Source organism: Pseudomonas sp. P65(2024) (assembly GCF_057480955.1).
On sequence record NZ_JBLIYX010000025.1, the window covers coordinates 1 to 55,322 of the forward strand.

28 protein-coding genes and 2 pseudogenes are annotated in these 55,322 nt (G+C 64.9%); 21 read left to right on the plus strand and 9 right to left on the minus strand.

The genetic code is table 11. The annotated features are described in order from the left end of the window. From AC25MA_RS24055 to AC25MA_RS24095, 9 genes and pseudogenes are all read left to right on the plus strand, one after another. Positions 1-409: ShlB/FhaC/HecB family hemolysin secretion/activation protein (locus AC25MA_RS24055; RefSeq protein WP_486972462.1), on the plus strand; the 409-nt coding region annotated here is incomplete at its 5' end. Between the two features lie 23 nt (positions 410-432). After that, a complete protein-coding gene (locus AC25MA_RS24060) occupies positions 433-14,121 on the plus strand; it encodes a two-partner secretion domain-containing protein (RefSeq protein WP_486972463.1) in 13,689 nt (4,562 codons plus the stop codon). After that, positions 14,118-14,474: a hypothetical protein gene (locus tag AC25MA_RS24065; RefSeq protein WP_028691534.1), complete on the plus strand. Its 357-nt coding sequence runs from the start codon at positions 14,118-14,120 to the stop codon at positions 14,472-14,474. The genes AC25MA_RS24060 and AC25MA_RS24065 overlap by 4 nt, the downstream gene beginning before the upstream one ends. 274 nt (positions 14,475-14,748) lie before the next feature. Then, positions 14,749-15,081: a hypothetical protein gene (locus AC25MA_RS24070; RefSeq protein ID WP_028691533.1), complete on the plus strand. Its 333-nt coding sequence runs from the start codon at positions 14,749-14,751 to the stop codon at positions 15,079-15,081. A 575-nt stretch (positions 15,082-15,656) separates the two neighbouring features. Further along, entirely contained in the window at positions 15,657-16,058 is a 402-nt protein-coding gene (locus AC25MA_RS24075; protein ID WP_036986266.1) for a hypothetical protein, read from the plus strand. A gap of 2 nt (positions 16,059-16,060) precedes the next feature. After that, the gene (locus tag AC25MA_RS24080) at positions 16,061-16,456 is read left to right on the plus strand and encodes a barstar family protein (RefSeq protein ID WP_036986265.1); all 396 of its coding nucleotides are present in this window, start codon (positions 16,061-16,063) and stop codon (positions 16,454-16,456) included. Positions 16,457-16,594: 138 nt separating this feature from the next. Further along, positions 16,595-16,963 (plus strand): contact-dependent growth inhibition system immunity protein, encoded by a 369-nt coding sequence (locus AC25MA_RS24085; RefSeq protein ID WP_155721660.1) that lies wholly within the window; start codon positions 16,595-16,597, stop codon positions 16,961-16,963. A gap of 107 nt (positions 16,964-17,070) precedes the next feature. Then, positions 17,071-17,349: a colicin immunity domain-containing protein gene (locus AC25MA_RS24090; protein ID WP_162175268.1), complete on the plus strand. Its 279-nt coding sequence runs from the start codon at positions 17,071-17,073 to the stop codon at positions 17,347-17,349. 64 nt (positions 17,350-17,413) lie between these two features. Beyond that, positions 17,414-17,533, plus strand: a pseudogene (locus AC25MA_RS24095) (DUF3077 domain-containing protein); the annotation flags it as partial. Between the two features lie 162 nt (positions 17,534-17,695). On the opposite strand, the pseudogene AC25MA_RS24100 reads toward AC25MA_RS24095, so the two are convergent. Beyond that, positions 17,696-17,911, minus strand: a pseudogene (locus AC25MA_RS24100) (RNA 2'-phosphotransferase); the annotation flags it as partial. Positions 17,912-18,081: 170 nt separating this feature from the next. On the opposite strand from AC25MA_RS24100, the gene AC25MA_RS24105 reads away from it, so the two are divergent. The 5 genes from AC25MA_RS24105 to AC25MA_RS24125 all read left to right on the plus strand — a co-directional run bounded on the left by AC25MA_RS24105 (position 18,082) and on the right by AC25MA_RS24125 (position 21,967). Further along, positions 18,082-18,935, plus strand: a protein-coding gene (locus AC25MA_RS24105) for an IS5-like element ISPsp10 family transposase (RefSeq protein WP_155721659.1) whose coding sequence is annotated in 2 segments (ribosomal slippage) — positions 18,082-18,423 and positions 18,426-18,935 — 852 coding nt in all. Because the reading frame shifts where the segments join, the coding sequence is not laid out codon by codon here. Positions 18,936-19,036: 101 nt separating this feature from the next. Continuing rightward, on the plus strand, positions 19,037-20,422 hold the full coding sequence (locus AC25MA_RS24110; RefSeq protein ID WP_062574212.1) for an IS4-like element ISPen1 family transposase: 1,386 nt from the start codon (positions 19,037-19,039) through the stop codon (positions 20,420-20,422). Positions 20,423-20,582: 160 nt separating this feature from the next. Further along, positions 20,583-21,041 (plus strand): Imm42 family immunity protein, encoded by a 459-nt coding sequence (locus AC25MA_RS24115; RefSeq protein WP_028691525.1) that lies wholly within the window; start codon positions 20,583-20,585, stop codon positions 21,039-21,041. Between the two features lie 362 nt (positions 21,042-21,403). Beyond that, entirely contained in the window at positions 21,404-21,667 is a 264-nt protein-coding gene (locus AC25MA_RS24120; RefSeq protein ID WP_486972464.1) for a hypothetical protein, read from the plus strand. A 27-nt stretch (positions 21,668-21,694) separates the two neighbouring features. Beyond that, entirely contained in the window at positions 21,695-21,967 is a 273-nt protein-coding gene (locus tag AC25MA_RS24125; RefSeq protein ID WP_062360275.1) for a DUF3077 domain-containing protein, read from the plus strand. A 60-nt stretch (positions 21,968-22,027) separates the two neighbouring features. Here the strand turns inward: AC25MA_RS24125 and AC25MA_RS24130 are convergent, their stop codons facing one another. The 3 genes from AC25MA_RS24130 to AC25MA_RS24140 form a co-directional block, all read right to left on the minus strand. Next, positions 22,028-22,585: an RNA 2'-phosphotransferase gene (locus tag AC25MA_RS24130; RefSeq protein WP_062360273.1), complete on the minus strand. Its 558-nt coding sequence runs from the start codon at positions 22,583-22,585 to the stop codon at positions 22,028-22,030. Positions 22,586-22,708: 123 nt separating this feature from the next. After that, positions 22,709-23,599, minus strand: a complete 891-nt coding sequence (locus tag AC25MA_RS24135) for a dihydrodipicolinate synthase family protein (protein ID WP_186595833.1) — start codon at positions 23,597-23,599, stop codon at positions 22,709-22,711. A gap of 33 nt (positions 23,600-23,632) precedes the next feature. After that, positions 23,633-24,415, minus strand: a complete 783-nt coding sequence (locus AC25MA_RS24140) for an aldolase (protein ID WP_186595835.1) — start codon at positions 24,413-24,415, stop codon at positions 23,633-23,635. A gap of 154 nt (positions 24,416-24,569) precedes the next feature. Here AC25MA_RS24140 and AC25MA_RS24145 point away from each other — a divergent pair, with 154 nt between their 5' ends. Beyond that, positions 24,570-25,112 carry a helix-turn-helix domain-containing protein gene (locus tag AC25MA_RS24145; RefSeq protein ID WP_182323884.1) on the plus strand — a complete coding sequence of 181 codons (543 nt, stop codon included), beginning with the start codon at positions 24,570-24,572 and terminating at the stop codon, positions 25,110-25,112. Between the two features lie 10 nt (positions 25,113-25,122). Continuing rightward, positions 25,123-25,899, plus strand: a complete 777-nt coding sequence (locus AC25MA_RS24150; protein ID WP_028691518.1) for an AraC family transcriptional regulator — start codon at positions 25,123-25,125, stop codon at positions 25,897-25,899. A gap of 9 nt (positions 25,900-25,908) precedes the next feature. On the opposite strand, the gene AC25MA_RS24155 is transcribed toward AC25MA_RS24150, so the two are convergent. Beyond that, positions 25,909-26,490, minus strand: a complete 582-nt coding sequence (locus tag AC25MA_RS24155) for a LysE family translocator (protein ID WP_186595837.1) — start codon at positions 26,488-26,490, stop codon at positions 25,909-25,911. Positions 26,491-26,750: 260 nt separating this feature from the next. On the opposite strand from AC25MA_RS24155, the gene AC25MA_RS24160 reads away from it, so the two are divergent. Continuing rightward, entirely contained in the window at positions 26,751-28,322 is a 1,572-nt protein-coding gene (locus tag AC25MA_RS24160) for a TerC family protein (protein ID WP_028691516.1), read from the plus strand. Here the strand turns inward: AC25MA_RS24160 and rarD are convergent. Further along, a complete protein-coding gene (rarD, locus tag AC25MA_RS24165) occupies positions 28,285-29,172 on the minus strand; it encodes an EamA family transporter RarD (RefSeq protein ID WP_062360263.1) in 888 nt (295 codons plus the stop codon). The two genes, AC25MA_RS24160 and rarD, sit on opposite strands and share 38 nt — an antisense overlap. A gap of 34 nt (positions 29,173-29,206) precedes the next feature. Continuing rightward, positions 29,207-30,802 carry an EAL domain-containing protein gene (locus AC25MA_RS24170; protein WP_186595839.1) on the minus strand — a complete coding sequence of 532 codons (1,596 nt, stop codon included), beginning with the start codon at positions 30,800-30,802 and terminating at the stop codon, positions 29,207-29,209. Between the two features lie 314 nt (positions 30,803-31,116). On the opposite strand from AC25MA_RS24170, the gene hppD reads away from it, so the two are divergent. Beyond that, entirely contained in the window at positions 31,117-32,193 is a 1,077-nt protein-coding gene (hppD, locus tag AC25MA_RS24175) for a 4-hydroxyphenylpyruvate dioxygenase (RefSeq protein ID WP_028691513.1), read from the plus strand. 85 nt (positions 32,194-32,278) lie between these two features. Here the strand turns inward: hppD and AC25MA_RS24180 are convergent, their stop codons facing one another. Further along, the gene (locus AC25MA_RS24180) at positions 32,279-32,965 is read right to left on the minus strand and encodes a type 1 glutamine amidotransferase domain-containing protein (RefSeq protein ID WP_028691512.1); all 687 of its coding nucleotides are present in this window, start codon (positions 32,963-32,965) and stop codon (positions 32,279-32,281) included. A 145-nt stretch (positions 32,966-33,110) separates the two neighbouring features. On the opposite strand from AC25MA_RS24180, the gene AC25MA_RS24185 reads away from it, so the two are divergent. Both AC25MA_RS24185 and AC25MA_RS24190 read left to right on the plus strand, forming a co-directional pair. Continuing rightward, on the plus strand, positions 33,111-33,560 hold the full coding sequence (locus tag AC25MA_RS24185) for a nucleoside deaminase (protein ID WP_186595842.1): 450 nt from the start codon (positions 33,111-33,113) through the stop codon (positions 33,558-33,560). After that, positions 33,520-35,610 (plus strand): hybrid sensor histidine kinase/response regulator, encoded by a 2,091-nt coding sequence (locus AC25MA_RS24190; RefSeq protein ID WP_236180770.1) that lies wholly within the window; start codon positions 33,520-33,522, stop codon positions 35,608-35,610. The genes AC25MA_RS24185 and AC25MA_RS24190 overlap by 41 nt, the downstream gene beginning before the upstream one ends. Positions 35,611-35,618: 8 nt before the next feature. Here AC25MA_RS24190 and AC25MA_RS24195 read toward each other — a convergent pair whose 3' ends face one another. Beyond that, entirely contained in the window at positions 35,619-36,674 is a 1,056-nt protein-coding gene (locus AC25MA_RS24195; RefSeq protein WP_186595844.1) for a tetratricopeptide repeat protein, read from the minus strand. Between the two features lie 208 nt (positions 36,675-36,882). On the opposite strand from AC25MA_RS24195, the gene AC25MA_RS24200 reads away from it, so the two are divergent. Then, the coding region (locus tag AC25MA_RS24200) for an amino acid adenylation domain-containing protein (RefSeq protein ID WP_486972465.1) at positions 36,883-55,322 on the plus strand (18,440 nt) is incomplete at its 3' end.

The following is a 55,322-nucleotide window of genomic DNA, read 5'->3' on the forward strand; positions in this document are numbered from 1 at the left end:
CTTCACCAGCCTGGCCACCGGCCAGCGCAGCGAAGACGTATTGTTCAGCCCGCAGCGCATCAGCCTTGGCGGGCTGTCGTCGGTGCGCGGCCTGAAGGATCAGTCGCTGTCCGGCGACAGCGGCGGCTACTGGCGCAACGACCTGCGCTGGACCCGCCCGGTGAACTGGCCGCTGCTGCAACCGCTGGTGGCCGAGTACGGCCTGGGCCTGGGCTACGACCTCGGGGTAATCCGCAACGATCGCTACAACGGCGAGTATCACGGCCGTGCCAGCAGCCATTCGCTGGAGCTGTTCGCCCGCGGCCAGCACATGGCCGCCAGCGTGACCTTCGCCCACAGCCTGGAACGCCCCGACGTGCTGACCGAAAAGGAACGCCCGGTGTATTTCCGCCTGGACTTCTTCATTTGACCGCCTGATTCACGAGACCTGACATGGACGTCCGCCTGTTTGCCTTCCTGGCCCGCCAACGCTCGGCCGAAATTCAGCCCCGTGAGCATTTCTGCGGGTTGCCCAAGCGTGGCCTGGCCTTCCTGCTGGCCAACGCCATGTTCTGGCAGCCGCTGTGGGCGCAAGCCGCCGAAGGCGTGGTGGTCAGCGGGCCGGGCACCAGCCTCGGCCAGGCGGGCAACGGCGTGCCGATCATCAACATCGCCGCGCCCAACGGCAGCGGGCTGTCGCACAACCAGTTCAGCGACTACAACGTCGGCCAGCAGGGGCTGATCCTCAACAACGCCACCGAGCGCACCCAGGCTACCCAGCTGGGCGGGATCATCCTTGGCAACCCGAACCTGCAGGGGGCGGCGGCCAATGTCATCCTCAACGAGGTCAACGGTGCCAACGCCAGCCAGCTGCGCGGCTATACCGAAGTGGCCGGGCATGCGGCCAAGGTCATCGTCGCCAACCCTCACGGTATCACCTGCGATGGCTGCGGCTTCATCAACACGCCCCAGGTGACCCTGAGCACCGGCAAGCCGGTGCTCGATGGCCGTGGCGCGGTCAGCGGCTACCAAGTCGATGGCGGCAGCGTGGCCCTTGAAGGGGCAGGGCTCAATGCCGACAACGTCGAGCGTTTCGACATCATCACCCGTTCGGCGCGCCTGAACGCGCAGTTGCGCGCTCGTGAGCTGAACATCATCACCGGGCGCAACGATGTCGACGCCCAGACCCTGGCCGCGACCCCGCGTGCCGGCAATGCGGCCGATGCGCCGGGCCTGGCTATTGACTCCAGTGCACTGGGCGGCATGTACGCCGGGGCCATTCGCCTGGTGGGCACCGAGGCGGGTGTGGGTGTGCGGCTGGCAGGGAATGTGGCAGCCAGTGGCGGCGATATCCGCCTGGACGCCAACGGTCAACTGAGCCTGGCCCAGGCCAGCGCCAGTGGCACGGTCAAGCTCCAGGCCGCAGGCATGGACCTGCAAGGGCCGGTACACGGCGGCGCTGAGGTGGAGGTGCGCAGCAGCGCTGACCTGACCTCGCGCCAGGACATTACCGCCGGCAGCCGGATCAGCCTTCAGGCCGCTGGCACCCTGGCCAACCTCGGCGTGATCGAGGCAGGGGTGAATGCCGACGGCAGCCGCAATACCGTGGGTGATGTGAGTGTCGCCAGCGGGCAGTTGCTCAACAACGGCAAGAGCATCGTCGCCAGCCGCGACTTGGTCGTCCAGGTGCAAGGGCGCCTGGACAACCGCGGCGGCACCCTCAGCGCCGGGCAGGACAGCCATATCGCTGTCGCCAACCTGGACAACAGTACGCAGGGCAGGGCGCTGGCGGGGCGCAACCAGGTGGTGCAGGCCACCCAGTCGTTGGGCAATCAGGGCGGGCTGGTCAGCGCCGGCCAGAGCCAAAGCATTACTACGCAGACCCTGGACAACCGCAATGGCGAGCTGTCGGCCCAGGCGCGCAACACCCTGCGCGCCAACCAGATGGACAACCAGTACGGCAAGCTGAGTGCCGGCCAGGCGCTGGACATCGCCGTCACCGGGCAGTTGGACAACCGCAGCGGTACCGTCGCAGCCGGGCAGGACCTGCAACTGCAGGCCGCCAGTGTCGACAACCGCAATGCCGGGCGCATCGCCAGCGACGGTCAGGCCACGGCACGCCTTGGCCAGCTCGACCAGCGCGGCGCCGGCCAGTTGCATGGCGTCAAGGCGCTGACCCTTGACATGGCGGACGGTCACCTGGACAACAGCGAAGGCGGCCTGCTCACCACCCCGGGCCAACTGACCCTGCAACGACTGGGGACGGTCAACAACCAGCGCGGTGAGATCTCCGCCGGCCAGGCCTATGCGCTGGTGGCGCGGCAGCTGGACAACAGCTCCGGCAAACTGCTCGGTGGCAACGACCTGCAGGTGCGCATCGCCGGGCAGCTGGCCAATACCGCCGGGCTGATCGCCGGCCACGACCTGGCCTTGAACGCCGCGACCCTGCTCAGCCAGGGCGGCACCCTGCAGGCCCGTGGTGGCTTGCAATTGCAGGTCGCCGGTCAGCTGGACAATAGCCGTGGCAAGTTGCTGGCCGAGCAGGCTTTCGTGCTGCAGGCCGGCAGCCTGGTCAACCTGCAGGGGCACATCGCCGGCAACGGCAGCCTGCTACTGACCAGCAACGGCCTGGATAACCGCCAGGGGCGCATCAGCGCCGCCCAGGGGCTGACTCTGGATCTCTCCCGTGGTCACTGGAACAACGAAGGCGGCACGCTGCAGAGCCCGGGCGCCTTGCTGCTGCGCAACCTGGCCACGGTTGGCAACCGCCGGGGCGAGATCTCCAGCCAGCAGGGCTTCAGCCTGGCTGCCGACAGCCTGGACAACCAGGATGGCAAGCTGCTCTCCGAACAGGCGCTGACCGTGCGCATTGCCCAGGCCCTGGACAATGCCCGGGGGCGCATTGCCGCACAGGCGCTGGATGTTCATGCAAGCCGTCTGGACAACGCTGCCGGAGAACTGGTCAGCAACGCCGGACTGAGCGCGCGCATCGACGCCGAACTGCTCAATCGCGCAGGGCTGATCAGCGCCGGTGGCGCGCTGTCGCTCGTCGGCGCGGGCCTGGACAACAACACTGGCAAGCTCCTGGCCACAGGTGATATCGACCTCGACCTGCAGGCACTGGACAACCGGGCCGGGCAGATCAAGGGCGCGGGGCGCCTGGCGTTCACGGGCCAGCGCCTGGATAACGGCGATGCCGGCGTGCTCGAAAGCACAGGGGCCGTGACGATCACCAGCGAGGTGCTTGTCAACCGCCAGGCTGGTCAACTGCGCAGCGGTGACCTCCTGGTGTTGAAGGCAAAAGAGCTGGACAACAGCCAGGGCGGCCGTATCGCCAGCCACAAGGGGCTGTTGGCCGAGCTTGGGCGCCTGGACCAGCAGGCGGGCGGGCACCTGGTCAGCGATGGCGACCTGACGCTCGACCTGTCGCTCGGCGCATTGGACAACCGCGGCGGCCTGATCCACACCCCTGGGCAGCTGGTGCTTCGGCAACTGGCCGGTGTCGACAACCGTGGTGGCGAGATATCCAGCGCCAGGGGATTCACCCTGGCCGCCCACAGCCTCGACAATGGCGATGGCACGCTGCACAGCGACCAGGCGCTGAAGGTGCTGGTGGAGCATGCCCTGGCCAACGCCCATGGCCTGGTCTCGGCGACCAGCCTGGAGTTGCGTGCCGCCAGCCTGGCCAACCATGGCGGGACCCTGGGTGCCGAGCGGGACCTGAACCTGGACGTCGCCGGCACCGTAGACAACGGCGAGGGCGAAATATCCAGCGGTGGCCTGACCCAGGTGCGTGCCGCGTCCCTGGACAACCGAGGGGGTGAAATCCTCGGCGATGTGGCTACCCACGTGAACATCACCGGGGCCCTGGACAACCGTGCCGGGGTCCTCAGCACCGGCCAGGACCTGCGGGTCGAGGCCGGCAGCCTGGACAACAGCGGCCGTGGCAGCCTGACCAGCGATGGCGCGTTACGGGTCGGCACGGGCGCCTTGCTGAACAACCGCGAGGGTGGGCAGATCCGCGCCAAGGGGCTGATCGACCTGGCGTTCGGGCGTCTGGACAACCACGCCGGCCTGGTCAGCGGCGCCGACCTGCTGACGTTGCGCGGCACCAGTGTCGATAACCAGCAGGGTACCCTGCATGCCGACCGCCAGCTGCAATCGACCGTCGACAGCCTCGACAACCGCAAGGGCCTGTTGCGTGGCAAGGAGGGCCTGACGTTCGCCGGTCGCTACCTGGACAACCGCGAGGGCCTGCTCACCGCCGGTGCCTTGCTGCGCCTGGACGCGAGCGAGGTGAACAATGGCAAGGGCCGTATGGCCAGCCGCGACGAGGTGAGCGCGGATGTCCGTCAGTTGCGTCAGCAAGGCGGCGAATTCGTCGCCGAAGGGCGTCTGACCCTGCGCGGTGATGCGCTCGACAATAGCGGTGGGGGGCTGGTCTCCGGCAACGCGGGGCTCGACCTGCAGGTTGCCGACACCGACAACCGTGGCGGCCGGCTGGCCAGCCTGGCGAGGGTCGACATCGCAGGCGAAAGGCTGGACAACAGCGAAGGCGGCAAGGTGCTGGCGGGCACGCGCCTGGCGCTGGTGCTGGACCGCTTGATCAACCAGAGCAAAGGGCTGCTGTTCGGTCAGCAGGTCGAGCTGCACATGGCACAGCTGGATAACCGGGGTGGGACCATCGGCGCGGGCCAGCATCTGCAGCTTGGCCGGTCCGCCAGCGGCCAGGGCCTAGGTGCGACACTGCTCGACAACCGCACGGGGCGGCTGTACAGCGATGGTAGCCTGGGCCTCGATGGCGCGTCCCTGCTCAACCAGCAAGGCACGCTATCGGCCAAGGGCGACCTGCGCGCCACCGTCGCGCAGGGGCTGAACAACCAGGGCGGCCGCATCGAGACTGACGCCAGCCTGGTGCTGGCCAGTGCCAGCGTCGACAACCGCAACGGCGGTCGACTCACCGCCGAAGCCAACCTGAACCTCGACACCGGCACCCTGGACAATGGCCAGGCGGGTGTTGTACGCAGCGGCGAGCGTCTGCAGCTCACGGCCGGGCAGGTCGGCAACCAGGCCACCGGCAGTATTTCCGCGCGCACGCTCAAAGCCAGTGTCACCAGCCTTGACCAGCAGGGTGGGGAGCTGTTCAGCCTGCAGGGGCTGGAGCTGGACCTGAGTCACGGACGGCTGGACAACAGCGGCGGCCTGATTCGTGGGCCCGGCCCGCTGGTGCTGCGCAACCTCGGCGAGGTGGTCAACCAGCGTGGCGAGATTTCCAGTCTGCAGGCCTACACGTTGCTTGCCGACAGCCTGGACAACACCGACGGCAAACTGCTGGGCGGCGAGCACCTGACCGTGCGCATCGCCCGCCAGCTCGACAACCTACGCGGCCAGGTCAGTGCCCGAGGGCTAGAGCTCAGTGCCGCCGGCTTGAACAACCAAGGCGGATTGCTGGGCAGTCTCGGCGGTTTGCAGCTTCAGGTCGGCGCAGCGTTGGATAACCAAGGTGGCACCGTGCAGGCCGATGGCGATCTCGGCCTTGGCGCTGTCACCGTGCTCAATGCCGAGGGCAAGCTGTCGGCCAAGGGTGACTTGCAGGCACGCCTGGGTGTGCTGGACAACCGGCAAGGCAAGGTCCAGGCCGAGGGAACACTGGCCTTGGAAGCCGACCAGGTCGACAACCGCGAGGCGGGACTGCTGGGGGCAACGGGCGCCCTGGTGCTAAAGGCCGCGACCCTGGTCAACCGCGGCGGAGAGATTAACGGCAAAGGCAGCGTCACGCTTATCGGACAACGTCTGGACAACAGCACCGGAGGCCTGCTGCTGGCCAAGGGCCTGCTGACGCTCGAACAGCGGGTGACCCTCAACCAGCAAGGCTTGATCGGTGCCGGCAGTGTCCACCTGCGCGGTGTCAGCCTGGACAACCGCGGCGGTGAGTTGCGTGGTGACACCGGCCAGGACCTGGAGGTCGAGGGCGACCTGCTCAACGACCAGGGACGCATCACCAGCGAAGGCGGTTTGCGTCTGCTCGGCGCCCTGCTGGGCAACAACGCTGGCCTGTTATCCAGCGCCGGCGATCTGTGGCTAGAAAGCCAGGGGGCGGTGACCAACCGCGGCGGCCAGGTGATAGCCAACGGGCGTCTCGACCTGGCCGGCGCCAGCCTCGACAGCCGGGCCGGCACGATCAGTGCCAAGGATGAGTTGCGCATCGCCACCGGCAATCTCGACAACCAGGAGGGCGGGCGCCTGACCAGTGGCGCCAGCCTGAACCTCGACGCGGCCCGACTGGACAACAGCGGCGGCCGCATCACCAGCCAGCAGGCCCTGGTCGCCAACGTCACCAGCCTGCGTCAGCAGGGCGGCACCCTGTACAGCGCGCAGCGCATCGAGCTGGACCTCGATCACGGCGAGCTGGATAACCAGCAGGGGTTGATCAATACCCCTGGCCAGCTGCTGCTCAAGCGCCTGGCGCGTGTCGACAACCGTGGCGGTGAAATCTCCAGCGCCAGCGCCTTCAGCCTGGCGGCGACCGAGTTGGACAACGGCAACGGTAAACTGCTCGGCCAACAGGGCTTGAGCCTGGTGGTGGAGCGCGCCTTGCTCAACCTCAAGGGGCAGATCGCCGCCGCAGGCGTGGCGCTCAAGGCGGCGAGTCTGGCCAATGCCGGCGGCCACATCAACAGCCGGGGTGACCTGCACCTGGACGTCGCCGGCCTGCTCGGCAACCAGGCCGGCGGCCTGGTGAACGCCCGCCAGCTGCTCGATCTGAACGCCGCCAACCTGGACAACCAGGGCGGTCAGGTGCTGACCGAGCAACGCCTGACAGTGCAGGCCGGCCAAATCGACAACAGCGCCAAGGGCCTGATCAGCAGCAAGGACAGCCTGGTATTGAGCACCGGCCAGTTGCGCAACGATGCCGGCGAGATTTCCGCCAAGGGCGCGCTGCAGGTGCAGGCCAACCGCCTCAGCCAGCAAGGCGGACGCCTGTTGAGCGAGGGTAGCCTGGCCTTGCTGTTCGAGGGGCTGGCCGGTGATCTCGACAACCGTGCGGGGCTGATTCATGGCAAAGGTCCTTTGACCCTGGCCAACCTGCGCGACCTCGACAATCGCCAGGGCGAAATTTCCAGCGCGCAGGGCTTCAGCCTGGGCGCGCGCGTACTCGACAACGGCGCCGGGCGGCTGATCAGTACCGGGCGCCTGACGCTGGGCGCCGACCGGTTGCTCAACCAGGGCGGCCTGGTGTCCGGCAGCCAAGGTCTGGAGGTGAACGCCAGCAGCCTGGACAACCGCAACGGCGGCACGCTCTCCAGCCGGGAGGGCGACCTGACGATCACGCTCGGCGCAGCGCTGGACAACAGCCTGGGCGGCGCGCTGGTCAGCCAGGGCCTGCTCCAGGTCAAGGCGGCCAGCCTCGACAACCGTGGCGGGTTTCTGGCCAGCGCCGCGGCGCAGCACCTGGACCTTGGCAGCGGCACCCTGGACAACCGCCAGGGCGGGCGGATCGACAGCGGGGCGGCGTTCAGCCTGCGCGCCGCCGGCCTGGACAACTCAGGCGGCACGCTGGTCGGGCTGGACACCCTGACACTGGACCTTGCCGGCCAGCTGAGCAACGTCCAGGGCAAGCTGCTCAGCGGCGCGGGCTTGCAGGTGCGGGGCACCACCGTGGTGCTCAACCGGGGAGGACAACTGGTCAGCCAGGCCGGGCTGCGCCTGGCCGGGGCCAGCCTCGACAATAGCGACAAGGGCACGCTGGCCGCCAAGGGCGACGTTCAGCTGGACCTCACGGGCGCCATGCTCAACGACCGTGACGGCCTGATCCACGCCGATGCCGGCAGCCTCGTGGTGCACGCCGCACGCGTGAGCAACCAAGGGGGCGCCGCCCAGGCCAAGAGCGCTGTCACTCTGACCAGCCTCGGCTCGCTGGACAACCAGGGCGGCAAGCTGATCGCGCAGGGTGGCAACCTGCTGCTCGAGGCTGACAGCGTCGACAACCGTGGCGGAGTGCTCGCCAGCCTGCAAGGGCTGCTCGATGCCAAGGTCGGCGGTCTGCTGGGCAATGCCCAGAACGGTATCATTCAGGCGCGCCAGCTCAAGCTGATCGCCCTCGGCGGGCTGGACAACAGCGGTGGCCGCCTGGCCGCCCAGGCCGGCGCCCTGGACGTACGCACCGCCAACCTGAACAACCGCGGTGGCGGCATGTTTGCCCTGGGGCAGTTAGGCATCGACGCCATCGACCTGGACAACGGCGGCAACGGCCAGATCGCCGGCCAGTCCGTGGAGTTCGGGTTGCGTGGCAACCTCATCAACACAGGCGGCATCATCGAGAGCGATAGTCGCCTGGGCTTGAGCGCAGCCGGCCTGAACAACCAGGGCGGCCAACTGCGTACCCTGGGCAGTGCCGGCGGCACGCGCCTACAGTTGACGGGGGCGCTGGACAACCGTGGCGGCGTGCTGGAAATCGCCAACCAGGACCTGAGCCTGCAGTCGGCGGGCTTCCTCAATGCCGGGGGGCGCCTGGTGCATGGTGGGGCCGGCACGTTCGATATTGGCCTGGCCAACCTCGGCGGGGCCGGCGGCGAAATCGTCACCCTTGGCGGCCTGACCCTGAACGCCGCGAGCTGGACCAACAGCAGCGTGATCCAGGCGGCGCGTCTGACGGTCAATGTCGGTGAGCTGGTGCAGACCGGCAGCGGTCAGTTGCTGGCAAGCGAAAGCCTGGTGGGCACGGGCACCAACTGGAGCAACGAGGGCCTGATCGCCAGCAACGGCAGCCTGGCGCTGGCGTTGTCCGGCCGTTACGCCGCGGGCGGTCGCGCGACCAGCCTGGGGGCGCTGTCGCTGGATGCGGGCAGCATCGACCTGGCCAGCGGCGGCACGCTCGCCGGCGCCGGGAATGTGACCCTGGGCGGCGCGGGCAGCCTTGCGGCACTGGGCAACCTGGGCCGCGTCACGGCCGGGCAGACGCTGAAGATCAACGCCGGGCAGTTGCTCAACAGCGGCACGCTGGCAGGCTCGGGCGGCCTGCAGCTGACTGCCAGCGGCATCACCAACCAGGGCGGCGGCTTGATTTTCTCAGGCGCTGCCATGCAAGTGGCCACGGACAACCTGAACAACACCCTGGCGGACCTGTACGGCATCGGCGACATCGCCATCGGCGGCCTGCTGCCGGGTAGCCGGGCGACGCTGATCCGCAACCTGTCGGGGCAGATGCAGAGCCTGGGCAACTTCAGCCTGAATGCGACGCAGGTGGTCAACGAGCGCAACAACTTCAACGTGAACCGGGAGGTCATTTCCTCGGCGCTGGGGATTCGTTGTTACAGCTGCACCGGGCCACGCCAATACGCCAGTACCTATTCAGATCCTTCCCACTACGTGCTGCTGGAGGAGATTCGCACATCGGCGCCATCCGGCTCTGACACGGTGGCTTCCAATATCACCGCTGGGAAAGACCTGATGGTGACAGGTGGTCGGTTCAGCAATAGCAACTCTACAGTGGCAGCCACCGGCAATATTCAAATCACGGTGGACACCTTCGAAAACCAGGGGAGCGCGGTTGGCAACTATACCAGCGCAAAGTATCTCGATGCCCCGGTCAGAACGCAGGAGATGTATGCCTACAACCGCTACAACGATGCCCAATACAACTATGACTTCTGGTTCCTGAACGCCGATGGCCAGGCTTCACGACTGCGTCCGACAAGCTTCAGTTGCTGTGGTCCAGGCCGCGAGCAGCGTCCGTGGTTGCGTTTTGGTTCCGTAGCCATTCAGGTTTCGGCGAAAAGTGATATCTACTACGAGAATTACCTGGCTCCGTCGATGTATGTTCCGGGTATTCGTACTGCATTACCCGCAGGCGCCAGCGGCGCGAATGTCTTTGCCGAGAAGATCATTGCCGGCGAAGCGCCGACCTACCTGCCGGCAATCATCCAGGCCGGTGGCAATGTCTCGATCACGGCCGCCACGCGGTTGAGCAACGGGGTCGAGCAAGCCTGGAACGCACCGGGCGCCAACGCCGGGCGCACGCTGGACACGCGCACGGCCGCCACCTTCACCCGCACGGTGGTGGCGCCGAACCGGCAGTTGCCGCCTGACCTGGCCCAGCGCCAGGTCAACCCGCTGGATCTGCCCGGCTTCAGCCTGCCCACCAGCGGCAATGGCCTGTTCCGCCTGAGCAGCCAGGCCGCCAGCCAGGCCAGCGTGTCGGTGGCCGATCCGGCCCCCGCCAGCTGGACGCTGGGCGGCGCCAGCATCGACCTGCAACAGCGCCAGCAACCGCTGCCGCAGATGCAGGGGCGCGCTGTCGATATCGCGGCGCTGGCGCCGAGCAGCGCCAGCGAGCGTCAACTGGGCGAGCGTCAGCGCCAGGGCATCGACCTGGATACACGGATCGACACCGTCAGGGTCGAGGCGATCGCGGCGGGGCAGGGGCCACAGACGCTGCCAGGCCGCAGCGAACTGGGCGCCGGCCACCAGGCTACTCCTGTACAAGTGGAGGCACCGCGCCTGGCCAGCGGATTGGGCGGTGGCGCCACGATCACGCAACCGGCTCCGGTACTGCCGACGGTCGCGGCTGTCAGCCCAAGCGTGGCCGCCGGCGTTTCCAGCCGGGCCAGCGCGATCAACCCGCAGAGCATCCCCCGGGTGCAGGGCGTACCCGCCGCCACGACCGGCGCCCAGCCGCACAAGTACTTGATCGAAACCGACCCGGTGCTGACCGACCTCAAGCAGTTCATGAGTTCGGATTACCTGCTCGGCAACCTTGGTTACGACCCGGACAAGAGCTGGAAACGCCTGGGCGACGGTTTCTACGAGCAGCGCCTGATCCAGCAGGCGGTCACGGCCCGCACCGGCAAGCGCTACATCGACGGGCAGACCTCCGACGAGGCGCTGTATCGCCACCTGATGGACAACGCGCTGGCCAGCAAGCAGCAATTGAACCTGTCCGTCGGGGTGAGCCTGACGGCAGCGCAAGTGGCGGCACTGACCCACGACATCGTCTGGCTCGAAGAGCACCAGGTGATGGGTGAGAAAGTGCTGGTGCCAGTGTTGTATCTGGCCAACGCCAATGACCGGCTGGCACCCAACGGCGCCCTGATCGAAGGCAAGGACGTGACCCTGATCGCCGGCACCGACCTGATCAACCCCGGTACCGTGCGTGCCAGCAACAACCTGTCGGCCAGCGCGGGCGAGAACCTGGTCAACACCGGGCTGATCGAAGCCGGTGGGCGGGTCGACCTGCTGGCGGGCAACACCCTGTACAACGGTGCCGGCGGCATCATCAAAGGGCGTGACGTCAACCTCTCCACCTTGCTGGGCGACGTGGTCAACGAGCGCACCCAGTCGCAGGAGCAGGGCCGCTACACCACCTGGGCGACCCTGGACAGCGCCGCGCGCATCGAGGCGAGCAACGACCTGTCGATGTCCACCGGTCGCGACATGGTCAACGTCGGCGGCGTGCTGCAGGCCGGCCGCGACCTGGAGATGCGCACGGGCCGTGACCTGCTGATCGGCTCGGCCGAGCAGAGCACCCAGTACCGCAACGGGCGCCAGAGCAGCGAGAGCATCACCCAGTTCGGCTCGCAGGTTACCGCGGGCCGCGACCTGGGCATGTTCGCCGGCCACGACTTCACCGCTGTCGGCAGCGAACTGGAGGCCAAGCGCAACATCACCGTCGATGCCCTCAACGACCTGACCCTGGCCTCCGCGGCCAACGAGGAGCATTTCTACGCCAAGAGCAAAAAAGTCACGCGCCAGGAGGACCATGTCCGCCAGGTGGCGACCGACCTCAAGGCTGGCGGCGATGTCTCGCTCACGGCAGGCGAGGACCTCAGGCTTATCTCCAGCCGCGTCAGCGCGGGCGACGAGGCCTTCCTCTACGCCGGTGACCAGCTCGAACTGCTGGCCGAGACCGACAGCGATTACTCGCTGTACCAGAAAAAGAGCAAGGGCAGCTTCGGCAGCAAGAAGACCAGGCGCGATGAAGTCACCGATGTGCGTCATGTCGGTAGTGAGATCACCAGTGGTGGCGACCTGACCCTCGTCAGTGATGGCGACCAACGCTACCAGGTGGCCAAGCTCACCAGCGGCGACGACCTGACCCTGGAAAGCGGGGGTGACATCACCTTCGAAGGGGTCGAGGACCTGCATCAGGAGAGTCACGAGAAAAGCAAGTCAGACGCTGGCTGGTTCAGCATGAAGGGCAAGGGGCGCACCGACGAGACGTTGCGTCAGAGCGAACTGGTGGCCACGGGCGACGTCGCGATCTCTGCCGTAGGCAGCATTCGTGCCGATGTACGTCAGGTCAATCAGCAGACGGTGCGCGAGTCCATTGATGCAATGGTCAAGGCCGATCCCAAGCTGGCTTGGCTTAAGGAACTGGAGGAGCAAGGCGGCGTCGACTGGCGCCAGGTCCAGGAGGTGCACACAAGCTTCAAATACGCCAACTCGGGCCTTGGTCCGGCAGCGCAGATGGTGATCGCCATCCTGATGACGGTGATGCTCGGACCTGCGGGTGCGGGCTTGTCCGGTATGCAGTTGGCCGGTGCTGCGAGCCTGGCCACTACCGGTGCGGTCGGCACGATCAACAACAAGGGAGATCTTGGCGCAGGCCTGAAGGCTGTCGCCAGCAAGGACGGCCTGACCAACGCCGCGATCGCCACGATCACGGCTGGCATAGCCGATCATTACCTTGGCGACATGACCATGACCAAGCAGGTCAATGGCAAGACGGTTGTCGACCTCGGCTCGATGGAGGCCATTGGTCACTTTGCCGGACAGCAACTGATCAGCAACACATCGGCCGCCTTGGTCGCCAAGGCCTTCGGACGCGATGTCACGCTCGCGGGCATACTCCAGTCGACGATCTACAACTCCTTGGCAGCGGTGTCCTTCGATCAGGTTGGCAACCTCAACCTCAAGACTGGCAGCCCGGAAAAGATCGCCCTGCATGCCCTGGTCGGCGGCTTTATCGCCGAAGCGTCGGGCAGCGACTTCGCCGTCGGAGCCATGGCAGCGGGGGTAAACGAAGCGTTCGCCAATCAGTTGCGACGCATGGCGACGGCGATGAATCCGAAGCAGCGCGACTATCTGATGCTGATGTCTTCGCAGTTGCTGGGCGTGGTGGCGGCGGCAGCAGTTGATGGCGGTAATGCCGGCAGTCTTCAGGCCGGCAGCTGGGTGGCGGGCAATGCCACGCAGTACAACAACCTCAGCCACAACGACATGCCGGACTTCGTGGACGACATGAACATCTGTGGTCTTGACGAGGGATGCCAGAAAAAGCTGTGGGTTGCCAACGAGCACAAGCTCAAGAGCGAGGAGAACTTCGAGTGGGCCAAGGAAACCGGAGGCGTGGTCCGCGCCCGGGACCTGATGGGGCAGATCGCCTCCGGCTTGGCGGACCTGGAAAAACTCAACTGCCTGACGCCGACCTGTACTGAGTTCAAGGAGGTGTTGACCGAACGCGCGGTACTGAGCCTCGAAAAGCTGGCGGATGTCTCCGGGCAATGGGCGCCGATGCTCAACATGATTGCCATGTTGCCTATCGGGCAGCGCATCAATGGACTGCGCCCGCCAGGAGTTTCGGGGGGCGCGCTGGATTCGCCGAGGGTTCAGGCTGCAATCGAGCGGATGGCGCAATCCAGAGCAGGCGTGATTGATCCGCGTAACCCGCTGTCAAAGGATGATATAACGCGTAATGGGGAGCGATTGGTTGTCAACCAAGGCCCTAATCCAACTTGCGGTCATAATTCATGCGGTATGGTGTTGGACACCTTGGGTAAGAAAGTTGATATAGACAGCCTCATACAGAAATTGAAGCCGCAAAAGGACGGGATCTATCCCCATGATGTCGCGTCGCTCCTGCGAAGCGAGGGTGTTCCCGCCCAGGCTTTCGGTAGCCGGAACGTTGCTGACCTTGAGCGGTATACCACCTCAGGAACGCCTGTTATTGCACGGATTGTTGACAACACGAACGGCACGCGGTTTTCTCATTTTGTTGTGGTGGACGGTGTTACCACGAGAAACGGCGTTGCGGTGGTAGCGGTACGCGACCCGCATGGTGTTCAATATTTCAGCCCAGTGAAAACGTTTGAGAAGAATTTCTCTGGTGACGTTGTCGTGCCAAGGAGCGCGTTGAAAAAATGATTTTGACGATTCGTTTTGAGAAAGACCTTATAAGTCAAAGGCTGCTGGAGTTGCGGTATCTTCCTTGCCTCTGTAGAGTTTCGGAGACTTTTGAAGTGGAGTTTTTCGATCCTTTGCCAGTCGCCAGCGGAACGGTGACGGAATGGGAGAGAGCGGCACTCGAACAGCGGGTTATCCCAGGGACAGGTGGAGAGTACTCTCACTATGCGCTCTCAGAAATCAGCTTGGCACTACTTGAGGAAGATCGTTACTTAATAGTCGATCTGAAAATGTTTCATCGGTATTTTGGTTGGTGTGAGGTCCTAAAGGACGGCGCTTACGTAACGCCGGGAAATTTTTGGGATGAGGAATGAATCTCATGGAGAATAAATCTTTCGCCTTTGTGTATCGCCTTTGGGCGAGGAAAAATTGGCAGATTTAGGAGGATGACGGATTTATTTTTCTGCTCTAATTTCTGCTGTTGTGTAGTCAATGCGAGGCCTTGTGCTTAAGGCATCGATGAGGGCGTCGAACGCTGGCGCGGGGGCTTCAACATTAGAGTGTGGATAATAAATCTTTCCCCTTTAAGCTTGGCGCAAGACGGTGCGAATGTTTGACAATTAATCCAATACATCGCTGGTAGAAAATTTGATTACTGAAGATCTAGCCATTGTTAAAGAGCTTTTCTCGATACTTGATCAAGGTATTGTTGACGGCTATGACGCGTTTCAGTACGAGGTCAAAGTAGGAAAGGGCTGGGTTGAGACACAGCTCACGGCTGAGCGAAATGGCGTTGAGATCACGGATGTTGAAACGGACTTCAGTAACGCGGTGATCTTCAAGCTGGTAAAGCAACTGCGACAAAGTGGCGCCCAGCGAGGAGACCACTGGACCGCGTTCACGCTCTCCTACCGACGAGGTGAGCAGGTCAGGACCTTCTTCAGCTACGGCCCGGGTAGCTCGCCCGATCCACAGGTGTGATCAGGGGGCATTTTTGAAATTTGCGCGCTGGGCGGAACATTTGTTCATGCCTAGACGGACCTGATTCCACGTATTCAAGGACGTTTCATGTGCCGTAGTGCGACGCTCTTGCTGGCGAGCTTGCTCGCTGGTTGCTCTGGTTTTACCTCTGTCCCCTATAGATATGCGGGTATGCCTGCCGACATGGCGTCGGTACGTGTAACCACCAATACCGATGTGTATGGCGACTCCCCCGCAGGTTGGTGCGTACCCAAGGTAAGGCACCTGATGGCAATGGCGGGCCGTGGGTTCTGTCGTGAGTGATGCTCCAACGCACGGGGCGAATATCAGTGGGCATGATGGGGTGCGTTGGATACAGGCTAAATGTGAATCAGGACCTCTCAACCCATCTTGGTTTGAAGTGGCGGAGGAAAGGTAAGTTATGCAGGTTTTATACGCTTTGGTAATAATGACGGGCAGGTTCGCGGGGCCGTAACCCAATGGACTAACAATTCTGGCTATCATCAGCCTCCTGCTACGCTGAGTAGAGATTCGGGCTTGCCGCAGGATGTATTGAAACCAAGGTAGGTGGTGTTATGAATTCACAGCAGAAGCAGTTGTGTCAACAGCTTGCGGCGCTGAGCTCAGAGCAGGCTGTTGAATGGCTAATGAAGACCTATTCGTTAGAATCCATGGAATATGGTGAGGCGCTGTTGCTGATTCCTCACCGTTCTTGGAAGCGATCCGATCAAAGGCGATTGGCTAGCTACTATTTTAAGAAGATACCGTTTTCCAGCGCGAGAGGGTACGAGGTGTTTTCCTCGTTTATGTCAGTAAAGACATTTATTGAGTGTGTCAGGGACAACCTTCCAGCTAACACTTCTGATAGGGCGTTGCTGCTCTACTATCTGACTCCTGTTCTGGGTAAGGCCGCAAAAAATGAATCTGATCGACTGTTGGTAAGAGGTTTTTTGAGTGAGGTTGGCTCTTGCGACTAAAAATGAATTCGGATAAGCAAGCACCGTTTGTGTTCTTCGATAGTCATAGGGGCTACGATACAGCCAAAGCTTTCTATGTGCGTATAGACCCCGGAATAGCGTTACCAGCCGAATTGCTGAGGGCGCTTTATTATGGACTTTGGTTTCCTGGATATTTTGGGTTTAACTGGAATGCGTTGTATGATTGCTTGACAGACCTTGAGTGGATTTCCTGTCGAAAAGTGATCATCGCTCATGAGGGAATGCCTGCCTTGGCGGACAGTGAGTTGAGGGTCTATTTAGAAGTTTTACGAGATGCAACTCTTAATTGGGGGGAGGGGCGCGAACATAAGCTTGAAATTTTGTTCAGGGAAGTCGATAGGGGCATGATAGAGCGATTCTTGGATTCCGGCGCTTGAGTCGCAAAGGAGAAAATGAGAAGGGCAGGTTTATTTGCTCTACTCTAATGTCATGCTGTTGAATGACCAAGATGACTGCGAAGTCTGGTGCTGAGAAAGTACTGATGTAGTCGAGCATTGGAAGCGGATGTGTCAAAAATGAGTGCGGGAAATAAAACTTTCCTCTTTTGGGTCTGTCTTTCACCTCTTCGAGTTAAGGTATTTATGAAGCTCCCCATGCTCTCTCACTTGCTGGGCTGTTATTTTCATCAGGACTGGCCAGAAGAATATTCCGACAGCGCTGAAGCGTTGCGCAACATGCTTGTGGATGAACCAAGGGAAATGCATGTAGCAGGCGTGCGAGAGATTGATGAGGTGCTAAGCTTCAATCTTTCTGAAAAAGCGCTTGAACAACTCGTGGTACAGGAAATAGGTTGCTTCTTTGCGCCAGATTCAGAGGGTCTGGATTATGCTGGTTGGTTGCGCAAGGTACGGGAGGTGCTGGCTGATGGGCACCCTGGGTGCTGAGGGCGGGGAAGTTGGGGCGCAGCAAGCCCGCTTTCACAGCGGTAATCCTGCCTTGCGAAGCGGTGATGGATTAAGTCTGTCGGCCCCCTTTGTTTATGGTGATGAAGATGGATGAGGCAATATTGCCTTATATGACCCTGATCAAGGGGTGTTTGGACGGGGAGTATTCGCTTGAGCAATTCTCCGAATTATATTTTGAGCGTTTCAAGCGCGAGCAGTCCCCTCTTCTGGAGGAGACCTATGGCGTGCTGGATAAGCTGTTCGGCGATCTTGATGCGTTTACGAAGAGTGAGCGTTTGCTTCAGAGCGATCCAGATTACTATCTTGGCGCAGAGCAAGTTCGCGATTGCATCTGGTGTGCATATGAGGCACTGAAGGGGTGTTGATGTTCATCTCGCCGGAGGACGAAGGGGCAAGGGCAGGGCCAGGTTAACACTGGAAATTGCTGCGATGGACTATGTGCGTCACCTGACCTTGGTCAGGGTGATGGACGAAGACCCGCGGATGGTCTGGGCGGCGCATTACCTCAGTGCCTTGGCCAAGGCGCTGATGGATGATGCGGAATGGGGATGGCGCATTAGTCCCAGGCTTAGCACATTCCCCTGTAGGAGCGGCCTTGTGTCGCGAAAGGGGTGCGTAGCAGCCCCAGGATTTCAGCATTGATGCAAAGATCGCCGGGGCCGCTTTGCGGCCCTTTCGCGACACAAGGCCGCTCAAGGGGACGGGTTGGGCTTATTTCTCTGCTTGGCGTGACAGGTGTGCTGCCGGCACCTGGTCTACCAGCCAGACACCGTTGTCGGCTTGATAGAACACCGTTCCCGCTGCGCACATGGCCTGGGTATCGACCGTGAGCAGCACTGGCTGACCATAGCGCTTGCCCGCCGCCAGCGCGGTCTGCGGGTCCTCGCTCAGGTGCACATGGTGGCGACTGCCGGGGATCAGGCCCTGGGCTTCAGAGAAAAGGACAGAGAAAAGAGAGAAAAGGGGGACGAGAGAAAAGGGAACAGATTTGAATGGCACTTACTTAGGTTCTGTGTGAAAACCTTTGAAACCTCACCGGAGCCTCTGGAAGCCTGATTTTCCGTAGAGTTCTCGCTTTTTAGGCGAAGGATTCTGCCATGTCCAAGCGATACGAACTTTCCGATGCAGAATGGGAAATAGTCGCGGACCTCTTCACCGCACATCGACGTACAGGACGCCCAAGAGTCGATGATCGCTTGATGCTCAACGGCGTGTTGTGGGTGCTTTGCTCAGGCGCAACCTGGCGGGACATGCCTGAACGGTTCGGGCCTTGGTCGACGGCCTATCAACGATTTCGAGACTGGCGAAACCAAGGAACCTTCAACAAGATGCTCAAGCGGTTACACCTCAAACTCAATGCACAGGGCCAGATTGACTTGACCACCTGGTGCATCGACTCAACCGCCGTGAGGGCCACCCGTGCCTCTGCCGGAGCAGGCAAAAAAGGGGGGCTGAAGAACCAACGGACCACGCACTTGGACGAAGCCGGGGCGGGTTGACGACGAAAATTCACATGGTCAGTGACGCCCGTGGCATCCCACTCCACTTCACGCTCTCAGGTGGTCACGCCAGTGACATATCCCATGCTCAGCGACTGCTGGACGGTGTCCACATCCCTTTGAACCGAGGTAGGCCACGCAAGCGCTGCCGCTGGCTCCTGGCCGACAAAGGCTATGACGCAGAATCCTTGCGGCAATACTGCGACCGCTATCGGATGCAGCCGGTGATTCCGCTGCGTGACATGAAACGCAGACCGAAGCCGGGCTTACCGCGCCTGTTTGACAAGCCCAAGTATCGGCAGCGGAACGCCATCGAACGGCTATTTGGTTGGCTGAAGGAGCACCGCCGCCTGGGTACACGCTACTGCAAGCTGGCGGAAAGCTTTGCTGCAATGGTCACGCTGGCTTGCTGGCGACGGTGTTTACGACATTACTTTTCGTACAGTGCCTAACAGCCAACCCTTTGATCCACAAGAAAAAATGAAGAAGGGCTGGCCTTGGTCTACGGTGATAGTTGCGAACACACACCATTAAGCCAAGGACGCAGCCCTGAATGGATCGTAGACGTCAAATCCTGCAGCATCAACAGCAGCGTTTCCGCCACCATGCTTCGACCAGTGACGCTCAGGCATTTTTCGATCTCCTCATGGCCCCCGAACTGCTAAAGCGTGTCGAGTCATTGTTGCCAGCACATCGAGAGCGCCTATTCTCACCGACTGAAACGCTCTCGATGCTCCTGGCTCAAGCAATGAATGCTGATCGCTCCTGCCAGCAGGCGGTCAATGACTTTTCCATCAAGCGATCCTGCAACGGTATGAAGCCCAACAGCACTCGTACAGGCGCCTTCTGCAGAGCCAGGCAGCGCCTACCGGTGGAAATGGTCTCAACACTGGTTCGTCACACGGCTTCATCGATCAGTGATCAAGCCCCCTCGTCGTGGCGTTGGAGGGGACGGCCCGTGCGTCTTGTTGATGGAACAACCGTTTCGATGCCCGACACGGCTGCCAATCAGGTTGCATATCCACAATCACGGGGGCAGAAGGTCGGCCTGGGTTTCCCACTCTGCCGAATGGTTGGCATTGTCTGTCTATGTAGCGGTGCCGTTCTGGACGCTGCTTTGGGCCGCTTCAGAGGTAAAGGTGGTGATGAACAGACCCTGCTCAGGTCAATGCTCAATGTGCTGAAAACAGGCGATATTCTGTTGGGTGATGCGTATTACGCCACCTACTTTCTGTTGTGTGAGCTGCAGCGAAGGGGCGTCGATGGGGTGTTTGAGCAGTACGGAGCGCGACGGCGCAGTACGGATTTTGCTTTAGGGCAACGTCTCGGATCGGAAGACCATTTGATCGAGCTGAAAAAGCCTGGATGCAGGCCGCCTTGGATGAGCATGCCGCAGTATGAACAGGCGCCGGAGAGGCTGACGGTGAGAGAGCTGAAGGCCGGTGGAAAGATCCTGGTGACAACGTTGCAATGCCCAAAGCAAACACCCAAATCAGCCCTCAGGTCGCTCTACAAAGGGCGCTGGCATGTCGAACTGGATTTACGAAACCTGAAGGCAACGTTGGGACTGGGAAAACTGAGTTGCAAAACACCAGGGATGGCCGTCAAGGAGCTGTGGGTCTATCTGCTGGCACACAACCTGATCCGAATGCTCATGTCACAATCGGCGTTAATGGCCGACTGCTTGCCCCGCGAACTGAGTTTCAAGCACAGCCTCCAGCTATGGCTGGCGCTACGACAGCGCAGCTACGGCGAGGGGGAGGATCGGTTGGCAGATTTGCTGATGCTGATTGCTCAAAGGCGTGTAGGCAACCGGCCTGGCCGTGTCGAGCCTCGGGCGATAAAGCGAAGGCCTCAGGCCTACCCCTTGCTGACCAAACCACGTCGATCAGCAAGGGCAGATATCAGGAAACATGGGCATCCGAAGCATGTTAAGTAAGTGCCATTCAAATCTGTCCCCTTTTTACAGTCCCTTTTTTACAATTCATGGGCAGTAATGGCGAATACCACTGGAACGGTAGTGCCGGCGACAGCCGAAGCCCTCTTCGCGGTAACCAGATACCTACGGATATACAGAAACTTTTGGGAGTGAAAATCTAATGATTGCAGGTGATCCGGATAGGTTCGCCGTGCAGTTCCAGGTCGTTGACGCTTGGAATGTGCAGGGTGACAGCTGGAAAAATGGTTTGCTTTGCGTGTATGCCGGTGGAGTACGTATTTTTGATGCTGTAGAAGCGTTGGAGCTGCGTTCAGTGCTGAGTTTCTTCTCCGGTATCCGATTGCCTGACTCTACTGCGGATCTAATCTATGAGGATCGAGAAGTTTTCGACAATGCCAGGGCCTACTTTTCGAGGGAGGTAGGCGATTTGCTACCAGGCATCGCGGACTTTTCGGCTACTGAAGCTGAAGATTCTGGATTCATTCTGTACTTCAAAATGGAACGGGATGGCGATCGACTGGTTTGGTCGCGGGATGATGGCCATACAGCAGAAGGTTTAAAGCTTGAGACAGGTACCGTGGCTGCGGTCATTGAACAGCTCAAGACCTGCAGATTGTAGTGTTCGCCCGAGAAAGGCAGCCTTCCGTCCTGGTTTTTGCATCTGGAGCAAGGATAAGAATCGGAATTTCCTTATTCCTTGTAGTCCATTTCCGAAGCATGCTTTTACCGCCTTTCAGCCCTTGCTCCAGGTCAACTCGCCTTCTAGTCTCGGCCTGCCGCTGCCAATTCAGCGGTCGGTTTTGACAGACCGTTGATTGTTGTCCACGTGTGCATACGCTCAATGGCGGCTGTACGTGCGGGCACCTTGTGTGCGCCGAGTGCCAACAATCTCGGTCTGTCAACCCGCGTACAGCTGCCACCCGACTGTTTGACAGCAGTTCAGCTGACAGCTCAACCCTCAACCATTGTTGGAGTACGAGCATGCTGAAGATTGTCCCCGATCCACCTTCCCCCCAGGATCACGCCCACTTCCTCGAAGACACCCTGGTACGCGCCATCGAGTACGCCTTCTGCGCGCTCACGGTGGCCAACCAGGCTGTCCAGCTCAAGCCCCGGTCGCCCGGCGCGATCCTGATGCTGGCCGCCGCCCACGAGATGGAGGCGGTGCGCACGTTACTCGAGTCCGCCCCGACCCAGGTACAGTACTCGGCCCAAGCGCCGGGCGAGCCCCGCACGCTGCACTAGCCGACGACGTTCTCAGGGAGATCGATCATGACCACAGACGATGGCAAGACCCCGCTCACGCCGGGCAAGACCCGTTTTTATCAGGGCGAGGGCAAGGATGCCCAGCCGCTGTTCTGCATCGAGCCCGGCATTCCTTGCCAGCACGCTCGCGAGCAGGCGTCGGAGTTGATGGACTATGTGCGGCACCTGACCTTGGTCGGGGTGATGGATGAAGATCCGCGGATGGTCTGGGCGGCGCATTACCTCAGTGCGTTGGCCAAGGCGCTGATGGATGATGCGGAGCTTGGGATGGCGCATTAGTCCCAGGCTCCCACAGGGGGACAGCTCCCTGCGCGACAGCGTGGCCCGACGGGCTGGGGCTTACTTCTCTGCTTGGCGTGACAAATGGGCCGGCGGCACCTGGTCTACCAGCCAGACACCGTTGTCGGCTTGATAGAACACCGTTCCCGCTGCGCACATGGCCTGGGTATCGACCGTGAGCAGCACCGGCTGACCATAGCGCTTGCCCACCGCCAGCGCGGTCTGCGGGTCCTCGCTCAGGTGCACATGATGACGGCTGCCGGGGATCAGGCCCTGGGCTTCGATGGAGGCCAGGAAGCGGCTGGCGGTGCCGTGGTAGAGCAGGGCGGGTGGTGTCTTGGCTACATGGCGCACTTCGACCTGGGCGCTGCTGTGGCCTTGGGCAGCGCGGATGCGGCGGCCATCGTCGGATAGGGTGAAACGGCGCTTGTCATTGGTCTCGACCACTTCGCGCAGGGCATGCAGGTCGAAGGCGTGGCCTTGCCGGCCGGCGCCGTGGATCAGCGCGTCGACATCGGCCCAGCCGTCGCGATCGAGGGACAGGTCGATGGATTCGGGGGCGTGGCGCAACACGTAGCTGAGGAACTTGCTGAGGGTGTCGCGTTGTTTCTGGTTCACTGGAAAGGTCCTTTTCCATGGCTTCTGGTCGTTTGGGTCGGGGGCATTCTCCGGGTTCGGGGCCGAGTTCTCAAGTGTGTGGATGACCTGTGGGAGTGGACTCCCACAGGTACGCCGCTGATGTCAGCCCTGACGCAAGGCGTCGAGCAGCGCCTTCAGCTGGCCGCGACCCTGGGCATCCAGCCCGAACACCGGCCGCCGTGGCTCGCCCACCGGCAGCCCGGTCATCTCCAGGCCAGCCTTGATGGTCGCCGGCAAGCCCCCCTTGAGGATGAAGTCGAGCAACGGCAGTTGGCGGTAGAACAGCGCCTTGGCCTGCTCCAGTTCACCGGCCTGCACCGCCTGGTACAGCCGCAGGTTCAGTTCGGGAATCAGGTTGGCCGCCGCCGTGCACCAGCCCGTGGCGCCCGCCACGAAGGCCTCCAGCGCCAGCGGGTTGCAGCCGTTGTAGAACGGCACTTGGCCCTCGCCAAGCAAGTGCAGCTTGTGCATGCGCTGGATGTCGCCGGTGCTCTCCTTGACCATGGTCACGTTGTCGACTTCGCGCACGATACGCAGGATCAGCTCCACCGGCATGTCGGTGCCGCTGGTGGCCGGGTTGTTGTAGAGCATGATCGGGATGTCGATGGCCGCGCCAATGGCGCGGTAGTGCTGGAGGATCTCGGCTTCGCTGAGCTTCCAGTACGCGGCCGGCAGCACCATCACCGCGTCGGCGCCGTGCTTCTGGGCGAAGCGGGCGCGGCGCACGGCGCCGGCGGTGGTCAGGTCGGAGACGCTGACGATGCTCGGCACGCGCTTGGCGATGCGCTCCAGGCTGTACTGGGCGACCTGCTGCCATTCGCTGTCGCTCAGGTAGGCGCCTTCGCCGGTGCTGCCCAGCGGGGCGATGGCGTGGGAACCGCCTGCGATCAGTCGATCGATGGACTGCCCCAGCGCGGGCAGGTCGAGCTGCTGGCCGTCGGCGCTGAACGGGGTGATGGTGTAGCCGATGATGCCGTGGAATTGATTGGTCATTGTGCAAGGCTCCGCAAGCAAGGCGTAGAGGGATCAGTTCAGGCAATCGGCGTGGCTGCGCAGAGCCTGCCGGGCGTAATAGTTGAAGGCGGCGCCGTGGCGCTTGGGCCGGTCGATCCAGTCGTGGGCGTCGCGGCCGAGCTCCGGGGCGATCGGCTTGATGGTGCCGGCGGCCATCGCCAGCAGTTGCAGGCGCGCGGCGCGCTCAATCAGCTGGGCGTAGACGCAGGCCTGCTCGATACTGGTGCCGGTGGACAGCTGGCCATGGTGCGAGAGCAGGATGGCGCGCTTGTCGCCCAGGGCGGCGCTGATGATCTCGCCTTCCTCGTTGCCCACCGGCACGCCCGGCCAGGCTTCGAGAAACGCGCAGTCCTCGTACAGCGGGCACAGGTCCATGTGCGAGACCTGCAGTGGCACTTCGAGCATCGACAGCGCGGCGACATGGGTCGGGTGGGTGTGGATGATGCAGTTGACGTCGGGGCGGGCGCGGTACACCCAGCTGTGGAAGCGGTTGGCCGGGTTGGGCATGCCCTGGCCTTCGAGCACTTCGAGGTCTTCGTTGACCAGCAGCAGGTTGCCGGCGGTGATTTCGTCGAAGCCCAGGCCCAGTTGCTGGGTGTAGAAGGTGCCTGGCTGCGGGCCGCGGGCGCTGATCTGCCCGGCCAGGCCAGAGTCGTGGCCGTGGTCGAAGAGAATTCGGCAGGTCAGGGCCAGCTTTTCGCGCACAGTCCACGTATTATCGGCAAGCGAGCCTTGCATCTGTGTCAGTGCCTTTTGCACCAGCTGGTCTTTGCTGAGGGTAAGGGTGTTGGCCATGGGGAGCTTTCCTCTGTGGCGTGATGACGGATGTCAGGGCTGGCTCGCCCCCGAGCTTTGGACGGTGAGGGGGTGAGCCATAAGATGACACAAATAATCCTATATGACACAAAGTGTCATAAGCAAGTGCGTTTGTTCGGGAAACCCGCGTCACATGTCTATCCGACTGAAACTGCTGAGAAAGAAACTGGGCATTACCCTTGAGCAGCTGGCCGACAAGTCCGGCATGACCAAGAGCTACCTGTCCAAGGTCGAGCGCGGCCTCAACACGCCGTCGATCGCCGCCGCGCTGAAGCTGGCGCGGGCGCTGAACGTCAATGTCGAGGAGCTGTTCGACGGCGAGCACGACGGCCAGGCGCGCTACAGCCTGGTACGCCGCGGCGAACGCCAGGCGCTGGTGGGTGGCGGCGAGGGGCCGGGGTATGCGGTGCTGACTTCGCAGGTCGGCCAGCGCAGCCTGCTGCCGTTCCTGATCCAGCCGCCGACCGCGTTCAGCGACCCGACCTTCAAGGAGCACGAAGGCGAGGAGTTTTTGTTCGTCCACGAGGGGCAGGTGGAGGTGGACTTCATGAGCGAGCGGGTGCTGCTGCAGGCGGGCGACGCCCTGCATTTCAATGCCCAGACCCCGCACCGCCTGCGCTCGGTCGGCGAGCACCAGGCGCAGTTGCTGGTGGTGGTGCAGGGCGGCGAAGGGTGAGGGCGGGGCGATGATCGAGGTCTCGCGGTTCTGGCGTGATCCGGCATTGCCCTTCGTCGAGGCCCGACGCGTGGGGGACGGCCGCCAGGTGTGCTACGCCGCCCATTCCCACGAAAGTTTCTCCATCGGCGTGATCACCGGCGGGCGCAGCACCTACCTGACCGGCAACGCCCGACACGAGGTGGCGGCGGGGACCACGGTGCTGATGAACCCGGGGGTGGTGCACACCTGCAACCCGGTCCAGGGCGAACCCTGGTCGTACCTGATGCTGTTCGTCGACATGCCCTGGCTGCTGGCGCGAGGTTTTGCGCTGCCCTCGGCGACCTTGAGCACATCGGCGGCGCTGTATGGGCAGTTGCTGGCGCTGTTCGCCGGGCTGTTCGAGCCCGGCAACGAACGCCGGGAGGCGCAGCTGGAGGCGTTCTTCAAGGGCTTGCCGCAGCTTTTGGAGGCCGACGCGGGCGGCCAGCCCGCAGGCCATCCACGCCTTGAGCTTGCCGCCGCGTTCATCCGTGCCCATCGCCTCGACCCGCTGACAGTGGAGGACATCTGCGCCGCGGCGGGGCTGTCGCGGGCCTATTTGATCCGCGCGTTCGGCAAGCGCTTCGGCCTGACACCCCATGGCTATCTGCTCGACCAGCGGGTGCAGCATGCCCGGGCGCTACTGCGCGCTGGCAGGCCGATCGCCGAGGTGGCGCTGGAGGCGGGGTTCGCCGACCAGGCGCACCTGCAGCGGGCCTTCAAGCGTCACCTGGCGACCACGCCGGGGCACTATCGCAATGGCTGAAAGCCAGGATCACACCATCAGGTACAACGCACTCGCCACCAGCAACCCCGCCAGCACCCGATTGAGCAGGCGCATCCGCCACGGCTCGCCCAGATACTGGCGGATCATGCTGCCGGCCCAGGCCCAGCAGGCCACCGAGACGAAGCAGATCGGCCCGTAGATCCAGGTGAACAGCCACAGCAACTGCTGCTCGCCGCCGGTATAGGCGCCGATACCGGCGACCGCCGCCAGCCAGGCCTTGGGGCTCAGCCACTGCATGGCCGCGCCGTGCCAGGCGCTGGGCGCCTGCCGGGTATCGGCGGTGCCCAGTGCGCCATCGTCGCTGGCCAGTTTCCAGGCCATGTACAGCAGAAACAGCACGCCACCCCAGTGCAGCAGCCGCCCCAGCAATGGCCAGCGCAGCAACAGCTCGTGCACGCCCAGCCCCACCAGCACCAGCAGCAGGCAGAAACCCAGCGTGGCACCGGCCACATGCCCGATGCTGGCCAGCAGGCCGTGGCGCGCGCCACTGCCGAGGGCGACGATGTTGACCGGGCCGGGGGAGATGGAGGCGGCCAGGGCGAAGGCCGCCATGGATAAGGTCAGGCTCATTGAAGGTTTCCTTGAACGGGGAAGGTGTGGTCATCCTGGCCGAGCCTGTGACGAGTGTATTGAACAAAAATGCCCCGCCACACCTGTTACAGCTTTTGTAATAGTTTTGCGCTATCAGAGAAATCTGCTTCGATTGTAGGATCGACTTCCCTATTTTCTATCAAGGTCTATATGAGCACCTTCGCGGAGCCCCCCAGTCCCTGGCCATCCCGGCCTTCCTTCCCCCGTCCTTGTGACGCCGCCCTCGTGAGTACCCGCTAATGGAATGGCTAGCCGACCCCACGGCCTGGCTGGGCCTGTTGACGCTTATCGTCCTCGAGCTGGTGCTGGGTATCGACAACCTGGTGTTCATCGCCATCCTCGCCGACAAACTGCCACCCCATCAGCGCGATCGCGCCCGGGTGATCGGCCTGTCGTTGGCGCTGATCATGCGCCTGGGCCTGTTGGCCAGCATTTCGTGGATGGTGACCCTTACCGCGCCGCTGATCGACGTGTTCGGCAAGACCTTCTCCGGCCGTGACCTGATCATGCTGTTCGGTGGTGTGTTCCTGTTGTTCAAGGCCACCATGGAGCTGCACGAGCGTCTGGAGGGCCATGTCGCCCAGAGCGGCGGCGTTACCCGTCACGCGGCGTTCTGGCCGATCGTCGCGCAGATCGTGGTGCTCGACGCGGTGTTCTCGCTGGACGCGGTGATCACCGCCGTGGGCATGGTCGAGCAGTTATCGGTGATGATGATCGCGGTGATCTTCTCCATCGGTATCATGATCGTCGCCAGCAAGCCGCTGACCCGCTTCGTCAACGAACACCCGACAGTGATCATGCTGTGCCTGGGCTTCCTGATGATGATCGGCTTCAGCCTGACTGCCGAGGGCCTGGGCTTCCATATCCCGAAAGGCTACCTGTACGCGGCCATCGGCTTCTCGCTGCTGATCGAGCTGTTCAACCAGCTGGCCCGTGCTCGCCGCAAGCGCAGCCTGCATCAGCACCGGCCATTGCGTGAGCGCACGGCCCACGCGGTGCTGCGCCTGATGGGCGGACGCCGGGTAGAAGCCGACGAGGTGGGCGAGGAGATCGCCGACCTGGTGGCCGGTGGCGACGAGCAGGTGGTGTTCGATCGCCGTGAGCGGGTGATGATCAGCGGTGTGCTCAACCTGGCCGAGCGGCCGATCCGCACGGTGATGACGGTGCGGGCCAAGGTCGATGCCATCGACCTGTCGCAGCCGGCCGAGGCGATCACCCAGATGCTGGTCAACTCGTCCTACTCGCGCCTGCCGCTGATTCGCGACGGGCGCATCGAGGAACCGCTGGGCTACGTGCACAAGAAGGAGCTGCTCAAGGAACTGCTGGCCGGCAACCAGCCGGCGCTGGAGCACCTGGCGCGGGCACCGTTGAACCTGCTGGAGAGCTTCAGCATTCTCAATGCCCTGGAGCAGATGCGCGCCCAGTCCACCCACATCGCCTTCGTGGTCAACGAATTCGGTGACTTCACCGGGGTGTTGACCATGACCGACATCCTCGAGTCGATTGCCGGTGAACTGCCGGATGCGAGCGAAGTTGAAGGGCCAGGCGTGGTGGAGGAGGCAGGCGGCTTCGTGGTCAGTGGCGCTCTTAACCTGGCCCAGGTTCAGTCGCGCACCGGCTTCGCCGCCCGCGCCACCGAGGACTACCAGACCCTGGCGGGCCTGGTGATGAGCCTGCTGGACCGCCTGCCGGTGGTGGGCGATCAGCTGGCCTGGAACGGCTGGACCATGACCGTGGTGGCGGTGGAGGAGCGTCGGGTGCGCCAGGTACGTCTTACACCGAACGCCGACGCTGACGCAGCAGGTGCTTGATGCCTTCGAGCACCAGCACCAGCACGGCGGCCCAGATCGGCAGGTAGGTCAGCCACTGGTCGGGGCCGATGGTCTCGCCCAGCAGCAGGGCCACGCCCACCAGCAGCACCGGCTCGACGTAGCTGAGCAGGCCGAACAGGCTGAACGGCAACAGGCGGCTGGCCAGCACGTAGGCGATCAGGGCGCAGGCGCTGATCGCCCCGAGCAGCGGGATCAGCCCGTACAGGCCCGGGTGCTCGGCGAGGTCCGTCGCCGACAGCGGGCCCTGGATCACGAAGTACAGGGCCCAGGGCAGCAGCAGGCACATGTCGCACCACAGCCCGCCCAGGTGGTCGGTGCGGCAGCGCCGTCTGAGGACGAAGTAGATCGGGTAGCCGATCATCACCAGCAGGGTTTCCCAGGCGAAGCTGCCGTGCTGGTAGAGCTCGTGGCCAACCCCCAGCGTGGCAAAGCCCACCGCGACCTTCTGCAGGCGCGACAGGCGCTCGCCATACACCAGCCGTCCGGTCAGCACCATGGCCAGCGGCAGCAGGAAATACCCCATCGACACTTCCAGGCTGCGCCCGTGCAGCGGCGCCCAGAGGAACAACCACAGCTGCACGCCCATCAGCCACGAGGTGCCAACCATGCCGAGCAGCAGCAGCGGTGTGCGCCGCACCCGACCGAGCAACTCACCGACCCGATTCCAGTCCTTCGAGACCAGCATGAACAGCGTCAGGCAGGGCAGGGTCAGGAGGGTCCGCCAGCCAAAGATCTCCTCGCCGTCCAGGGGCTTGAGGAAGGAGGTATAGAAGTACATCACGGCGAACAGACAGGACGCCATGACCGACGAAAGAATGCCTTTTGACACGAATGCCTCGGAAAACGGGAAGTGAGCGGGTGGATCAGCCGCGCATGATCTCAGGGGCGTTGCCCGGCGGCAACTGCGGGCTGCCCGGCCGGGCGGCCAGGGCCAGCAGCAGTTCGCCGGCGGGCATCGGTCGGGCAAACAGGTAGCCCTGCTGGAAATCCACCCCGTGGCGTGCCAGGTAGTCGCGCTGCACCTCGGTCTCCACGCCTTCGGCGACGATCCCCAGGCCCAGCTTGGCCGAGAGCTCGATGATGGTGTCGAGGATGTGCTGGGACAGGGCGTCGCCGCCGATCATGGCGACGAAGCTCTGGTCGATCTTCAGGTAGTCGACCTGGAACTGGCGCAGGTAGTTGAGGCTGGACTGGCCTGTGCCGAAGTCGTCCAGGGCGATCATCACGCCCATGACGTGCAGCTTTTCGAACAACTCAAGCGTCACCGGGGTCGGCTCGATCAGCTTGCGTTCGGTCAGCTCCAGGGTCAGCACCACGCGCCCGGGTGGGAAGTGCTGGAGGAAGGTCTGGCAGTCGTCAAGCAGGCGCAGGTCGCGGCAATGGTCGGCGGTGATATTGATGCCGATGTGGAAGCCGTCCTCCAGCAGGGCCGCATGCGGGGCCAGGGCCTGGGCGGTATGCAGCATAAGGGCACGGGTCATGGCGACGATCTGGCCGCTGTGTTCGGCGTAGGGGATGAACAGATCGGGGCGCACCAGCCCTTCGCGGGGATGCTGCCAGCGCATCAACACTTCGATACCGGCCCAGCGGTAGTCGCCCTTGCGCACCACCGGCTGGAAATACGGAACGAATTCGTCAGCCTCCAGGGCCCGCTCCAGCTCGCCAAGGGGTGAGCTGGCGCGGCGGATCTGCCAGCGGCAGGCTGCGCCGGCCGCGACGCCGAGCACCAGCAACAGGCTGAGCAGGGCGGGGTAGCGCGAGCGCATGAGCGCGGCCTGCGTGCCTTCTTCGTAGCCGGCGTGCACATCGAACGGATAACGGGTGGACGCATACTGCGTGGCGGCGGAGGCAGCGCGCGGTGGCTTGCCGTCATGAACCTGGCCATCGCTGCCCATCCAGTGATTGCCGACATGCACCTTCACCAGGTTGTCGGCGCCGATCAGGTGGAGCGCGGTGAGCAGATGGCGGCCATCCACCGTGGTGATCGCGCCCCTGTCGCCACGGCCTTCCTGGCTGATCCGATAGACCAGCAGGGCATGTCCCGGGGTGACCGAGTTGCCGTTCATCAGCCACAGCTGGCCATTGGTATAGTCCTTGGCATCCACCGGCTCGTCGAAGTCGCCGTACAGCGAGGTGCAGTACAGCCGATCATGATCGAACAGGTTGGTCGAACGCACGAAGGCGTTGCGCGTCACCTCGATGCGCAGTGCCAGTTGCACCTGGTCACAGGGCAGGCCCGCCTTGGGCAGAAGCTCATGGGCGGCGGTGGACAGGCTGTCGAGGATCTCCTCGACATGGATGCCCACTTCGCGGGCCGTGGCCAGGCTGCTGGCTTGCAGTTCCTGTTCCGTCTGCCAGCGCATCACCACCAGCCCGCACAGCAGCGGCAGCACGCCGATGCCCCAGGGCAGCAGGGCGCGCCAGCTCCAGCGGGCGGGGCGTTTGGCGGTCAGGGGCATGTGCGGGCGAACCTTCTGCGAGGCGACAAGATGCTGTTGAGAATAGCCGTTTGTCGGAACAATCTGCGAACTAAAGCGCGACAAACAAATTTACGCCCTGTAGAATCGATTTACGAATACAACAATAAGGTTCTCCGCCTCCCGGGGAATCAAGCCCGCCGAGAATGGGTCCATATGACATACCATGGGTTCAAGCTGATCATTGGTGACTTCCTGGCCCGCAGCGTGCGCGGGATCCCCTGCTCACCACCACGCCATCTCCACATCCAAAGCCTGTAATCAACCGTTTTTCGCTTATAGATGAGGACACCCACATGGCAGATATCTTCGACAACCCGATGGGCCTGGAAGGCTTCGAATTCATCGAGCTCGCTTCGCCAACCCCCGGCGTGCTGGAGCCGGTATTCCAGATTCTCGGTTTCACCAAGGTGGCCAGCCACCGCTCCAAGGATGTGCACCTGTATCGTCAGGGCGGCATCAACCTGATCCTGAACAACGAGCCCAAGAGCATCGCCTCGTATTTCGCCGCCGAGCATGGCCCATCGGTATGCGGCATGGCCTTCCGCGTGCGCAATGCCCATGAAGCCTACGCCCGTGCCCTGGAGCTGGGCGCCCAGCCGGTGGAAATCGAAACCGGCCCAATGGAACTGCGTCTGCCGGCAATCAAGGGGATCGGTGGCGCGCCGCTGTACCTGATCGACCGCTACGAGGAAGGCAGCTCGATCTACGACATCGACTTCAAGTTTATCGAAGGCGTGGACCGCAACCCAGTCGGCGCGGGTCTGAAGATCATCGACCACCTGACCCACAACGTCTATCGCGGGCGCATGGCCTACTGGGCCAACTTCTATGAAAAGCTGTTCAACTTCCGCGAGATCCGCTACTTCGATATCAAGGGTGAGTACACCGGCCTGACCTCCAAGGCGATGACCGCGCCGGACGGCATGATCCGCATTCCGCTCAACGAAGAGTCGTCCAAGGGCGCAGGGCAGATCGAAGAGTTCCTGATGCAGTTCAACGGCGAAGGCATCCAGCACGTGGCTTTCCTCACCGACGACCTGCTCAAGACCTGGGATGCGCTCAAGGGCCTGGGCATGCGCTTCATGACCCCACCGCCGCAGACCTACTACGAGATGCTCGAGGAGCGTCTGCCAGGGCACGGCGAGCCGGTCGACCAGTTGCAGGCCCGCGGCATCCTGCTCGATGGCGCCTCCGAGGCAGGCGACAAGCGTCTGCTGCTGCAGATCTTCTCGGAAACCCTGCTGGGACCGGTGTTCTTCGAGTTCATCCAGCGCAAGGGTGACGACGGCTTCGGTGAGGGTAACTTCAAGGCGTTGTTCGAGTCGATCGAGCGTGATCAGGTGCGTCGCGGCGTGTTGAGCGTCGAATAGGGCCGCAAGACCCACCGCGGGGCATGCCCGCTCCCACACCGTCATGGCGTAGGAGCGGGCATGCCCCGCGATGCTTTTGTGGCGGCTAGCGGTTGCGTAAGTAGCGAACGACCGCCTCGGCCACGTCGGCGGTGGACGCAGGATTCTGCCCGGTGATCAGGCTGCCATCCTCCACCACGAAGGGGGCCCAGGGATCGTCCGCCTTGCTGTACTCACCGCCACGGGCACCCAGCTCGTTTTCGGTCAGGAACGGCACCACCTCGTCCAGTTCCGCCAGTTTCTCCTCAGTGTTGGAGAAACCGGTCACCCTGCGCCCTTTGAGCAGCAGACTGTTGTCGCTGAGCTTGATATTGAGCAGACCGACCACGCCATGGCAGACCGCGGCGACCGCACCGCCGCGCTCATGGATGCGCCGTGCGAGTTCTTGCAGCGGCTGGTTGTCGGGGAAGTCCCACATCACGCCGTGCCCACCGGTGTAGTAAATCGCGCTGTACTGATCGGCTTTCACCTGGCCGGGGCTCAGTGTGGCGCCCAAACGGTTCATGAAAGTCTTGTCGTCGTACCACTGCCAGTCCAGCTCCGGCGCCATGCGCAGGCTGTGCGGGTCGATGGGCACGTAGCCACCCGCGGGGCTTACGTAGTCGACCACAAAGCCCGCCTGCTGCACCTTGTCGACGAAGTGCACGGCCTCGCCCAGCCACAGCCCTGTGGCGCGCGGGATGGAGGGGTACTTGGCAGTATTGGTCAGCACGACCAGGAGCTTCTTGTTCATGTGCGCATGCCCGTCGAATCCATGGGAAAACGGTTGGCCAGCAAGATCTAAAGCCCTTTCAGCATAGCCCTCGCCACGCAATGCGCCACGGTGGCTGGCGCTGTGCTAGTCTCCAGCAAAGCTGACGTATTACCGGGGAGAAACCATGGAACAGGACACTTCCGCTTTCCTGCAGGCTGCCATTGATGAGGCCCGAAAGGGGCTCGAGGAGGGTGGCATCCCGATCGGCTCGGTATTGGTGCACGACGGCAGGATTATCGGCCGCGGACACAATCGCCGGGTGCAAAAAGGCAGCGCCATCCTGCATGGCGAGATGGACGCCCTGGAAAATGCCGGCCGACAGCCGGCTTGGGTGTACCAGGAGTCCACCCTCTATACCACCTTGTCGCCTTGTGCCATGTGCAGCGGCGCTATCCTGCTGTATGGCATCAAGCATGTGGTCATCGGTGAAAACACCACCTTCATGGGTGAGGAGCAACTGCTCGGCAGCCGCGGCGTGCGCCTGGAGGTACATGACGATGAGACTTGCAAGGCGTTGATGCGCCGGTTCATCGATGAAAAACCCGAGCTGTGGGACGAAGATATTGGCCGCTGACTTGAATGTCGCCGGTGGTGATATCCAGGTCATTCACCTGGCGTCTCCGGCGAGCCCTATGGCGATGATGGGGGCTGTCGTTGGCAACTTCGACTGGAGCGCGACATCGCTGGGAGCGCTGACATCCTGGCCGCCTACCCTGCGCGTCGCCGTCGATATGGTGCTGCTGTCGCCGTTTCCCAGTGCGCTGGTCTGGGGCCCGACATTGACGGTCATCCATAATGAACCTTACCAGATCCTGCTTGGCGGTAGCACTGGTCACCAGGGCTGCGCCTTCGACGCGCTCTGGGCGCATAACTGGGAGGACATGGGTGCAGCGGTATTCAAGGCGCTCGAGGGACAGGGCAGCCTGATCGAGGACGCGCTGCTGCCTGTCTATCGAGCAGGCGTCATGACGAAAGTCTGGGTGACGGGTTGTTATTCGCCGATCCGTGACGACCAGGGCCAGGTCGCCGGTTTCCTTCACGCCCTGATCGAGACCACCGCCAGTGTGGAGACCGGTCGTGAATGGCGCGAATTGGCCCTTTCCTTCGAGGCGCGCCTGGATCAGTACCTGAGCGATCCTGAGCATATCTGGCACCTGTCACCCGATGTGATGCTGATGCTCGATGCCGATCTGCGCGTACGTTCGACCAACCCGGCCTGGCAGCGGCTGTTGGGCTGGTGCGGGGCGTCGCATCCGCTGCCGTTGCCCGAATTGTTTCACCCCGCCGACCGTACCGAGGCCCGCTTGGCGCTGACGGCGCTTGTGCAGGGGCAGGGCATGGCGCCGTTTGACGCACGGCTTCGGCACAACGAAGGCCACTATTGCTGGTTCCGCTGGACGGGGGCTGCCGATGCAGCGCTGCCCGCGCTGGTAGGGCGAGACATCACCGAGGACCGCGACGCGGTCCAGCGCTTGGCCGATGCCGCGGTGCGGGACGGCCAGCGCATGGAGAGCGTGGTAAAGCTGGCAGGTGGGTTGGCGCATGAAATGAACAACGTGTTGTCCGGTGTCGGCAGCAGCCTTGAGTTGCTCGAGCGGCGACTGGCGCAGGGGCGGCTGGAGCGTGTCGAGGAGTACGTGCAGATGGCTCGGGAATCTACCCAGCGCGCCATCGGCCTGACCCAAAACCTGCTGGCCTTCGCCCGCAGCCAGCCATTGTCGCCTAATCCGTTGAATATCAACCGCCTGTTGCTGGAGGCGGAGCCGATGCTGCGCCAGACCCTAGGAGCCGAAATGCACCTGGACTGGCAGATGGACGTTGCGCCGTGGCTGTTGCAAGTCGATCCCGACCAGTTGCGCAACGCCCTCCTGCACCTGTGCAGCAATGCTCGCGATGCCTGCCTTGGCAAGGGTAAGGTGACAATCAGGACCTCCAACGAGCGGCTGGCGCTGAACAGTGGGGAGTCGGCCAGCTTGCCGGCAGGTGACTACGTCATGTTACAGATCGAGGACGATGGCCACGGCATGTCGCGCAATGATTTGGCCAGAGCCTTCGAGCCGTTCTTCACCACCAAGTCACTGGGACAGGGAGCCGGCCTTGGGCTGCCCATGGTGCACGGTTTTGTGCACCAGTCGGGGGGACAGGTGTGGATCGAATCCACCTTGGAAGAAGGGACTCGAGTGGTGCTGATGTTTCCTCGCCATACGGGACTGGAGCCTGAGACCGTCGTCCTGGGTGCGTTGCCGTTTCAGGCGCAGGGCATGCGGCTGCTGTTGATCGATGACGAAGTCAATCTGCGTGCTTTGATGAAGGAGGCCCTGCTCGAGTGCGGCTTTGAGGTGTGCGACGTGGCCGATGCCAATGGCGCGCTGACCGAGTTCAGGCGGGGCGCTCCGTTCGACCTGGTGATCACCGATATCGGTTTGCCAGGAGGCTTCAGTGGGCGTCAGGTGGCCAAGGCACTGCGCATGATCAAGCCGGAGCAGAAGATCCTGTTCATCACCGGCTTCACCAGCGACCCGGTCGAGCAGGCATTGCTCGACGAACCGGGCACGGCGTTGATGTTCAAGCCGTTCTCGTTGCAGACGCTGGTCACGCAGGTTCAGCGTATGTTGCAGGCCTGAGGCTGTCGTCAGAGCCCTTGCTGCAGGAACGGATCGTCCGGGTTTTGCCGCTCCAGCTCGGCCAGCAGGACCTGGACATTCTGCAATTGGCCGGTTTCCTTCCAGTACTCGATCAGCAACACCCGAGCCCGGCGGTTGGCCGGCTGGCGACTGAGCACGGTCTCCAGCTGCTTCTGCGCGGCGTCCACCTGCTCTAGCTGGTGCAGGGTGACGGCCAGGGTGTAGCGATAGTCGTTGTTTTCCGGCTCCAATTCGACCGCGCGTGCCAGGGCGAGCAGGGCGTATTCCTGTTGCTCGTGGCGGGTCAGCCACAGCCCCAGTTCATATTGCAGGAACGCCGAGTCCGGGCGCAGTGACAGGGCCTTGGCCAGCACTTCGCGGGAGGCGTCGTGACGGCCTTGCTGTTCCAGCAGGCGTACCTGGGTGGCCAGGGCGTCCAGGCCTTCGGGAGCCACCGCCAGGCTGCGCTGCAGGGCCCGCGTGGCGGACTCGTAGGCTTGCTCATGCATGTACAGCCGGGCCAGGTGAACCTGCGCCGCGGCGTCGTCGGGCTGTTGTTCCAGCGTCTGCTCGTACTGCTCCAGGGCATCCTGCAACGGCCCGAAGTACAAGCCGATGGCGTCGGGGGCGAGGCCGAGCAGGGCGTCGACCGCGGCGAAGCGTACGCTTTGCTCGTCATCTTCCAGGAGCGGGCCCAGCACCAGGCTGCGCTGGGCGGCAGGCAGCAGGCGGTGGATGCTGGCGATGGCGGCACGCCGAACCAGCGGGTCGGCGTGTTCCAAGTCCTGCTGGGCCAGCTTCAGTGCTAGTGGCGACGGATAGTTGGGCAGTTCGGCATACAGCGCGGCGCGTCGGATCGCTGGCAGGTCGTCGCGTTGCAATTGTTGGTAGAGCACCCTGGCGGCGCCCGGCAGGCCGTCATGGGCCTGGCGCAGCGCCTTGCTGTAGCTGTGCGCCGGCAGGCTGGGCACCGCGGGCTGCTGGTCACGCCACAGATAGCCGATCGCGATGGGCAGCATCAGCACAAGCAGCAGGGCGATCAGGAGAAGGTGGCGTCGTTGCATCGGGCGGTCCGTGGGGGCGGTACGGCAGAGCTTGGGGCAGGCGCGGGGTAATTGCAATGTTCGCCCGGCGCTTGATCCTCCTGGCGGCGCGCATCGCCGGCCGGACACCCAGGGCGCCGTATTGTCCCCCCTTCCCATGTCAGCCCGCCTCCCCACGATCCATTAGCGTTCCGAGCATTTCCGACTGGCTAAAGCAGGATGCTTACCAATGCTCTTCAGCGAACTCATGGCAGCGCTCTCCACCCGTGCGATCCGACTCCAGCGCGAGGAGGCCGACCTGATCGTCGAAGGCGATGAAGACACGCTCGATGACGCCCTGTGGGACGCGTTGGCGGCCCACAAGCCGGCGCTCTTGCAGATGCTTGCCGGCCTGGATCATGGATGGTTGAGCCCGGCGTTGCGCATCACGCCCGAGATGCTGCCCCTGGCTGGTCTCGACCAGGCGGCCATCGACCGCATTGTTGCCACTGTGCCCGGCGGCGCGGCCAACCTGCAGGATATCTACCCGCTGGCGCCGCTGCAGGAGGGCATGCTCTACCACCACCTCACGGCGGCCGATGGCGACCCCTATGTGCTGCAGGCCCAACTGCGCTTCGCCAGCCCCGAGCGCCTGCAGGCGTTCGCCGAGGCCCTCGACTGGGTGATCCAGCGCCATGACATCCTGCGCACGGCGCTGGCCTGGGAATACCTCGACCAGCCGCTGCAGGTGGTGTGGCGCAAGGCGCCGCTGGTCTGCGAGGCCGTCGAGCTGAACGGCGACGAGGATGTAGGGTGCCAGTTGCGGGCGCGTTTCGACACTCATCACTACCGCATGGATCTGGGCCAGGCGCCGCTACTGCGCCTGGTGCATGCCCAGGCCCGCGACGGCGAGGTACTGGCCTTGCTGCTGTTCCATCACACCGTCATGGATCACACCGGGCTGGATATCGTGCGCCGCGAGATCCAGGCTTACCTGGCGGGTGAAGGTGAGCGACTGCCGGCCCCGGTGCCGTTCCGCGACCTGCTGGCCAGAAGTCGGCAGGCCCAGGATGAACAGGCCCATGAGGCCTTCTTCGGCGCCATGCTCGCCGATATCGACGAGCCGACCCTGGCCTTCGGTATCCAGGAGGTGGCCGGCCAGGCCATGGAGGAAGCCAGGCTGACCCTGGCTTCCAGCCTTAGCCAGCGCCTGCGGGCCCAGGCCCGGCTGCTCGGCGTGAGCCCGGCGAGCATCATGCACCTAGGGCTGGCGCGCCTGCTTGGGGCGCTGTCCGGACGCGAGTCGGTGGTGTTCGGCAGTGTGCTGCTCGGGCGTATGGCGGCGGGTGAAGGCGCTGAACAGGCCCTGGGCATGTTCATCAACACCTTGCCACTGCGCGTCGACCTGTGCGGGCAGGGTGTGCGTGAGGCGCTGTTGGTCACCCATCGACAACTGACGGCGTTGCTCGGCCATGAGCAGGCGCCCCTGGCCCTGGCCCAGCGCTGCAGCGGCGTGGTGGCGCCGACGCCGCTGTTCAACAGCATGCTCAACTACCGCCACAGTGCGGCGGGCGATGCGGCCGAGGTGATCGCGGTGGCGCCGGGCATCGATGTGGTGGGGGCCGAGGAGCGCACCAACTACCCCTTGAACCTGGCCGTCGACGACCTCGGCGAGGACCTGCGCCTGACGGTCCAAGCCCTTGCCGAGTGGGGCGCAGAGCGCTTGTGTGGGCAGTTGCGGCAGGTATTTGAAGGGGTGGTGGAAGCGCTCGAACAGCAGCCCGAGCGGCCATTGCTGGACCTGCCGGTGCTGACCGTCAAGGAACGCCATCACCTGCTGGTGGACTGCAATGACACGGCGGTCGACCATGACCTGGACCTGCCGCTGCACGCCCTGTTCGAACACCAGGCGCAGCTGCGCCCCGACGCCGTCGCGGTGGAGACCGATGGCGAGCGACTGAGCTATCGGCAACTCGACGAGCAGGCCAACCGCCTGGCCCACCATCTGATCGAACTCGGGGTCAAGCCCGACGACCGGGTGGCGATTTGCGTCGAACGCAGCGTTTCGATGGTGGTTGGCCTGCTGGCCATCCTCAAGGCCGGTGGCGCCTACGTGCCGCTCGACCCGGGTTACCCGGCCGGGCGTATCCGTCATATGCTCGAAGACAGCGCGCCATTGGCGGTGCTGGTCCACAGCGCTACCCGCGAGGTACCGGGCGAGGTGGCGGTGCCACGGATCGACCTCGACCAGCCGACCTGGGAAGCCTTGCCGGCCACCTGCCCACGGGTGACCGGGCTCACCCCACGGCACCTGGCCTATGTGATCTACACCTCTGGCTCCACCGGCATGCCAAAGGGGGTGATGGTCGAGCACCGCAGCGTGGTCAACCTGGTGCGCTGGGCCGCGGGGCTGTGCCCGACCCGCGCCGACGGCGCGCTGCTGCACAAGACGCCGATCAGTTTCGACGCCTCGGTGTGGGAGCTGTTCTGGCCGCTGGGCAGCGGGTTGCGTCTGGTGCTGGCGCGACCGGACGGCCAGCGCGACGCGGATTATGTCGCACGGGAGATCATTGAACGGCAGGTCAGCGTGGTGCAGTTCGTGCCGGCGCTGTTGCAGCAGTTCGTCGAGCAGACGCGCAGCGCGCAGTGCGCCAGCCTGACCGATATCGTCTGCGGTGGCGGTGAGCTGACCGAATCCCTGGCACGCCAGGTGCGCGAGCGCTTGCCTCAGGTGCGCCTGCACAACGTTTACGGACCCACCGAAACCACGGTCGACTGCACTGTCTTCACCCTGGAGCCAGGACAACCTGTGCCCCACGGCGCACTGCCGATCGGCCGGCCCATCGACAATACCCGTCTGTACGTCCTGGACGACGCCGACCAGCCACTGCCGTGGGGCGTGGCCGGGCACCTGCACATCAGTGGCGCGGGGGTGGCGCGGGGCTATCTGGGCCTGGCAGGGCAGCAGGCCGAGCGCTTTATCGACAGTCCGTTCGTCAAGGGTGAGCGCCTGTACCGCAGCGGTGACCTGGTGCGTCAGCGCGCGGACGGGAGCCTTGCGTTCCTTGGCCGTAACGACCACCAGATCAAGCTGCGCGGCCTGCGCATCGAACCGGGCGAGATCGAGGCCTGCCTGAACCGCCTGCCTGGCGTGCGCGAGGCGCTGGTGCTGGTTCACGAGCATCCGCACAGCGGCCCACGCCTGGTGGCCTACCACAGCGGTCAGGCCCAGGTCGCGCAAGACCTGCGTGAGCATCTGCTGGGCCAATTGCCCGAGTACATGGTGCCGGCGCTGTTCATTCACCTCGAGGCCATGCCGTTGACGCCCAATGGCAAGGTCGACCGCAAGGCCCTGCCGGCGCCCGAAGCACCGATGCGGCAGTACCAGGCTCCCGAGGGGCCGGTCGAGACCGCCCTGGCGGCGATCTGGACGGATCTGCTCGGTGTCGAGGCGGTGGGGCGTGACGACAACTTCTTTGAATTGGGCGGCCATTCGCTGCTGGCGGTGCGTTTGGTCGAACGCATGCGCCAGCAGGCGCTGCAAGCCGATGTGCGGGTGCTGTTCAGCCAGCCCACACTGGCGGCGCTGGCGGCGTCGGTGGGTGCTCGGGCGACTGTCGCCGTGCCGGCCAACCGCATCCCCGTCGATTGCACGCGGATCACTCCGGACATGCTGCCCCTGGCCAGCCTCGACCAGGACGCCATCGATGCGCTGGTGCGCCATATCCCCGGCGGCGTGGAAAATGTCCAGGACATCTACGGCCTGGCGCCGTTGCAGCAGGGCATTCTCTACCATCACCTGGCCAGCGAAGGCGCCGACCCCTACGTGGTGCAGGCGCGTTTCGCCTTTGCCGGTCAGGCCGAGCTGGACGCGTTCGTTGCGGCGCTGAACCAGGTCATCGCCCGCCACGATATCCTGCGCACCAGCCTGCACTGGCAGGGCCTGGACGAGGCGGTGCAGGTGGTCTGGCGCGAGGCGCCGCTGGTGCCGAGCCCGGCGCTGGAGACACTGCGGCTCGACCTGGGGCAGGCGCCACTGTTGCGCCTGAGCAGCCAGGTCCAGGCCGGTCACCTGGAGGCGACCCTGCTGCTGCACCATATCCTCCTCGACCACACTGCCGTGGAGCAGCTGGTGGCCGAAATCGGTACCTTGCTGCAAGGGCAGACGGCGCTGCCGGACAGCGTGCCGTACCGCAACTACGTGGCCCAGGCGCGTCTGGGCGCCGACCCGCAGGCCGACGAGGCGCTGTTCCGCGAGCTGCTGGGCGATATCGACGAACCGACCGAGGTGTTCGGTTTGCGCGAGGCCCAGGTCGATACGGGCCTGGTCAGTGAAAGCCGCCAGCCGCTGGAGCCGGAACTGGGGGCTCGTCTGCGTGGCCAGGCCAGGGCGCTCGGGGTCAGCGTCGCCAGCCTGGTGCACCAGGCCTGGGGCCAGGTGCTGGCGCAGTTGTCCGGCCGCGAGGACGTGGTGTTCGGCACCGTGCTGCTTGGCCGCCTGCTGGGCGGCGAGGGCGCCGACCGGGCGCTGGGCATGTTCATCAATACCTTGCCGCTGAGGGTCAGCGTGGGGGCTGCGGGCGTAGCCGACGGGGTCCGCCTGACCCATCAGCGCCTGGCGCGCCTGCTGGCGCACGAACAGGCGTCCCTGGCCCTGGCCCAGCGTTGCAGTGGCGTACCGGCGTCCCAGGCGCTGTTCACCAGCTTGCTGAACTATCGCCACAGTGCCGGTAAACCGGCCGAGGGGCCAGCTTGGGACGGGATCGAACTGCTGAGCGCGCAAGAGCGCAGCAACTATCCGCTGGTGGTCAGTGTCGACGATTACGGTAATGACTTCAGACTGACGGTGCAGGCCGTGGCCCCCGTGGACGGTGGCCGGGTCTGCCAGCTGCTGCGCATGGCGCTGTTGCAACTGGTCACGGCGTTGGAACAGACGCCGAGGAGCGCGCTGAACAGCCTCCATCGCCTGCCGGAAGCAGAGCGCGAACGCGTGCTGCGGCAGTTCAACGCCACGGCGCGTGAATATCCGCGTGAACTGGCCGTGCACCGATTGTTCGAGGCCCAGGCCGTGAATTCGCCGGATGCGCTGGCGGTGGTCCAGGGTCAGCGTCGATGGACCTTCGCCCAGCTCGAGGCCCAGGCCAATCGCCTGGCCTATTTCCTGCTCGAACAGGGCGTGCGGGCTGGCGATCGGGTGGCCTTGCTGCTGCCTCGTTCGTTCGATCTGCTGGCGGCCCAGCTGGCGGTGAGCAAATGCGCGGCGGTGTTCGTGCCGCTGGACGGCAACGCCCCGGCCGAGCGCCAGGCGTTCATGGTGGCCGACAGCCAGGCGCGGCTGGTGCTGACCCACAGCGACCAGCCGCAAGTGGAGGGCGCGCGCCGGGTCGAACTCGACCGCCTCGACCTGAGCGGTTACGCGGATGCGCCGTTGGGCCTGGCGGTGGACGCCGGCAGTGCGGCGTACATCATGTACACCTCCGGCTCCACCGGCACGCCGAAGGGCGTGCAGGTGCCGCACCGGGCCATCGTGCGCCTGGTGATCAACAACGGCTTTGCCGATTTCAACAGCCAGGACCGCGTGGCCTTCGCCTCCAACCCGGCGTTCGACGCCAGCACCCTGGAAGTCTGGGCGCCACTGCTCAACGGCGGCGCGGTGGTGGTGATCGACCAGGACACGGTCCTGTCGCGCCAGGGCCTGCGCGAAGTGCTGCTGGAGCAGGGCGTCACCGTGCTGTGGCTGACCGCCGGCCTGTTCCACCAGTTCGCCGACGACCTGCTGCCAGCGTTCCGAGCGCTTCGCTACCTGATGGTCGGTGGCGATGTGCTGGACCCGGCGGTGATCGCCCGGGTACTGCGCGATGGCGCGCCGCAACACCTGCTCAATGGCTACGGCCCGACCGAGGCCACTACTTTCAGCACCACCCACGAAATCACCGCGGTGGGCGAGGGCAGCATCCCGATTGGCAAGCCGATCGGTAACAGCCGCTGCTATGTGCTCGATGCCCGCCAGCAACTGCTGCCAGTGGGGGCGGTGGGCGAGTTGTATATCGCCGGTGACGGCGTGGCCCTGGGCTACCTAGGCCAGCCGGAACTGACGGCTGAGCGCTTCCTGCCCGATCCGTTCAACGGCGGCACGATGTACCGCAGCGGCGACCTGGTGAGCTGGCAGGCCGACGGTACCCTGCGTTACCTGGGCCGTGCCGACCAGCAGGTCAAGCTGCGTGGCTTCCGTATCGAACTGGGCGAGATCGAGGCGCGTCTGGGCGAGTGTCCGGGGGTTCGCGATGCCGCCGTGATCGTGCGGGAGGACGCGCCGGGCGATAAGCGCCTGGTGGCCTATTTCACTGGCCATCAGGCAATTGCCGAACTGCACCAGCAACTGCAAGGCCAACTGCCGGACTACATGTTGCCGTCGGCCTATGTGCGCCTGGATGCGCTGCCGCTGACCGCCAACGGCAAGCTCGACCGCCGCGCCTTGCCTCAGCCGGGCAGTGAGGCGCTGGTCAGCCGTGCCTTCGAGGCGCCGCAAGGTGAGATCGAAACCGCGCTGGCCGCGATCTGGGCCGAAGTGCTCAAGGTCGAGCAGGTTGGTCGCCATGACCACTTCTTCGAACTCGGTGGCCACTCGCTGCTGGCGGTGAGCCTGATCGAGCGCATGCGCAAGGCCGGGCTTAATGCCGACGTGCGCGTGCTGTTCGCCCAGCCGACCTTGGCCGCGTTGGCGGCGGCGGTGGGTTCCGGGCGTGAAGTGGCAGTGCCTGAGAACCGTGTGCCGCAAGGTGCGACGCAGATCACCGCGGACATGCTCAGCCTGATCGACCTGGACCAGGCCAGCATCGACCGTATCGTCGCCAGCGTGCCGGGTGGTGCGGCCAACGTCCAGGAAATCTACCCGCTGGCGCCGTTGCAATCGGGCATTCTCTACCACCACCTCAGCGCCGAGCAGGGCGACCCGTACCTGCTGCAGTCGCGCCTGGCCTTCGACAGCCTGGAGCGGCTGCGTACCTGGGCCGAGGCCTTGCAACAGGTCATCGACCGCCACGACATCCTGCGCACCTCGGTGGTCTGGGAAGGACTGGGCGAGCCGGTGCAGGTGGTCTGGCGCCAGGCCCAGCTGGCAGTCAGTGAGGTCACCGGACTGGGCGAAGCGGCGGTGATCGAGCAACTGCAGGCCCGTTTCGATGCCCGTCAGCAGCGTCTGGACCTGACCCGGGCGCCCTTGCTGCGCCTGGTCTATGCCGAGGATCCGCGCCAGGGCGAGTGGGTAGCCCTGCTGCAGTTCCACCACCTGACCCTTGACCACGCCGCCATGGCCGTGGTCGGCGAGGAGATGCAGGCGCTGCTGGACGGACGTGGCGCCACGCTGCATGCAGCGGTGCCGTATCGCAATTATGTCGCCCAGGTTTGCCTGGGCGACGATCAGTCCGGCCACGAGGCGTTCTTCCGTGCGCAACTGGGTGATATCGACGAGCCGACCCTGCCGTATGGCCTGGCCGATGTGCAGGGGGACGGGGGGCAGGTCGAACATGCCGCGCTGCTGCTGCCGGCCACCCTGGCCCATGGGTTGCGTGAGCAAGCGCGGCAGCGCGGCGTCAGCGCCGCCAGCCTGGTGCACCTGGCCTGGGCTCGCGTGGTGGGCGTGCTGGCGGGGCGCGGTGACGTGGTGTTCGGCACCGTGCTGATGGGCCGCCTGCAAGCAGGCGAGGGCGCCGACCGGGCGCTCGGCATGTTTATCAACACCCTGCCATTGCGGGTGGATACCGCGTTGCCGGTGGACCAGGCGCTGCGCCTCACCCATAAGCGATTGTCGGCCCTGCTTGGTCACGAGCACGCGCCCCTGGCGCTGGCCCAGCGTTGCAGCGGCGTGGCTGCTTCGGCGCCATTGTTCAGTGCCTTGCTCAACTACCGCCACAGTACCGAGGGTGTCGCTCGCGACGGTGAGGGCATCTGGCAGGGCGTGCGCCTGCTGGGTGGCGAGGAGCGCAGCAACTACCCGCTGACCCTGAGCGTCGACGACCTGGGTGAGGGCTTCAGCTTGAGCGTGCTGGCCGCCGAAGGGCTGCCGGCGGCGCAGATCGGCGGCTGGATGGTCAATACCCTCGGCCAATTGGTGCAGGCCTTGCAGCAGTGCCCGGGGCAAGTGGTCGAAGCCTTGCCGATGCTGGATGACGAAGCTTCGCGCCAGGTGCTGGAGGACTTCAACGCAACAGCCGAGGCCTATTCGCAAGGGCAGACCGTGCACGCGCTGGTCGAGGCCCAAGCGCCTGAAGCATTGGCCGTTGTACAGGGTGAGTTGCGTCTGAGCTACGGCGAGCTCAACCAGCGTGCCAACCGCCTGGCTCATCACCTGATCGAGCGTGGCGTGGTCTTGGGCGACCGTGTGGCGCTGTGCCTGGAACGTGGTCCGCAACGGATGGTGGCGATGCTGGCCGTGCTCAAGGCCGGCGCGGCGTATGTGCCGGTCGATCCGGGCTATCCGGCGCAGCGGATTGCCTATCTGCTCAGCGACAGCGCGCCAGCGCTGGTGCTGGTCGAATCGACCACCGAAGCCTTGGTCGGCGATGTAGCTAAAGTCTTGATGGATGGCGATGACTGGCTCGACCAGGCGGCCAGCAACCCTGTGGTTGCAGGGCTGGACGCGCATCAGTTGGCCTATGTCATCTACACCTCCGGCTCCACCGGCCAGCCCAAGGGGGTGATGGTCGAGCACCGCACCCTGGCCAACCTGATCCACTGGCATTGCCAGGCCTTCGATCTGGGCGCAGGCAGCCACACCTCCAGCGTTGCCGGCTTCGGCTTCGACGCCATGGCATGGGAAGCCTGGCCGGCCCTGTGCGCCGGGGCGGTGCTGCACCTGCCGCCGGCGTCCATCGGCGGCGAGCATGTCGATGAACTGCTCGACTGGTGGCTGGAGCAGCCGCTGCACGTGAGCTTCCTGCCGACACCGGTCGCCGAGCAGGCGCTGCGCCGCGAACGCCAGCACCCGACCCTGCGCACGCTGCTGGTCGGCGGTGATCGCCTGCGCCAGTTCGACCGTGATCCGGGCTTTGCGCTGGTCAACAACTATGGCCCGACCGAAACCACCGTGGTGGCGACGTCGGGGCAACTGCAACCGGGCGGTGCGCTGCATATCGGCAAGCCGACCGCCAACACCTGCGTCTATGTGTTGGACGAGCAACGCCAACCCGTACCGGTGGGTGTGATAGGCGAGTTGTACATCGGTGGTGCGCAGGTCGCCCGAGGTTACTTCAACCGTCCTGAACTGACCGCCGAGCGTTTCCTCGACGATCCGTTCAACGGCGGCCGGATGTACCGCACGGGCGATCTGGTGCGCTGGAATGCCGACGGCACGCTGGACTACCAGGGCCGCAATGACGACCAGGTGAAGATCCGTGGCGTGCGGGTCGAGCTGGGCGAGATCGAAGCCGCGCTGAAGGCTGAGCCGGGTATCGCGGATGCCGTGGTACTGGTGCGCAACGAACGCCTGCTGGCCTGGTTCACAGCAACCGCCGTGGTCGATCTCGACACCCTGCGCCAAGGGCTGCAAACCCGCCTTCCGGGCCACTTGATACCGCAAGCCTTCGTCCGCCTGGACGAGTTGCCACTGACCCGCCACGGCAAGCTGGACCGCAAGGCGCTGCCGGACCCTGATCCTTCGGCGGTGGCACGCGAGGTCTATGTCGCCCCAATCGGCGCGACCGAGGAGGCGATGGCCGCGATCTGGGCTGAAGTCCTGGGCATCGAACAGGTCGGTCGCCACGACAACTTCTTCGAACTCGGCGGCCACTCGCTGCTGGCGGTAAGCCTCACCGCGCGCCTGCGCCATGCCGGCCTGCAGGCCGACGTGCGCACGTTGTTCGGCCAGCCGACGGTAGCGGCGTTGGCGGCGACCCTGGGCCATGGCCGCCAGGTCGAGGTGCCGGCCAACCGGATCCCGGCCGGCTGCACCCGGATCACTCCGGACATGCTGCCACTGGTGGACCTCGAACCGGCTGCCATCGAGCGCATCGTCGCCACGGTGCCGGGCGGCGCGGCCAACGTGCAGGACATCTACCCACTGGCGCCGTTGCAGGAGGGCATCCTTTACCACCACCTCAGCTCGCCGGAGCACGATCCCTATGTGCTGCAGTCGCGCATGGCGTTCGACAGCCCGGCACGCTTGGAGGCGTTCGCCAGGGCCTTGCGCCAGGCCATCAGCCGTCATGACGTGCTGCGTACCGCCGTGCTCTGGGAAGGTCTGGCGCAACCGTTGCAGGTGGTCTGGCGCGAGGCGCCGCTGCTGGTCGCGCCGCTGGATGGGCAAGACCTGCAACGCCTCGACCTGGCCCGGGCGCCGCTGATCCGCCTGCTGTATAGCGGCGTTACCGGCAGCGAGCGCATCGAGGCGCTATTGCAGTTCCACCATATTGTCCTCGATCACACCGCCCTGGAGATCATCGGCGCTGAGTTGCTGGGCTATTTGCAGGGCAGCGCCGCGCCGGTGCAGGCCCCGGTGCCTTATCGCAACTATGTGGCCCAGGCGCGCCAGGGCGTCAGCCAGGCCGAGCACGAGGCGTTCTTCCGTGCGCAACTGGGCGATATCGACGAGCCGACGCTGCCCTACGGCCTGAGCGATGTACAGGGCGACGGTCAGGCCGTCGAGGAAGCCTGGCTGTGGCTGGACGAAACCCTGGCCGCGCGGCTGCGGCAACAGGCCCGGCAGCTGGGCTTCAGCCCCGCCAGCCTGTTCCACCTGGCCTTCGCCCGCCTGCTGGCTGCCGTCAGCGGCACCGATCGTGTGGTGTTCGGCACCGTGTTGCTGGGCCGCCTGGAGGCCGGCGAGGGCGCCGAGCGGGCCCTGGGCATGTTCATCAACACCTTGCCGCTGCGCCTGGACCTTGCAGGCCTCGACCTGCAGGACGCCTTACGCCTGACCCAGCAGCGCCTGAGTGCCTTGCTGGTGCATGAGCACGCGTCGCTGGCACTGGCCCAGCGTTGCAGTGGCGTGCCGGCCCCGGCGCCGCTGTTCAGCGCCATGCTCAACTACCGCCATGGCCAGGCGGCGAGCGAAGACCGGCGCCAGCAGTGGCAGGGCATCGAGTTCCTCGATGGCCAGGAGCGCAGCAACTATCCACTGAGCTTGAGCGTGGATGACATGGGGGAAGGCTTCCGTCTGGTGGCGATGACCCCGGCAAGCGTTGGCGCCCAGCGGATCTGCGGGCAAATGCGGCACGTGCTGCAGGGCATGGTGGAAGGTCTGGAGGCTCAGCCACGGCACGCGCTGCTGTCGGTCCCGGTATTGCCGGACGATGAGCGTGGGCATCTGTTGCAGGCCTGTAACGCGACGGCCCAGGCCGGTGATGTCGAACAGCCCGTCCAGGCATTGTTCGAGCAGCAGGTGGCGCGCGATCCCGAGGCGGTCGCGGTGCAGTCGGAGGAAGGACAACTGAGCTATCGCCAGCTCAACGCCGAGGCCAACCGCCTGGCCCACCACCTGATTGCGCTGGGCGTGCAGCCTGACGACCGGGTGGCTATCTGTGTCGAGCGCGGCCTGTCGCTGGTGGTCGGCCTGCTGGCCATCCTCAAGGCCGGCGGCGCCTATGTGCCGCTGGACCCGGATTACCCGGCAGAACGTATCGGCCACATGCTCGCCGACAGCCAGCCGCGAGCGCTGCTGGTGCAACGAGGCACGCGGACGCTGGTCGGCGAAGCGGCGTTGCCGCAGGTCGATCTCGATCAACCGAGCTGGGCCGGACAGCCGGACAGCGACCCGCGGGTGCCCGGGCTTAACGGCGCGCACCTGGCCTATGTGATCTACACCTCTGGTTCCACCGGCCTGCCCAAGGGGGTGATGGTCGAGCAGCGCAACCTGGCCAACCTGGTGCACTGGAGTGCGCGCCGGTTCCCGGCCGGCGGCGCGGTGCTGCACAAGACCCCGGTGAGCTTCGACGCCTCGGTGTGGGAGCTGTTCTGGCCGCTGTGCAGCGGGCTGCGCCTGGTGCTGGCCAAGCCGGATGGCCAGCGCGACCCGCAGTACCTGGCCGGGCTGATCCGCCAGCAGCAGGTCGGCGTGGTGCAATTCGTGCCCGCATTGTTGCAGCAGTTCCTCGACCAGGACGACAGCGCCGCCTGCACCAGCCTGACCGATATCGTCTGCGGCGGCGGCGAGTTGACCGAGGCATTGGCCCGGCAGGTTCGCCAGCGTTTGCCGCAAGTGCGCCTGCACAACGTCTACGGCCCCACCGAAACCACGGTCGACTGCAGCGTCTGGACCCTGGAACCCGGACAACCGATTCCATTTGGCGCGTTGCCGATTGGCCACCCCATCGACAACACCTGCCTGTACGTCCTCGATGCCCACGACCAGCCGGTACCCTGGGGCGTCGCCGGCCAGCTGCATATCGGCGGCGCCGGGGTGGCGCGTGGCTACCTGGGGTTGCCGGAGCAACAGGCCGAACGCTTCATCGCCAGCCCGTTCGTCGAGGGTGAGCGCCTGTACCGCAGCGGCGACCTGGTACGCCAGGCAGCCGATGGCAGCCTGACGTTCCTGGGTCGCACCGACCACCAGATCAAGCTGCGCGGGCTGCGCATCGAGCCGGGCGAGATCGAGGCCTGCCTGAACCGCTTGGCCGGCGTGCGTGAGGCCCTGGTGCTGGTCCAGCGGCATCCACACGGCGGTGATCGCCTGGTCGCCTACCACCGTGGCGAGCCGCAGCCGGCCGACGCGCTGCGTCAGGCATTGCTGGCGCGGTTGCCGGAGTACATGGTGCCGGCGCTGTTCATCCACCTCGACAGCTGGCCGCTGACCCCCAACGGCAAGCTCGACCGCAAGGCGCTGCCGTTGCCGGACCTGCAGGCGCGCCAGTACGAGGCGCCACAGGGCGAGACCGAGGTGCTGCTGGCCGAGATCTGGTCGCAACTGCTGGGCGTGGAGCGGGTAGGGCGACACGACAACTTCTTCGAACTGGGCGGTCACTCGCTGCTGGCCGTAACCTTGACCGCGCGCCTGCGCCAGGCCGGCCTGCAGGTGGATGTACGCACCCTGTTCGGCCAGCCGAGCGTGGCAGCGCTGGCGGCCACCCTGGGCCAGGGTGGCGCGGTGACAGTGCCGGCCAACCGGATCCCGGCGGGTTGCACCCAGATCACCCCGGACATGCTGCCGCTGGTGAACCTGGAGCCGGCCGCCATCGAGCGTATCGCCGCCGCAGTGCCGGGTGGTGCGGCCAATGTCCAGGATATCTACCCCCTGGCGCCGTTGCAGGAGGGCATCCTCTACCTGCACTTGAGCGCCGTGGGCGCCGATCCCTATGCCCTGCGCGCGCGGCTGCGCTTCGACAGCCCGGCGCGTCTGCAGGCGTTCGCCCAGGCCCTGGAGCAGGTCATCGCCCGGCATGACATCCTGCGCACCGCAGTGCTCTGGGACGGTCTGGCGCAACCGGTGCAGGTGGTCTGGCGCCAGGCGCCGCTGCAATTGGCGCCGCTCGACGACGCCCACCTGGCGCGCCTGGACCTTGGTCAGGCGCCGCTGATCCGCCTGCTGCACCGCACCGAGCCGGGCAGCCAGCGGGTCGAGGCGGTGCTGCAGTTCCACCATATCGTGCTCGACCATATCGCCATGCAGGCGGTGCAGGCCGAACTGCGCAGCTACCTGCTGGGGCAGAGCGAGCCGTTGCCGGCCTCGGTACCGTACCGCAACTATGTGGCCCAGGCGCGCCTTGGCGTCAGCGAGGCCGAGCACGAGGCGTTCTTCCGCGACCGCCTGGGCGATATCGACGAGCCGAGCCTGCCGTTCGGCCTGCGCGAGGTGCAAGGCGATGGCCGCGCCCTCGATGAGGCCGAGGTAGCGTTCGAGGGCGCCCGCTATGCTCGCCTGCGCGACCAGGCTCGACAGCTGGGGGTGAGCACCGCAAGCCTGGTGCACCTGGCCTGGGCGCGCCTGCTGGCGGTGGCCTGCGGCAAGGGCCGCGTGGTGTTCGGCACCGTGTTGCTGGGCCGCCTGCAGGGCGGCGAGGGCAGCGAGCGGGCACTGGGCATGTTCATCAACACCCTGCCGTTGCGGGTCGAGCTGGACGGGTTGGGCGTGCGCGACGGCGTGCTGGCCACCCACCGCGAGCTGTCGGCGCTGCTGGTCCACGAGCACGCCTCGCTGGCCCTGGCCCAGCGCTGCAGCCAGGTGGCCGCGCCGCTGCCGTTGTTCAGCGCCATGCTCAACTACCGCCAGAGCACCCGCGCCGCGCCGCAGCCACAGGCCTGGGAGGGTATCGAGACCCTGGGCAGCGAAGGGCGCACCAACTACCCGCTGAGCCTGAACGTCGATGACTTCGGCGATGGCCTGCGCCTGGGCGTGCAGGTGTCGGCCCAGGTGAGCGCGCAGCGGATCTGCGCGCAGATGCTGCAGGTGCTCGACGGCCTGTTGCTGGCGCTTGAGCAACAGCCGCAGCAGGCGCTGAACCGGTTGCCGGTGCTCAATGCCGAGGCGCGGCGCCAGGTGCTGGTCGATTTCAACGACACGGCGGTGGCGTACGACCTGGAGCAGACCCTGCACGGCATGATCGAGGCCCAGGTGCGACGCACGCCGCAGGCCATTGCGGTGAAGTCCGAGGAAGGCGAGCTGACCTATCGCCAGCTCGACGAGCAGGCCAACCGCCTGGCCCATCACCTGATTGCGCTGGGGTTAAAACCCGACGATCGCGTGGCGATCTGCGTCGAACGCGGCCTGTCGATGGTGGTCGGCTTGCTGGCCATCCTCAAGGCCGGCGGCGCCTACGTCCCGGTCGACCCGGACTATCCGGCCGAGCGCATCCGTCACATGCTCGATGACAGCGCGCCGCGGGCGGTGTTGGTGCACGGCGCCACCCGCGACGTGCCGCAGGCGAGTCGGGCGACGTTGATCGACCTCGACCGGCCAACCTGGCAGGCGCAGCCGGCGCAGGCCCCACAGGTGCCCGGGCTGACCCCGCGACACCTGGCCTATGTGATCTACACCTCCGGCTCCACCGGCCTGCCCAAGGGCGTGATGAACGAGCACGCCGGGGTGGTCAACCGCCTGCTGTGGATGCAGGACGCCTACCGGCTGGGCGCCGGTGACGTGGTGTTGCAGAAAACCCCGTTCAGCTTCGACGTATCGGTGTGGGAGTTCCTCTGGCCGCTGCAGACCGGCGCCCGTCTGGTGATGGCACGCCCTGGAGGACATCGTGACCCCGAGTACCTGCGCGAGGTTATCCGTGAAGAGCAGGTCAGCACCTTGCACTTCGTGCCGTCGATGCTCGATGTGTTCCTCGCCCATGGCCAAGTCCTGCCGCACCAGCTCAAGCGCGTGCTGTGCAGCGGCGAGGCCTTGCCCGGCAGCCTGGTACGGCGTTTCCACGCACAGCTGCCGACGGTCGAGCTGCACAACCTGTACGGCCCGACCGAGGCGGCGGTGGATGTCAGCGCCTGGCACTGCGTGACGGCACCGGACAACACGCCGATCGGCAAGCCGATCGCCAATACCGCGCTGTACGTCCTGGACGCCCAGGGCGAGCCGGTACCGGTGGGCGTGGCCGGCGAGCTGTATATCGGTGGCGTGCAGGTGGCGCGGGGGTATCTCAACCGCGAGCAACTGACCGCCGAACGCTTCCTTGATGATCCGTTCTCGCTCAGGACCGGTGGCCGGATGTACCGCACCGGCGACCTGGCCCGCTACCTGGCCGATGGCAACCTGGAGTACCTCGGGCGCAACGACGACCAGGTGAAGATCCGCGGCCTGCGCATCGAGCTGGGCGAAATCCAGGCCTGCCTGACCCGTATCGAAGGGGTCAAGGAGGCGGTGGTGCTGGCCCGTGAGCAGCGCCTGGTGGCGTACTACACCGGTGCCCGGCAGGCGCCGGACACGCTGCGCGCAGCGCTGCTGGGCCAGTTGCCGGAGTTCATGGTGCCGGCTTCGTTCACCCACCTCGAGGCGCTGCCGCTGAGCCCCAACGGCAAGCTCGACCGCAAGGCGCTGCCACAGCCGGAAACCACGCAGCAGGTCTACGAGGCGCCGCAAGGCGAAGTCGAGACCCTGCTGGCGCAGTTGTGGAGCGAACTGCTGGGCGTGGACCGGGTCGGTCGTCATGACAACTTCTTCGAGCTCGGCGGCCACTCGTTGCTGGCCGTGACCCTGACCGCGCGCATGCGCCAGGCCGGCCTCGCGGCGGATGTGCGGGTACTGTTCGGCCAGCCGAGCCTAGCCGCGCTGGCGGCGGCGGTGGGCGGCGAGGTGACGCTGGAGGTGCCGGCCAACCGTATCCCGGCGGGCTGCACACGCATCAGCCCCGACATGCTGCCGTTGGCGACGTTGGAGCAGGCCGCGCTCGACAGCCTGGTGCAGAGAATCCCCGGCGGCGCGGCCAACATCCAGGACCTGTACGCCCTGGCGCCGTTGCAGCAGGGCATTCTCTACCACCACCTGGCCAGCGCCGAGGTCGACCCCTACGTACTGCAACTGAACTTCGCCTTCGCTGGCCAGACCGAGCTGGAGGCCTTCGTCGCGGCGCTGAACCAGGTCATCGCCCGCCACGACATCCTGCGCACCAGCGTGCACTGGCAGGGGCTCGACGAAGCGGTGCAGGTGGTCTGGCGCGAGGCGCACCTGCATCTTGAGCCGGCACTGGACAGCCCGCGCCTGGACCTGGGCCGCGCACCACTGATGCACCTGAGCCGCCAGGTGGAAAAGGGCCGCTTGCAGGCGACCCTGCTGCTGCACCATATCCTCCTCGACCACGCCGCCATGGAGCTGCTGGTGGCCGAGGTCGGCGACGCGCTGCTGGGGCGCATGCCCGAGGGTGACAGCGTCCCTTACCGCAACTATGTGGCCCAGGCTCGCCTGCGCGACGACAGCCAGGCGCAGGAGGCACTGTTCCGCGAACTGCTGGGCGATATCGACGAGCCGACCGAAGTGTTCGGCCTGCGCGGGGCGCGGGGCGACGGCAGCCACGTGCTCGACCACCGCGAGCGCCTGGATGAGCCACTGGCCTTGCGCCTGCGTCAGCAGGCACGGTTGCTGGGCATCAGCGTCGCCAGCCTGGTGCACCAGGCCTGGGGGCAGGTGCTGGCGCAACTGTCCGGCCGCGAGGAAGTGGTGTTCGGCACCGTGCTGCTCGGTCGCCTGCAGGGCGGCGAGGGCGCCGAGCGCGCGTTGGGCATGTTCATCAACACCTTGCCATTGCGGGTCAGCGTGGGCGGGATGGACGTGGTCGACGGCGTGCGGCTGACCCATCAGCGTCTGGCGCGTCTGCTGGCCCACGAGCAAGCGTCCCTGGCCCTGGCTCAGCGTTGCAGCGGTGTGCCGGCCTCCCAGGCGCTGTTCACCAGCCTGCTCAACTACCGCCACAGCGCGGCGACCGGGTCGCAGCGCGCACAGGCTTGGCAGGGCATCGAACTGCTGGCCGCCCATGAGCGCAGCAACTACCCGCTGGTGGTCAGCGTCGACGACCTGGGTGACGGTTTCATCCTGACCGTGCAGGCGGTGCCGCAAGTGGAGGGGGCACTGGTCTGCCAGCTGCTGCAGACGGCCCTGGCGCGGTTGGCCGATACCCTGGCGGACACGCCGGCGGCGCCGTTGAACGGTATCAACGCCTTGCCGGACGCCGAGCGCGAGCGCGTGGCGCGGCAGTTCAACGCGACCCGTCGCGACTATCCCCGCGACCTGCCCGTGCATGCCCTGTTCGAGGCGCAGGCCAAGGCCTGCCCGGATGCGCTGGCGGTGGCCCATGGCACGCGGCGCTGGAGCTACCAGGCGCTCGACCGGCAGGCCAACCGGCTGGGCGGGTACCTGCTGGAGCAGGGCGTACAGGCGGGTGACCGGGTAGCCTTGCTGCTGCCACGTTCGTTCGACCTGCTGGCGGCCCAGCTGGCGGTGAGCAAATGCGCGGCGGTGTTCGTACCGCTGGACGGCAACGCCCCGGCCGAGCGCCAGGCGTTCATGGTGGCCGACAGCCAGGCGCGACTGCTGTTGACCCACAGCGACCAGCCGCAAGTGGAGGGCGCGCGCCGGGTCGAACTCGACCGCCTCGACCTGAGCGGTTACGCGGATGCGCCGTTGGGCCTGGCGGTGGACGCCGGCAGCGCGGCGTACATCATGTACACCTCCGGCTCCACCGGCACGCCGAAGGGCGTGCAGGTGCCGCACCGGGCCATCGTGCGCCTGGTGATCAACAACGGCTTTGCCGATTTCAACAGCCAGGACCGCGTGGCCTTCGCCTCCAACCCGGCGTTCGACGCCAGTACCCTGGAAGTCTGGGCGCCACTGCTCAACGGCGGCGCGGTGGTGGTGATCGACCAGGACACGGTGCTGTCGCGCCAGGGCCTGCGCGAAGTGCTGCTGGAGCAGGGCGTCACCGTGCTGTGGCTGACCGCCGGCCTGTTCCACCAGTTCGCCGACGACCTGCTGCCAGCGTTCCGAGCGCTTCGCTACCTGATGGTCGGTGGCGATGTGCTGGACCCGGCGGTGATCGCCCGGGTACTGCGCGATGGTGCGCCGCAACACCTGCTCAATGGCTACGGCCCGACCGAGGCCACTACTTTCAGCACCACCCACGAAATCACCGTGGTGGGCGAGGGCAGCATCCCGATTGGCAAGCCGATCGGTAACAGCCGCTGCTATGTGCTCGATGCCCGCCAGCAACTGCTGCCAGTGGGGGCGGTGGGCGAGTTGTATATCGCCGGTGACGGCGTGGCCCTGGGCTACCT

Excerpts from the sequence above, each read along its gene's own strand:
- AC25MA_RS24060 (WP_486972463.1), top strand. The coding sequence starts at position 433 with ATGGACGTCCGCCTGTTTGCCTTCCTGGCCCGCCAACGCTCGGCCGAA.
- AC25MA_RS24065 (WP_028691534.1), top strand. The coding sequence starts at position 14,118 with ATGATTTTGACGATTCGTTTTGAGAAAGACCTTATAAGTCAAAGGCTG.
- AC25MA_RS24075 (WP_036986266.1), top strand. The coding sequence starts at position 15,657 with ATGAATTCACAGCAGAAGCAGTTGTGTCAACAGCTTGCGGCGCTGAGC.
- AC25MA_RS24080 (WP_036986265.1), top strand. The coding sequence starts at position 16,061 with ATGAATTCGGATAAGCAAGCACCGTTTGTGTTCTTCGATAGTCATAGG.
- AC25MA_RS24085 (WP_155721660.1), top strand. The coding sequence starts at position 16,595 with ATGAGTGCGGGAAATAAAACTTTCCTCTTTTGGGTCTGTCTTTCACCT.
- AC25MA_RS24090 (WP_162175268.1), top strand. The coding sequence starts at position 17,071 with ATGGATGAGGCAATATTGCCTTATATGACCCTGATCAAGGGGTGTTTG.
- AC25MA_RS24110 (WP_062574212.1), top strand. The coding sequence starts at position 19,037 with ATGGATCGTAGACGTCAAATCCTGCAGCATCAACAGCAGCGTTTCCGC.
- AC25MA_RS24115 (WP_028691525.1), top strand. The coding sequence starts at position 20,583 with ATGATTGCAGGTGATCCGGATAGGTTCGCCGTGCAGTTCCAGGTCGTT.
- AC25MA_RS24120 (WP_486972464.1), top strand. The coding sequence starts at position 21,404 with ATGCTGAAGATTGTCCCCGATCCACCTTCCCCCCAGGATCACGCCCAC.
- AC25MA_RS24125 (WP_062360275.1), top strand. The coding sequence starts at position 21,695 with ATGACCACAGACGATGGCAAGACCCCGCTCACGCCGGGCAAGACCCGT.
- AC25MA_RS24135 (WP_186595833.1), bottom strand. The coding sequence starts at position 23,599 with ATGACCAATCAATTCCACGGCATCATCGGCTACACCATCACCCCGTTC.
- AC25MA_RS24140 (WP_186595835.1), bottom strand. The coding sequence starts at position 24,415 with ATGGCCAACACCCTTACCCTCAGCAAAGACCAGCTGGTGCAAAAGGCA.
- AC25MA_RS24145 (WP_182323884.1), top strand. The coding sequence starts at position 24,570 with ATGTCTATCCGACTGAAACTGCTGAGAAAGAAACTGGGCATTACCCTT.
- AC25MA_RS24150 (WP_028691518.1), top strand. The coding sequence starts at position 25,123 with ATGATCGAGGTCTCGCGGTTCTGGCGTGATCCGGCATTGCCCTTCGTC.
- AC25MA_RS24155 (WP_186595837.1), bottom strand. The coding sequence starts at position 26,490 with ATGAGCCTGACCTTATCCATGGCGGCCTTCGCCCTGGCCGCCTCCATC.
- AC25MA_RS24160 (WP_028691516.1), top strand. The coding sequence starts at position 26,751 with ATGGAATGGCTAGCCGACCCCACGGCCTGGCTGGGCCTGTTGACGCTT.
- AC25MA_RS24170 (WP_186595839.1), bottom strand. The coding sequence starts at position 30,802 with ATGCCCCTGACCGCCAAACGCCCCGCCCGCTGGAGCTGGCGCGCCCTG.
- hppD (WP_028691513.1), top strand. The coding sequence starts at position 31,117 with ATGGCAGATATCTTCGACAACCCGATGGGCCTGGAAGGCTTCGAATTC.
- AC25MA_RS24180 (WP_028691512.1), bottom strand. The coding sequence starts at position 32,965 with ATGAACAAGAAGCTCCTGGTCGTGCTGACCAATACTGCCAAGTACCCC.
- AC25MA_RS24185 (WP_186595842.1), top strand. The coding sequence starts at position 33,111 with ATGGAACAGGACACTTCCGCTTTCCTGCAGGCTGCCATTGATGAGGCC.
- AC25MA_RS24190 (WP_236180770.1), top strand. The coding sequence starts at position 33,520 with ATGAAAAACCCGAGCTGTGGGACGAAGATATTGGCCGCTGACTTGAAT.
- AC25MA_RS24195 (WP_186595844.1), bottom strand. The coding sequence starts at position 36,674 with ATGCAACGACGCCACCTTCTCCTGATCGCCCTGCTGCTTGTGCTGATG.